Here is a 57,671-nt window from a genome sequence, read left to right on the forward strand (position 1 = left end):
CCGATCATTAAACACGCGATGAAAATAGTTAACATGACATACATCATCATGTTCATTAATCCAACACCTTTACCCCCAAACACGACATTCAGCATCATATTAAACATTGGTACCATACCACCAAGCGGCGTTAAAGAATCATGCATATTATTTATTGAGCCTGTCGTAAAGGCCGTCGTTACCACTGTAAACAACACAGATTGGGGGATACCAAAGCGCATTTCCTTTCCTTCCATACTACCTATATCTTGAGAGATACCTAGATTATTAATTATGGGGTTACCTACACTTTCTGCTATGTAACAAGTAACTAAGCCGATGAGGAGAAGAATACACATAGCTGCAAAAATAACCAAACCTTGTTTGCCAAATAGCGTTTTCTTACGTCGATTTGCTACCATTAAACCGAATGTCACAACACAAGCACCAGGCAATAACATCATAGATAGCATTTCCACAATGTTTGAAATGACTGTTGGATTTTCAAAGGGTGTGGTTGAATTGGCTCCGTTAAAACCACCACCATTTGTACCGATGTGTTTAATCGATTCAAGGGATGCAATAGGGCCAAGTGCAATATCCTGCATTTTCCCTTCTATTGTCTGAACTGTTTCGTTACCATTTAAAGTTTGTGGCGAACCTTGGGCTACTAAAATTAACGCCACTATAAATGAAAGAGGTATTAATAAGCGTGTTATCACACGTACAAAATCCACAAAGAAGTTTCCGATTGTATCCGATTTTGCTACCAATCTACGACAGAATGCCATGCATGCAACATAACCTGTCGCTGCCGATGTGAACATCATGAATGTGATGACAAGCATCTGAGCCAAATAGCTTAACCCTGATTCTCCGCTATAGTGTTGCAAATTTGTGTTTGTCATAAATGAAATAATCGTATTGAATGACAACGTGGATTCCATGTTATCGATATCATTTGGATTAAGAAATAAAGTCGACTGAATCCGTAATATGAAATAGCCGATGAATACCATAATTGCGTTTGATAGAATGAGCGCTATTACATATTGTTTACCGGTCATATCAACTTGCTTGATTCCACAAAATTTATAGATAATGTTATCCACGCGATTCATTACCGGATCAAGCCATGTCTTTTGCTGCATCGTCACTTGATACAAATAATGACCTGCTGCAATGACAAGCGGTAAATAAATGACTAGCACTAAGGCAATTTGCCACATATTTATTTCCCCCTATAGGTTTATTAATAGTTTTCTGGATAGAGCAATGCATAACCTAAATAACCAAACAATGAAACAATAATGATACCTATTACAACCCACATAATGAGACCCCCTTAATTGTCTACTTGCTTGTAACACCAAGCCGTTAGCGAATAGAGACTAGCAAAACTTAGGATTAATGCAATGACCATATATAAATCCATCAAGTCAATCACTCCTTCTATTGATTTCATGGATAATCATAATGCAGTTAAAATTAATGTAGTGTTAGAAAAAGAGCTAATTGTATTAAAATGGTATTAAGATTCAATCTTAATACTGTCTTAATGCTAGTTGGGGCTATAATAAGAAGGAGGTGAAGATGGATGGAATACACGCGCCCTAATCCCGATGCTATTTTAGCTAAGGTAAAAAGACAGGAATCAAAAGAAGCATCGGGGAGCCTGAAGATATTTCTTGGGTATGCTGCTGGAGTAGGAAAAACATATTCAATGCTCGATACTGCCCATCAAGCAAAAAAGCTAGGTTTGGATGTAGTTGTTGGCTATGTTGAACCACATCCCCGACCAGAAACAGCTGCTTTGCTCGACGGACTTGAGATGGTTCCTACCAAAAAGATTCACTATAAAGGAAAGTCATTTGAAGAACTGGATATAGATGCAGTGCTTGAACGTAAACCTGATCTTGTACTGGTTGATGAACTAGCGCATACAAATGTTCCAACAATGCGCCATTTAAAACGATTCGGTGATGTTCAAGAATTATTAGCAAAAGGAATTCATGTTTATACAACTGTTAATATCCAACATATTGAGAGTCTTCATGATTTGGTTGAAGAAATTACGGGTGTAAAAGTAAATGAACGTATTCCAGATTATCTGATTGATAATGCTACACAAATAAAACTCGTAGATATTGAGCCTGATGATCTAATTCAAAGATTAAAAGAAGGCAAAATTTATCACACTCAACAGGCTGAAAAAGCAATGCAACATTTTTTTCAAAAAGCTAACTTAATAGCACTCCGCGAAATAGCTTTGCGCAGAACTGCCGATACAATTGATTATCAGAAAACGCAGGAAAGCTGTTCACTGTTCCATACCTCTCAAATTGAGGAACATATTTTAGTAGGTATCAGTAGTTCACCTACAAATGCGAAAGTAATCCGAACTGCAGCGAGACTTGCTCAAGCCTTACACGGAAAATTCACTGCACTTTATGTACATAACAAAGAAATGAAGGATGAAAACGAGGTTAATTTAGAAAGGTTACAGCAGCATATTAAACTAACGGAGCAACTTGGAGGCCATATAGTGACTGTACAAGAAGATGATGTTGCTGCAGCACTAGCCAATTATGCTCAAATGAGTGGTGTTACAAAACTCGTTATCGGTAGAACAACTACAAAAAAACAGTGGTGGAAACCTAATTCAAAAATCGGAGATCGGCTCAACGAATTTGTGCCTAATTTAGCTATGTATATAGTACCTGACCAAGAAAACGAATCAATACGTTTCCCAGATGTACGATCACAACTAAAATTCAATTGGTATGACTTACTAAAAATGCTATTCGTTTTTAGCTTGGCATCCTTAATTGGTTTGTTCTTTGCACGAATAGGCGTAAGTGAAGCCAATATCATAACAATATACATTTTAGGCGTGTTAATACTTGCCATTTGGTCGACAAGCTGGGTATTTAGCATAATTAGTTCATTGATGGCCGTTCTTATTTTCAATTTTATATTCACTGAACCAAGGTTCTCATTTGAAGCATACAACAGAGATTATCCTATGACATTTTTCATCATGTTCATCTCTGGGATAATCACAAGTAGTTTGACTAGGAAAGTAAAAAAACAAGCTCTCGGTGCTGTACAAAAGTCTTACCGAATGGAGGTTTTGCTTGAAACTAACCGTAAGCTACAACAAGCAAAATCGTTACAAGAAATTGTTACAGAGGGTATGTCACAAGTTGTAAAGCTTGTCGAAAAGCCAGCGATGTTTTTTGAGATAAACAATCAACAGATTATGAAAACATCATTTTTCCCAACCGATGTGATGACTAATTCAAAAAATAAAGAGTTGGAAAATCTATTTAATAATCGAAACGAGCGTGCTGTAGTAACATGGGTTTCCAATAATAAGCAGGTAGCTGGTGTTTCTACTGATACGTTTCCTGGAGCAAGTTCTTATTATTTACCAGTTCTTTCTGGTGATGATGTCAAAGGAGTAATTGGTATTATGTTGTCGAAAGAAACACCACTACCTGCCTTTGAACGACATATTCTGCATGCGATTATGAATGATTTTTCGTTTGCCATTGATAAATGGTATTTACAGAAATCCAATGAGCAAGTTACACGGGAAGCTGAACTTGAGCAAATGCGAGCAAACTTTTTACGTGCCATCTCCCACGATTTAAGGACGCCACTTACGAGTATTTCAGGTAATGCTGATATATTATTAACCAAAAGCAGCCAAATTGACGATATGCAAAAAAAACAGCTATACCAAGATATTTACAGCAACTCAAAATGGCTTGTACAAATGGTAGAGAATTTGCTTGCCGTTTCAAAGCTAGATGATGGGCAACTTGCGATCGAGATGAGACCTGAACTTGTTGAAGATATTATACAAGAGGCGCTCATGCATGTAGTTCGTAATGAACATACACATCAAATTCATTGTCATGTCGAGCCAGACTTGTTATTTGCTGTGATGGATGCACGACTTATCATTCAAGTGATTATCAATATTATTGATAATGCACTGACATATACTCCAGCAGGAAGTGAGATTATCTTATCTGCAAAGGAGCAGGGAGACTATGTGCATATAAGTATTAGCGATAATGGACCTGGCATTGATGATGCTCTAAAAACACGACTATTTGAACCTTTTACAATAGGGAAAAATTATCGTAGTGATAGCCGAAGGGGTCTAGGGCTCGGCTTAGCACTATGCCAAACCATCCTAAGAGTACACGATAGTAAATTAACTGTTTCAGACAATAAACCAAAAGGTACCGTTTTTAGTTTTGTACTTCAAAAAGGAGTTGTCAATGTCAATGAATAACCGAATTCTTGTTATAGAAGATGATAAAGCAATTGGAAATTTGATTAAAATGACATTGAGTACGCAAGGCTATGAATACGATATTGCTATTGATGGTAAATCAGCATTGCAAAAGGTACTTTCAATGCCACCAGATGTAATTATTCTTGATCTTGGCCTACCAGATATGGATGGCATTGAAGTGATTAATAAAATTCGTGGATGGTCCCAAACTCCAATTATTATTGTCAGCGCACGTGGTGAGGAGCATGATAAAATTCACGCTCTCGATGCAGGGGCAGATGATTATGTGACGAAACCATTTAGCGTAGATGAACTACTGGCTCGAATTCGGGTAGCTCTTAGGAGAGTAAAAAAAGACAGTCTTCTAGATATGGAACTTCCCATATTTACTAATGGTAATTTGAAAATTGACTATTTAGCTAACACCGTATTTATTCGTGGAGAAGAAGTACATCTTACACCAATTGAGTACAAATTATTGATCGTATTGGCCAAACATGTTGGAAAAGTATTGACGCACAATTTTCTATTGAAAGAAGTTTGGCAACAAGTATTACCATCTGATGTACCCAGTTTGCGGGTTTTCATGGCAACTTTACGCAAGAAAATTGAAGAGAATCCTGCAAACCCAAAGTATATTCAAACTCATGTACGTGTCGGGTACCGAATGCTTCGTTATGAGGACGAATAATGTAGAGAAAACATTTAATCTATAGGTAGAGCTCTAGCATCAAATACATTAAAAAGGCTATCTAATTAAGCAATTCCACTTAATCAGATAGCCTTTCGCTTCCTATAAAACTCAATTCCTAACTCCCCTTATTGCGCCCTTCAGGGAACAAGACATCCTCAAGTTCATCATCATCCGAAGACTCCGATAACTCAACACCTGAACGATACGCAGCACGAGTAATCAAATGTCCTGCTACAGGAGCTGTTAAAAACACAAATACAATACCAAGTATTAAACGAACACTTATATAGCCTTCATGCGCCCAAAAGTATAAGAACGCACCAAGAAGCGATAGTAGTACAGCTAATGTTGAACTCTTCGTGGCTGCATGTGAACGAGTATACACATCTGGCAAGCGAAGCAAACCAAATGCGCTAATTAAACTCATCAGACTACCACCTAAAATCAATAACACACCTGCCCACTCAATGATCGGATTTACGTTCAACTATAGTGCCCCTCTCTAGATATTTTGAAAATGCAATCGTCCCAATGAACGACAGAATTCCCAAAATCAAAATAACCTCTAGAAATGCCTTCGTCTTCAATACAATTGAAATAATCGCTATCATCGAAAGCAAATTAACACCAATCATATCAAGACCTACTACGCGATCTGGCATTGAAGGACCACGTAAAACTCTGTAAAACGCAACCATAATCGTCAATGCAAATAATGTTAGTGAAATGAGTAATATCGTCTCCTTCATTAGCGTGTCACCTCCATAATTGCTTTCTCAAAGTTACCAATTGAGCGTAGTACATCTGCCTTTGACTTTTCCAAATCCATTGCATGAATGTAGAAAAGGTCTCCTTCTGGCGATATTTCCATCACAACCGAACCAGGGGTCAGCGTTAATAAAATTGAAAGAGTAGTAATTTCCAAATCACCATTTAAGGCTGTTTTATATGTGAAAATCCCAGGCTTTATCTTCAACTTTGGACTACAAATCTGCTTTAAAACAAGCTCGCTAGATAATAACAGTTCCCATATAAAAAGAAACAGCAATTTAATGAGTGCAAACAATCTTTTTAAGTAAAATTGAGTTCCAAAAAAGCGATGCATCAAATACAATATTCCGATTCCAACAACAAATCCCGTCATAAATGTAGAGAAATACGGGGCATCTTCATCTTTCAATAACATCCATAGCACCGCGATAAATATATTCAATAAAAACTGTGCGGGCATCACGTCTCACCTCTTTCCTTCTTATTTTCCGCCGAGCACTGCATCAATATAAATTGATGGGTTAGCTAAAGTATTTGCCGCATCACTTACATAACTGGACAACCCCTCTGCTCCAAAGCCAAGTGCAATCGTGCAAATTGCAAATAATACAATTGGAGTAAGCATTCTTTTCGGCAAAGGCGTTTCATCTTCAATACTTATAATTGTTTCGCCAAAAATAGCATTTAAGAAGATACGTAATAATGAATACAACACAACAACACTTGATATAAATGCCAGTGCTAATAATACGTATGAACCTGTCTCAATCAGTCCTTGCCCAATAAGTACCTTGCCTACAAATCCGCTAAGAGGTGGAATCCCAGCAAGTGATACCATTACAACAAAGAACATCCAACCCAAAACAGGGTAATTTCTTATCAAACCACTCATCTTGTCAAAGCGCTTTTCTCCAGTTAAGTAAATCATCGCACCAGCAAGTAAGAACAGCATAGCCTTCGCTATCATATCGTGCATTAAATAATAAATGGCTCCTTCAAAAGCCGCTTCTGTCGAAACGCTAAGTCCAATCAATACAAAGCCCACAGCAATCACAACATTATACGCAACAATTTGGCGTATATCTTTATACGCTAAAGCCCCTAAACAACCAGCAATGATCGTCACCGCTGCCATACCTTTAATGAGCATATGCGTCACTTCCGGCTGATGTATGAAAATAAGTGTGAACATACGGAACAAGGCATAAATCCCAACCTTTGTTAGAAGAGCTCCAAATAAAGCTGCCACAGCAGTAGGAGGCACACTATATGAACCTGGCAACCAGAAAAATAACAGTAGACCAGCTTTTAATGCAAAGACAACTAGAAAAAGTAACGCTATTGTCGTCAAAATAGGGTCTTGCCCAGCTTCAGCAACTCGCTCTGCTAAATGCGCCATATTCAATGTTCCTAATGTGCCGTATAAATACGCAAGTGCTACTAAGAAAAACCAAGAAGCCAATACATTTATTAGTACATATTTTAATGATTCACGTAGCTGTGCCTTTTCCCCACCAAGCGTAATAAGTACATACGATGCCAACAACATCACTTCAAAACAAACAAATAAATTAAAAATATCTCCAGTTAAAAAGGAACCATTTACACCCGCTACTAGTAATAACACGAACGGATAAAAAAACATGTTTTCTCGTTTCTCACCAATAGACGAAAACGCATAAAGCAAACAAATGGCTGTCACAATACTCGTTGTTAATACAAGTAATACAGCAAAAGAATCTGCAACAAATAAAATACCGAACGGTGGCTTCCAACCACCAAAATCAAGTCGCATAATACCCGTCTCTTGAATTCTTCCAAGCATTATCACACTTACAATAGCTATTGCTACCATCGTCAACAGACTAATCACACGTTGTGTCTTCACATATGGACGTAAAAACACGAGTGCGATACCAAGCATAATTGGTAAAATTAAAGGAATTACTACAATGTTATTCATTCTCTGGCCCCCGCAATCCTTCCAAGTCATCTGTTCCATTGGATTGATATGTGCGATAAGCTAGTACCAAAACAAAAGCTGTCACAGCAAAGCTAATAACAATTGCTGTTAAAATTAATGCCTGTGGCAGTGCATCTGTATACGGAGCTTCAGCTTCTTCCAACAGCGGTACATTACCCTTTTTAACACCGGCAATTGTTAATATTAATAAATGGACTGCATGCGATAATACAGCAGTTCCTAAAATCACTCGGATCAAATTTTTCGAGAGGATTAAATACGTAGCGACTGCAATTAGCACACCGATTAATAAAATCATTAATGTTTCCATCGTCTACTCATCCTCACTTATGCTTAAAATTATGGTAACAACGACACCAATAACGGTCATTGCCACACCTGCTTCAAATAATACAACAGAGGCTAATTCCGTTTCACCAAAAATCGGTAAATTCAATTTCATAGCAACCTGTGTCATGAAATCTTTGCCGAAAATGACTGAGGCAAAACCCGTCCCTGTAGCTATCAACACGCCCAGTGCTGCAACTAATTTAAAATCAAACGGCATACCTTTATGCACTGTCTCAATATCTGAAGTTAAGTACATTAATACAATTGCAGATGCAAGTACTAGCCCCCCGATAAAGCCTCCACCTGGAGAATAATGCCCTGAGAAGAATAAATAAACGGACAATGTCAAAATGATAAAGACGACAATTTTTGTTACCGTCCGCAAAATTACATCATTAATTTTCATTGTCTGTATCCTCCTTTCTCGCCTTCAGTTTAATCAGTGTATAAACACCTAAGCCGGCAATAAAGAGAACCACCACTTCAAGCATCGTATCAAAACCACGGAAATCACCTAAGATCGTATTAACGATATTGGCGCCTCCGGCTAGCTCGTATGCATTCTCAAAATATGAAGAAATTGAATCAAATTCATCATAGTACATTACTGCAAATGACATCACCACTACAAGCGCGCCTACTGCACCAGCGACTACTGCATTACTTATCTTCACTGATTTTGGAGAATCCTCTCGTTTCCATTCTGGTAAAAATGAAAAGCAAAGTAAAAATAACACTGTCGTCACGGACTCCACAATAAGCTGTGTCAAAGCGAGATCTGGTGCTCGGAAAATAACGAAGAAAATTGATACACCGAAGCCAATAACCCCGTTTAATAAAGTAGCCGTTAATCGTGACTTAACAAAAAGCATAGATATGCCAGCTAACAACATCACAATGATTAACATCAACTCATAAATCTCAACCGGCGCATCATTTGCACTACTATACGCAAATCCACCACTAAATAAGAAATAGCCACCAACCGCTAAAATGAAAAATAAATAGATATAAAGTACATATTTCCTTAGTGAACCCGTCATATAACTAGTTGTCACCTTATTTGAACCACTTTCAAGTACCTCTAATAAATGCCTGAACAGTTCATTAAACGAAAAACGATATGGGAATATTCGATACACAGGCTTCCACGTTTTTAATTTCCTGTACAACATTACCCCAACAATAACGACCCCTATCGTCATGAGTAATTCCGTATTAATACCATGCCAAGCATGAATTTCTGGCGTAAGTACATCAGCAGGAGCAAATCCCGGATAAATACTTGCCATTGCAGGTTTCAAAATGTATTGACCAAGAACATTTGGGAAAACGAATATTCCTACAACAAGCACACATAAAATAATTGGAGAGACAAGCATTCCTATTGGTGCCTCGTGAATAGGTTTCCCCTCATTGTTTTCATAAGGTTTACCAAAGAATGTTTTAAAAATGATGATCATGCAATATACAAATGTGAAAATACTCGCTATCCAAGCTACAACAGGGAATAATATCCCTATACTACTAATTGAAAAGATATCAAGTTCTCTCATATGAATCGCTGCCGCAAAGAACATCTCTTTACTTAAGAAGCCATTAAATGGTGGCATTCCAGCCATCGACAAACTACCAATGACAGCGACCGTAAACGTCAGAGGCATTAGTGACATCAAGCCCCCAAGCCTCCGTACATCACGTGTACCTAGCTCGTGATCCACTATTCCAACCATCATAAATAATGCACCTTTAAAGGTTGAGTGGTTTACTAAATGGAAAAGTGCAGCAAAAGTTGCCTGTGTATAAATAATAGTAGAGTCTGAATAACCCAGCTTAAAGGCGACTGAACCCATACCAAACAAACTCATAATAAGTCCTAATTGACTGACGGTTGAAAATGCGAGTAATGCTTTTAAATCCGTTTGTTTCACCGCATTAAACGAACCCCAGAACAACGTCACAAGCCCAGCTACAGTGACAAGCCAAAACCAAATCGCATCTCCACCGAAAATAGGCGTTAACCGTGCAACTAAGTATATTCCAGCCTTCACCATCGTAGCTGAATGTAAATATGCACTAACGGGCGTTGGTGCTTCCATCGCATCTGGCAACCATATATGGAATGGGAACTGTGCAGATTTTGTAAATGCTCCAAATAATATTAATATCATTGCAGGAATAAACAGCTGATGGTCCGTGAATTCACTTACATTACGTATGATTTCATGCACACTATATGAACCCGTCATCATATGCAACATAATAAAACCAACAAGCATCGAAACGCCGCCAGTAACTGTAATAAGCATCGCTTTTTGTGCACCAGCACGCGAAGCTTTACGATGATGCCAAAACGCAATAAGCAGGAATGAAGAAACACTTGTAAGCTCCCAAAAAGCGTACAACACCATTAAATTATCGGAAAATACGACGCCAAGCATAGCGCCCATAAAAAGGAGTAAATAGCAGTAAAAATGTTGAAGGGATTCTTTAGCAGATAAATAGAAAATGGAATATAAAATAACTAAGCTACCTACACCAGTGATAAGAAGTCCAAAAATCATACTTAGTCCATCTAAATATGTTGTAAAGTTTATATCTAAAGAAGGAATCCAATTATACGTATGAGAATAAGTATGACCTTCCGCCACAAATGGGACTAATCGAACTAGCATTATAAAAATAATGACAGGAACGGCTAATACAAGCCAACCTATATGTAGTTTTGTAAAACGCCTATATAGTATTGGAATAAGTATTGCCATCAAAAACGGTATTACAATTGCCAAATTTATTGTCAAAAGTCCAAACCTCCTTGTAACAGTATTCTAAAATTATGTGAATTTTAATTTGAAATGGTTAACCTATGGCAAAATACTTACCAACATATTAAGAGTCCTGACTAAGGTTCTTATAGTGCTTTATTAATGAAAGAATGCAGAATTAGGGGTAAAACAATACGTGGTAAAAAACTAGTATTACATCTATTTAATATCTATGAACGCATATTATGGCGATAATATATTAAAAAGGATATAACGATATTACCTGTAAATTATACAATATTTTCTCGGTCATTTCACTTTTATGCTACTCGAATCATCATAATAGACACCCCTGACACAATAAATAGTCATAAAATTGTTAATTTTTCTTTATCAATATTAAAAAAAGACGAATTTTCTATAGACATAACCTCCATCATGTCATAAAAAATCCGCCGTTATAATACATCTTCTTCATGTTAATTTTTGATTAACTTTTCCATTTTTCTTTTCTCTATTTCTTTCATCTCTTTTGCTGTTTTAACCTACTCATGTAGTTCTGAAGAAATCTCAATCGTATATCTACCTTCAAAGATTACTTTTTTCAGTTCATCGATTGTTGAACATTCTTGTTCAAGCTCATTTACAATACACCCATATTGCATAAAATGATGCGTATCACTGCCACCAACAACTGATTTTTCTAGATTTTCTGCGAAGCCATATACTTTTTCAGAATTCTCATTAATACCCTGTTGATATAAGTCTTTCCCATTTAAATCGAATGCATCTAACCTACAAAGCAATTGTGGATCCAACTCATTCAATGAAGTACTGTCTCAAAATGGGTGAGCACCTATTTTCAAAAGATTATATGCTTCAGCTTTTTCAAGTAACTGTTCAAATTCAATAAAGCTATTTTTATCTGTAAACGGTTCAAGGGCTATACGTAGTTCACCAATATCTGTACGATTACCAATTAATAAAATATGTCCTACTTCTTTAATATCCACTTCCATTGCTGGAAAGACCTTTATGCCGTCAATTAGGTAATACTCATTTTCATAAACAAATGTTTGATCAAAGTAGAGGTGCGTTATGGGAGTTCCATTCAATGATTGCTCCCACGTTTTTAATAGAAAATTTAATTATTGATGTAGGAAAACAGTTGAAGGAAAATTCTATTTCAAAACTCGAAAAATTAAATTCATTACGCAGTAAATATAAAGATTTATTGCGTAGATAATTTTTAATTTAATTTATTATTGTTTATCTTTCTTATCAAACGAGGTCCTTTCCTTATAACCTTTTATTAAACAATAAATTTTTACATATTTGGGCACTTGACTATAAATGTGAGTACCATCATAATAAGAAGCCATATGGATACATATTAGTATTCATGATTATTTTGAAGAAAAAGAGTCAACTCTAAAAGTGATAAAACGGATTATTCCTAGACGCAGTCAGGTATTTATATTCTTGCTTCAACTAACCATATAAAATTAAGACACTTTCATATAAAGGAACAAAATACTAAACACGAGGTGTGAACTGCCGTGAAACATTTAAGAGGACGTATGGACGAGAGTATTTTAGTATGTGCATACTACGGAGCAAACGGAGAAAGATTGATTCGCAGAGGGTATAAAATGGCTAAAATGCTAGATTGTCCACTCTATATTCTAACGGTTGATCCGCAGCCATTTGATAACTTCGATGCTGAGAAGGTTGAATATCTTAACAATTGGCAACAACTTGCGGAAGAGCTAGAGGTAGAGGAATTTATCATTCGCGACAACGAGAAAAAGCCAATACAAAATGTTATTGCAGAGGTTGCACACCAATACAACATCACACAAGTCGTTATTGGACAAACTGCACAAAGTCGATGGGAGGAAATTACGAAAGGTTCATTTATGAATTTACTTCTTAAAACAATCTCTTTTGTCGATTTACATGTCGTTTCTGTTGAACGTCACGTCCGTAATGAAGAAGATGCGATGTTCGAAAAAGGTGTTCGAGCATATTTACTAGAGGACGGTAACGATTATAAAGTAAGCTTTACATGCTCAAAAAACATTTATTACGAAGGTATTTTCTTCAAAGAAATTGGTACTGATTTTGACAATGGTATCTTCAAGTTTATGCATGAAAACAAAATGCATGAGGTACATATCTCTGAAAATCATGTAACAGATTCAACGAAAATCCCAAGTAAATCTCGCCAATAATAAAAGCTGTCTAAATGGTTATTTAAATGAACCATTAGACAGCTTTTTCACTTATAAATATCTTTAACTTTTTAATTTCCATTTACGATCTGTCGGTAATGCAAAAGCAACTAATGCAAGTATTGGTAATACAGATATAACAACCATTGTTTTAAAAATCCCATAATGGTCCATCATAATACCAATAACTACTGCTCCGATTGCTCCCATCCCAAAAGCTAATCCAACCGTTAATCCTGCCATAGTGCCAATTTTACTTGGTACTAATTCTTGTGCGTAAACTACTGTCACAGAAAAACTTAGCATAATGAAGAATCCTATTAAAATAAGTAGTACAATAACACCCCACAATGGAACATAAGGCAATATTAAGGCAAGTGGCATCGGTACAAGCACCGATAATAAGATGATATTTTTACGCCCTAATTTGTCTGCCATCGGTCCCCCAAAGAATGTCCCAACTGCACCAATAGCTAAAAATATAAAAATAATCAACTGCCCTTTTTGTATAGTCAATCCATACTTATCCATTAAATGAAAAATATAAAAGCTTGTTATATTCGTCACATAAAATGAACGAACAAAAATGACCATCATTAATAAGCCCAGTGCTATTCCTATTTGCTTTTTCGTCATTTGTGGCAAAGAAGAAATAATCCCTTTTTTCTTTTTAGATAAACGTTCTTCCTCTAACTGTTTTTTATACCACGCTGAAATTTTAGTTAAAACTATGATGCCTATAGCGGCAACAATTAAAAACCACGCTGCTCCTTTTTGACCAAATGGCACTAAAATAAAGCCACTAATCAAAGGTGCAAGTGCTTGTCCTGAATTACCACCAACTTGATAAATAGATTGTGACAATCCACGTTTCGAACCTGCGGCCATAAAAGAAACACGTGAACCTTCTGGATGGAAAATAGCAGATCCAAAACCTAAAAATATAACCGAAACTAAGATCATCCAGTAATCTGCGGCAAAAGCTAAACCTGCCATACCAATAAATGAGCTAGTCATACCAAGCGGTAGTGCATAAGGTTTTTGCTTTTTATCGCTAAAATAACCAACAACCGGTTGTAATACTGAAGCTACCATATTTAATGCGAATGCTATAAAACCAAGTTGAGTAAATGTTAAACCTCGCTCACTTTCTAATACTGGAAACATCGCTGGGATAACGGCTTGTAAAGTATCATTGAACAAATGACAAAGCCCTATTGCAAACATTATCGGATATACTGGATTCCCTAGCGAGTGCGTTTTATTTACTGTCGTCATCTTCTTTCATTACACTTCCTTCTGTTTACGAAATAATCAATTTACTTATTATAACAATAATTAAGCAAATGTTTTCATATTAATCGGGAATATCTATTGTTTTTAAAGGAAAGCTAACAGATATGAAGTGAAAAGGAGTTTGATTTACATGGACCATTTTTTCGAGATTAACTTTTGGGAAATGATGCTGAGAACAACCATATCATTTATAGTACTCCTCATATTGGCACGTTGGCTCGGGAAAAAACAGCTAAGTCAGTTAACGTTTTTCCATTACATTACAGGTATTACGATTGGTTCGACAGCTGCAGAAATCGCTTCTCAAGAAGAAACACCCTTTATAGATGGCTTGATTTCTCTAGTATGGTGGACTGCTTTGACAATACTTATGAGTATCCTCGCAATTAAGTTTCCAAAGATACGAGTAATAATCGATGATACACCTACAGTTATCATTAAACATGGTGAGCTATCTGTACAAGCATTAAAATCCGCGAGGCTGCATATGGATGATGTCATGATGATGATGCGTGAACAATCCGTCTTCTCAATTCAAGATATAGAATACGCTGTCTTAGAAACAAATGGAGAACTGAGCATTTTGAAAAAGACTCCTCAACAGAGTGCCACAAAACAAGATGTAAAGGCCGACGTCTCAACTCCCCCTCATATACCCATGGAAGTTATCGCTGATGGGAAGATCGTCTGGAGTACAATGGAGGAACTAAATTTAACTGAAGATTGGTTAATACGTAAGCTCCGCAAAAAAGAGATTGAAGCTGTAAATGATGTATTTTACGCTCAGGTCCAACCCAATGGCTCACTGTATATTACCGTGAGGGATAAGGATATATAATAATTCATTTACTTATTATTAAGAATAAAATTATGATTAGTTTTTTCAATATTGGCTTATACAATTATTAATAAAGAGCGCTTTTATTCGATAGGCGCTTTCAATTACATAATTCACCTTTCCTAAATCAGTAATAATGTAGAGAGTACTTATGTTAATAAACCATTCGTTTTTATTGTTCTTTGCGTGTAGTAAATTAGCAATTATCATAGGTATTCTCCAGGAAACACCTTTTTTGTTTTTAGTGAGTAATTCATTTCATGATGAATTAAAAAGGAAAATTATTGTTGAATAGGGACATTTTTATAAGTGGCTTTATCAAAAAAACCTTGTTGTTAATTCAACAAGGTTTCAAAAATTATTTATCATATATATTTTGCAAAGCAATCTTCATCGGTTCGCGAACGTTTACCTTATTACGTATAGCTTTTGCTTTTTGCTCAGCTTCTTCGACAGAAGTTGCTTGTCCTAGTTCAATAAGTGTACCAACCGCGACAGTACCTGCACGGCCACCACCGCCTCCACAATGAAAAAAAACTTTTTTCCCATCACGATATGCTGATACTACTTTATCGACCGCTTCCAAGATAGAGGCTTCAACCTGCTTCGCTTCATCTGCAATAGGGGCATGTACTCTATAATAAGTAACTTTTTCTGGTTCTTTCACACGTAAATCGACGACAACGTCAATTTTTTCATTAGTAACAGCTTCTTCTGCATCTGCTGCCCCTCCAAAGAAAATTCGATCATCCAATAATGCATGATATTTTTTCTCCACCATTAAACACCTTCTTTAATAAGTGATTTTATCTCCTCGAAACATGGCATTGCTGTAATAGCACCTGCTTTTGTTGCAGCCATTGCGCCTAATTGATTTGCAAAGAATACACAATTATAAGCATCTTCCATTGTTTTTGGTATACCATATAAATGTGCATGTCGTAAAATACCAGCCATAAATGCATCGCCAGCACCGGTCGAATCTACACATGTAATTGGAATCGACGGTACATGTTTCACTTCACCATTCAATACGACATACGTGCCTTGTGCGCCAACCGTTATCATTATAAAAGGAATATTGTATTTTGCTAACGCTACAACCCCCTCTTCTAGGGTTGTGGTTTCTGTTAAGAAGAACAGTTCTTCATCAGCCAACTTCAACATATCTACACTTTGCAAAAATGTATTTATTGTATCATAACAAACTTTTTGGCTTTCCCAACGTAATGGACGAATATTGGCATCCATCGCAAGTAATACATTATGTTTTTTAGCCAATACTACTGCTGCACGAGTTGTTTCAAGTGCAGTCGGATGGAACATAGTATTTGAACAGATATTAAATATAGAAGCACGTTTAAATGCTTCTTCTTGCAAATGCTCAGGCTCTACTTGTAAATCAGGTGTTTCATCAATATAATTCGTAAAAATGCGATCATTTCCTTCAGTTAGATGGACATGTACACCACTTACACGTTTTTCAGGGACAATTTTTGCATAATTCATGTTTACGCCCTCTTTATCTAGCTCATTACGGACGAATTCAGATGTTTCATCATCCCCTGTTATAGTGATTAATGCAGAAGGCGCACCGATGCGACTAATTCCTGCAGCTACATTTACAGTAGCACCACCTAAAAACTTAGTAAACGATGTATTAGTCATATCATTGGCAATAAAATCTACAAACGCATCTCCGTATACGAGAACGAATTCTTTTTTTGAGTCTAACATTCACAAACTCCTCCACAAAATATCTTACTTCTAGCGTACCATGAAATCGCTCATTGAAAAAGTTTCTTTCGGTATTTTTCGACATCTTTCGTCAAATTAAGGAGAACCTCCCTTTCATTCTTTAATTCGTCATAGGCACAAACACTTATAATCGGAAATTGCCTTCTCTATTTGCTATACTTAACCTTGAAGGAGTTTGATAAAAAATGATGATTACTGTAAGAAATGCTGAACTAGCTGATGGTAAATTTGTCGCACCACTTATTATTGAGGCAATAGGAGATATCGCAAATCGTATGACAGGTGAAACAGAACCTAAAGCTATCGAAAGCGAATTAATTAACTTATTTGAGCGCACAGATAACCGTCACTCATACCTCAATACATATGTTGCAGAACATAATGGTCAAGTAGTCGGTACTCTAGTAATTTATTCGGGTGATGCAGCACCGCAAATGGATGCCAACTTAGAAACATGGCTACAAGAAAAAGGCGCAGAAACACCAAAAGTGGATAAAGAAGCTCATGAAGACGAATATTACGTCGATACAATTTGCATCAATCCTGACTTCCGTGGTCAAGGGATCGGCACCATTCTTCTAGAATTCTCCGAACAACTAGCACGTGAAAAAGGTTATAAAAAAATATCATTAAATGTAGAAACTCAAAAAGAAAAAGCACTCCAACTATACAAACGTATGGGATACGTCATCACAGAACCATGGACAATCATAGACGAACCTTTCCACCATATGGTTAAGCCTCTTTATTGCTAAGGTACTCGTCCATCGACCAAAACCAAAAGCTTCTATCCCTATGGTTAACAGCTTTAAATAACAAATTTTATAATTACTACAACTAATATAAAAACATGAGTCTCTTCAAAAGATGCTCATGTTTTTTTGTGTAAAAAGTAATACTACACAGTAAACTTCCCTCTTCACAAATTCTAAAAAAATGTTATACTATCCTCTTGGTTGATTCTAATCTGGCCAATAATAGGAGTTGTTTATATGAATAAAAATTTATTTTACTCGCTATTAGTTGTACTTGCGGCTAGTAGTTACGGAATATTGTCCACTATTATAAAGGTAGCTATGCAACACGGATTTGATTCAGCTGAGGCAGTTACTAGCCAATATGTTATTGGATTTTCACTTGCATTGCTACTCTTTATATTTACACAACGTAAGTTACCTCGACTATCTAAACAAAGTCTGATTATATTACTTTTAGCCGGGATTTTCACAGGTACGACAGGTATTGTTTACGGAAAATCTTTAAATTATTTACCTGCTTCTTTAGCGGTTGTTATGTTATTCCAGTTCACTTGGGTTGGCATGCTTATCGATTGTTTATTACATCGTCGCTTACCAAAGCGCGAGGAAGTCATTTCTCTTATTTTCCTCTTCGCGGGAACAATTTTGGCAGCTGGGATTTTAGATGTCGATTTAAGCGGTATTGCTTGGCAAGGTTGGGTATTTGGTTTTGCTGCTGCAGTCAGCTTCTCTATTTTCATCCAAATCAATTCAAGACCAACTGAAGAAATTTCTACAATTGCACGGATGTTGATTATGTCATTCTTTGCACTTGTTTTAATATCTATTTTCTTATCACCTGAAATTGTTTGGAATGGACAATTATTTGGTGCTGGACTTTGGAAATTCGGCTTACTACTTGGAGTATTTGGTATAATTTTACCGATATTATTATTCACAATCGCTGTCCCTAAAGTCGGTGGTGGTATGGCTTCTATTTTAAGTGCCATGGAACTACCTGTAGCAATTACTGTTTCGGTTGTTGTGCTACATGAATCTTTAACTTGGATACAAATTGTAGGGATTATTCTAGTATTAATTGGTATGACTTTACCTACTCTATTGACAAGAAATAAAGCAAATTAGATAAAACTTCACACTTTTTTTGCAAACTCTCTCTTCTTTTTTGGTACAATCAATCGTATTGAATAGAAGGGAGCTTTTTTTATGCGCAAAATTGCACTAACAGCATTAGCATTAATTTCAAGTGTTGCACTTGTAGCTTGTAATGATAATGAAGAGAAAAATACAGATAAAGTCGAAAAACAGGAAGTCAAGGCTCCTGTTCTAAAAGCTGATGTTACTGTCCCTAAAACCGCTGATGTCGGAGAAAAAGTTGAATTCCAAGTAAAAGTAACAGAAGATGGAAAAGTTTTAACAAATGCTTCAGAAGTAACGTTCGAAGTGGAAAATGCTGATACCCATTCAGATAAAATGTTAGAAACTAAAGTAAACAAAGATAATGTCTATGTAGCTGAAATGACAATTAAAGAAGCTGGTAATTATGAAATTACAGCACATGTAACAAATGGTGAGGGTCATGAAATGGTCGATGCAGATATGAAAGTTGCAGGAAAAGTCGCAAAAACTAAAGACAATGATCACGATTCAGAAGAAGCACATGAACATGCACATGGAGATACTTCTGCTACATTCTCTCAAACAACTGCTAAAAAAGGTGAGAACACTAATTTTAGTGTCACTATTGAGCATGACGGTAAAGCACTGACAGATGCAAAAGTTCGTTTCCAAGTTGTTAATAAAGATACTGAAGAAGCTGGATGGTTAACACTAAAAGAAAAAGCAGACGGTACTTACGAAGTAAAAAACACTTTCAATGATGCAGGTACTTATAATGTAACGCTTCATGTTGAAAAAGGCAAAGAGCTTCATTTCCATGAAGAAAAAACATTTACAGTGAAATAAATAACAGAGCAAAGGCCCGTAAAGTTTATATCTTTAGGGGCCTTTGTATATTCAATAGTATAATTTTAATTACGCTTTGAATTTTCCTTTTGGTACATGATAACATTTGGCAAAGTAACTTTCACAAGCGTACCATTTTCTTCAGAAATCTCTAGGTCACCATTTACAAACTCGACTCTTTCCTTCATACCATTTAAACCGTTACTCGACGGTTTTCTATTCATATTAGAAATACCTATACCATTGTCCAATACAGTCAATTGGATGACATCGGATTTTTGTTTAATGGTAATTTTGCATTCAGTTGCTTTACTATGTCTTACTACGTTATTGACGGCCTCTTTCAAACACATACTTAATGTATTGCCAATAATTGCAGGAATGTGATTAAATTCTGATTTACCTTCAATAATCATTTTAATATCAGCTGCTGTTAAAATTTGTTGAACATGTAATAGCTCATCTTCAATTTTTACAGCCTTCATATTCGACACCATTTCTCGCACTTCTTTTAAAGCAATACTAGCTGTTTGACGAATATCCCGAAGCTCTTGTATTGCAGCATCTTGATCTTTTTTTACTAAACGAATAGCCAAATCACTCTTCAAGCCAACCATAGAAAGCTTTTGCCCTAAAGTATCGTGCAAATCTCTAGCAATCCGTTGACGTTCTTCATAAACGCTTAGTTCAGAAATACGCTCATTGGCAGTTGCTAATTGTCCTTGTAATTTATCACGTTTGTTTGTGCTATATATATAAAAGGGCCCTAAAATCACACCAAATACGACAATAACGATAAAAGGAATCTCTTTAATAAATAGCTCTGTCTCGATAAAGAAACCCCCTATAATTGAACCAACGGTCATAGCAATATGAAGACCATACATAATATAGAACCCAACAGTATGGCGAATTCGCCCGATAAAGAAAGCCGTGAAGAAGGCAAAATAAATGTAGCCAAAAAGAACTGTCATTACCGCATTTATAACCATCTCTAGGGAAATGCACACATAAACTAAACCATTATTAGTACTATAAGAAAAGCGAAAACAAATAATATATACAATCAAAATAGCAACTGCAATAGATACAATTAATGTAGATGTTGTACGAAAAACAAAGTAAAGAGGGACGAAACAGAAAAGAATCCAAGTCGAAATACTAAGCAATGGATTTTTCGGGAAAATACTATACCAATTCGACATTCTGTCAATTCACCACTCTTTCTAATCTTTTATTATAACAAAATTTTAAAAAATCCAAACCGATAGCCATTTTGATTCTAGAAATCATAAAACATCACCTGACAACCACTAGCATGTTAAAGAAATAAATTCTTCTAAATAGCACTTATAATATTTATGAATGATTGATTATTATATTTAGACGAATTAAATTTCTAAATTAATGCAAAATAATGCACACGTAGTTTACAAATCACATATAATATTGTAATATCAACATATGAGCATGTGTTCATATAATAATATTAGGGAGGGTCAATTAATTGGAGCAAAGTAAACATCACTTTTTAAATGAATCGACGGTTGAAGATGTTGCAAGAACTTTCAAAGCATTAGCAGATCCTACAAGAGTGAAAATTTTATATTTACTATCGCAGGAAGAATGTTCAGTTGGACATATTGCAGATGTTCTGAACATGACTCAATCTGCTGTATCCCATCAACTATCCTTTCTGAAAAACTTACGTTTAGTGAAATCACGTCGTCAGGGTAAATCATTATTTTATAGCTATGATGACGAGCATGTTATTGAAGTACTCAAACAAGTAATTGACCACTCATTACATGATTAGGGGGAATTTATATGCATCATCACGAACACGACCACAGTCATGATCACGGGCATCACCACCACGGGCATGATCATAGCAGGGACGGCAACAAAAAGGGGCTTATTATAGCCCTTTCAATCACGGCAGGAATTATGTTATTGGAGTTTATTGGAGGCTTAATTACTAATAGTTTAGCTTTACTTGCAGATTCTGGACATATGTTAAGTGATACAGCTTCTTTAATCCTAAGCTTAGTGGCGATAGGATTTGCTGCTAAAGCCGCTTCTCCAAAGAGAACATTTGGTTACCATCGATTTGAGATTCTAGCAGCCTTTTTTAATGGCATCACTTTATTCTTAATTGCAGGTTTCATCATCTATGAAGCTTATGGAAGATTCTTTGAACCACCAACTGTTGCTAGTGGTTCTATGATGTTAATTGCTCTAGTTGGATTATTAGCAAATCTTATTAGCGCATGGTCATTAATGAGTAAAGGTGATGTAAAAGATAATGTCAATCTTCGAAGTGCTTATCTTCATGTTCTTGGGGATGCATTAGGTTCTGTCGGAGCTATCGTTGCTGGTATTGTCATGTATTTCTTCGACTGGTACATTGCAGATCCGATCATTAGTGTTGTTGTTGCATTATTAATTCTAAAAGGTGCATGGGGAATTATTAAGCATACCGTACATGTATTAATGGAAGGGACACCGGCAGCAATTGATCAACAAGAGGTAAAAAAAGCATTAGAGAGTATAGATGGTGTTATTAATGTACATGATCTCCATATCTGGACAATTACATCTGGATTAAATTCTTTAAGTTCTCATTTACTAATTAAAGATGAAGAAAATGAACAAGTGATTCTTCAAAAAGCCATTCATATAATCGAGAAAGAATTCCATATTGGACACACTACAATTCAAGTTGAAAAATCAATGCTTCAACATGAAAACATGAAAGTCTAAAAATGTAGCAGGTATTAAGAAATCGTTCAAAACGAATCAATTCTATCCTGTTTCCTATGGGAAAATAATTTCGTGAACAATTATCCGCGGAATTATTTTATTTAAACTTAATATACCCTCCCGCGGTATGGTATTATGTAAATGTGCAATTCAAATGATAAAAGATTAGAAGGTTGTGAAAATAGATATGACTCAAAATGACAACACAGTGAAATTAGCCGTTAACGGTGGAATTTCATTTGGTGCTAAACTAAATGCCAAACAGTTGGCTGTCATTGCTCAGTACATGAATGACGGGGATGAACTGGAATTGACGACTTTCCAGCAGCTTTACATCGATGTACTTGAAAGTAATGTGGAATTCGTAAAAGGGAAATTTAAAGAAGTTGGCCTGTCCTGTTACCCTGTCGGAAATTTCGTCAAAAGCCTAAGAACTTGTAATTTCTGCAAAGGGTCAGAACAAGAAGGTATGCCAGTTGCTATTGAACTAAATAAACGTATTGCAGGAAAACCCGTTCCCTTTACGCTTCGCCCAGCCTATACAGGTTGCCCCATCGGCTGCGGTGAACCTTTAGTCAATGATATCGGCGTCATGAAAATCAAAAATGGCTATGATTTATATATAGGAGGAAAAGCAAAAGGTTTTGATGCTCAAGCAGGGACTTTACTAATGGAGCAACTTACTCCTGAACAATTGTATGAGGTTGTAGAGAAAATCGTTGAAATTTATGCTGAGAATGGTAAAAAGCGTGAACCGTTATTTAAATTCATTAAACGCTTTGGATTAGACAATCTTAAAGCGCAACTTGTTCATTAAATATAGGAAATTTAAAATTCGAGAGTAATATATCAATATATATAAGTTATACTGTAATTCCACTTGCACACGTTTCATTTCATACTAAATGAAGCGTGTGCATTCTTTCTATTTAAGCTATCTCAACTATATAGAAATTCTATACTCATTTTGCTCGATCCAATGATTTATGTTCTTTACTATTCCTCTCTCATCATTGATGTAGAATCTTAAATATCTTTATATATGAAAAGATTACTTTTATATTTGAATGAAAAAAAGAACCTGCTTACTTTTGCAGCAGGTTCTCGATTTTTAGTTATTAATCATTAATAACCTTTTTACTTCATCTAGATTTTGTTCAAATCCAATCATTACTGTTAGTTTGCTAGCCAGACCTAACAAAGAGTTATTTTTGAACACAAAGGTAGGAACCATTCTTGCGCCGCTTAACTTGATTAACTCTTTTTCCTTTAACGGCTGTTGCGTTAAATCATAATCTATATATGAAATGTTATTGTTGGCAAGAAACACTTTCGCTTCCTGACAATCTGAACATGTCGGTCTTGTATAGAGCTCCAATTGAAGTTTTTTCATTCATAACGACCTCCCACTAAGTATTTTATAACCTAGCAAAAAGGGGTTCTCATCAGTCGTTCTCCCGACTTAGAAATACCCCCTTTTCAAAATCTTATTTTACTTCGATTACAAACGGATAAGCGTTTACTTGTTCACCAAACTTAAATTCAGCCCACATTTTATATACACCAGGCTTAGTGAATTCTGTTTTAAAAACGGTTTGATCATTCGATACAGGATGTACATGAATAAAGTTCTCCGCGTTTTCATCTAAAATGACAACATGGCCTAAAGCACCTAAATATTGTTCAGGTTTAGCCCCTTTCAAATCAAAATTCAAAGTGATTTCCTTATTCACATTAAATGCTGTAGTCTTAAGCTCCACTGGCTGATTGTTAATGGTTTTTGTAAATCCTTTATCTACAACAAGATTATTCCCGCTGTTCTTTTGATGTGTTTCACCAACATGAAATTCAATTGGTTGCACTGAATACGGAAGCCCTTTTGGTTTGATATCTACGAATGCTTTATAAGAATTATCAGCTAAGTCAAACTTGTTTTGATAGATTCCTTTATTCGCTTCTTCAGGGTGAAAATGATGATATTCTTCTAAGTCTGCACTAACAACGATTAAATGCATTAGCTTTTCGTGGGAAACTTCTAATTCTGGTGCATTATTGTTTTTGTCTTTTAATTCTACTGTTGTAATTCCATTAGCGTAAGCTACTTTAGGTGTAACTTCACTCATGTCACTTACCTTATGATCTGTATGTTCATTTTTACTATTATGATCGTCTGTTACTTCTGCTTTTGGGTTCATATTGGCATATACACTGTAACCTATTATGATAATTCCTAAGTAGACAATTGCGGAAATAGCCCAAGTTGCCGTACTACGTTTCATATATATTGCCTCCTCTAAACTTTTAGCTTAATACGTTGTAGTCTTAAAGCATTTAGAACAACAGAAACGGAACTAAACGCCATTGCTGCTCCAGCTAACCACGGAGCTAATAAACCGACTGCGGCTATTGGTACACCTAAACTGTTATATGCAAGTGCCCAGAAAAGGTTTTGTTTAATATTCAAAATGGTCTTCTTACTCATGAAAATTGCGTCGGCAATACTGTTTAAATCGCCTCGAATTAGCGTGATATCTGCCGCTTCCATTGCTACATCAGTACCTGTACCAATTGCCATCCCAATATTAGCTGTCGCTAATGCTGGAGCATCATTGATACCATCGCCTACCATCGCAACAATTTTCCCTACAGCTTGAAGTTTTTTTACTTCATCTGCTTTTCCTTCTGGTAAAACTTCTGCAATGACATGCTTAATTCCAACTTGAGCTGCAATTGTTTTTGCTGTTTGAGTGTTATCTCCTGTAATCATTACTACGTCTAACCCTAATTTGTGTAAACGAGCAATAGCATCTTTTGATGTTTCTTTAATTGTATCTGCTACAGCTACTAGACCCGCGTATTGACCATCGATAGCAACTAACATAGCTGTTTTACCTTGCTTCTCTAAATTCTCCATTTGTACTAATACATCTTGCACTTGAATGTTGTGTTTCGCCATTAGTTTACGTGTACCAATCAATAATTGTTTACCATCCACTTTAGACTGAATACCGTAACCAGGGACTGCTTCAAATATTTCAGAAGAACCAAGTTCAATACCTTTTTCTTTTATCCCTAATACAATTGCTTCTGCAAGTGGATGCTCAGAGTTTTTCTCTGCTGTACCCACAAGTTTAAGGAAGTTTACCTCATCTACACCTTGTGCTAACAAAACATCTGTTAATGATGGTTTACCATTTGTAACAGTTCCTGTTTTATCTAGGATAATTGTATCTAAACGGTGTGTTGTTTCAAGATGTTCGCCACCCTTAAACAAGATTCCGAATTCTGCTGCACGGCCCGATCCAGCCATGATTGAAGTCGGTGTCGCTAAGCCAAGTGCACATGGACAAGCAATGACTAATACTGCGATGAATTTCTCAAGTGCTTCCGCAAAATCTCCCGGACTCACCATGAAGTACCACACAAGGAACGTAATAATAGCTATACCTACTACAATTGGAACAAATATACCTGAAATCACATCAGCTAAACGTTGAATCGGTGCTTTTGAGCCTTGTGCCTCTTCAACTACTTTAATTATTTGCGCTAGAGCTGTATCTTTCCCAACGTTCGTTGCTTTAATTTTCAAAAAACCATTTTTGTTAATCGTTGAACCAATAACCGTATCGCCCACTGTTTTATCTACAGGAATACTTTCACCCGTTAACATTGCTTCATCAAGTGCTGATTGACCTTCCACAATTTCACCGTCAACAGGTACTTTTTCACCTGGTTTAATGTAGACAATATCCCCTTTTAATACTTCCTCAATAGGAATGATTATCTCTTTGCCGTCACGAAAAACAGTAGCGTTTTTCGCTTGTAGCCCCATTAATTTCTTAATAGCCTCAGATGAACGACCTTTTGCTTTAGCTTCAAATAGCTTTCCTAAAATAATCAAGGTGATTAAAACCGCACTTGTTTCATAATATAGCTCCACCATATGAGCATTTGTGCCAATCGACTTGATACTTAAATATAAACTATAGAAATAAGCAGCTGATGTACCTAATGCCACAAGTACATCCATGTTTGCACTCTTATTTTTTAATGACTTATATGCGCCAACATAAAATTGTTTACCAACAATAAATTGAACAGGTGTTGCTAGGGCAAATTGAACCCAAGGATTCATCAACATATCCGGCAACCAAATGAAGCTTGTAAATTCGAAGTGACTTACCATTGCCCATAACAAAGGGATAGACAAAATAAGCGAGAAAATAAATTTCCCTTGTTGTTTTTGAATTTCTCTTTGGCGATGGTCGATATGGTCACCAGTTTTTTCTTGTTTTTCTTCAAGAGAGTAACCAAGTTTTTTTATCGCCTCTTGCATTTCAGGAATATTCACTTGTTCTGGATTGTATTCCACATGAACAGATTCTAATGCAAAGTTAACAGTTGCTAGTTCAACTCCGTCAAATTTATTTAAGCGTTTTTCAACTCTATTTGCGCAAGCTGCACAAGTCATCCCAGTAACATCGAAGTCAACTTTTTCACTTACTACGTCATATCCTAACGCTTTAACTTTCTCCTTAAATTTCGTAGCGTCTGTTTTATCTGAATCATAGACAATTTGTGTTTTTTCGAGTGCAAAATTCACATTTGCCTCTTCAACACCTTCCATTTTGGACAATCCTTTTTCAATCCTATTTGCACAAGCAGAACATGTCATACCTGTTATTTGTAAAGTCGCTTTCTTTTGACTCATCATTTTTCACTCCTTACATCACTGCAATTATGAATGCTTTGTTTTAAAATAAATCGTGCTGAAAAAACCAGCACGATTTATTATTGACACTTTTTTCTTTAAGTAGATTACTCTACATCATAGCCTTGATCTTCAATTTCATCTTTAATTTCTTTTAAGCTGATCACATTTGGATCTAATGATACATCTACCTTTGCTGTATCAAGATGTACTGTTACAGATTCAACTCCGTTTAACTTACCTACATTTCCTTCAATTGAATTAACGCAATGTCCGCAAGACATGCCTTGTACGTTTAAAGTTATTTGTTGCATAAAAAAATTCCTCCTATTGTGTTTTTATTCCCTTTATAAATTTACTATACCCACGTAGGGTAAAATAAAACTTTTGTTTATCTAACTAAAAATACTACAAACTCTTTCACCTTGTTTGTACCATCTTATCTATACCTTTTCAGCCGTTCTAATAGCTACATGAAAAACTATTAATACTAATCAAATAATTAAAGTGTTCTAAAACGGAGCTTCACTTTAAGTTTTTCTTATACTCATTTTTTTATCCATCTATATTGAAAACTTGGCATTCCCGGCTAAATTTCTTAATTACTATAAGCGTCCATAACTCTGCTAATTCTTTTTATCTCTCCTTCCAAAGTTTCGATGGAGTTTTTATTGCTCCCTATAAACAATTTACCATACCCCCGTTAGGTATGTCAATAACGAGATAAAAAGCCAGCATAAATAGCTGACTATCACTCATTAGGACTTTGCAAATTGCTTAAAAACGTCCATTAATTCTTTAATCGCTTCTTCCCCTTCACCATTCTTAATCGCATCCGATACGCAATGGCTAGTATGCTTTTCTAATAAATTCATGTTCACTTTCTTCAATGCTGCATTGATAGCGGATACTTGAATTAAGATATCTACGCAGTAACGATCGTTTTCAACCATATTTTGAATACCACGAACTTGTCCTTCAATTCGTTTTAAGCGATTTAAAATATCATCTTTTTCCTTTGTTGATCGATGTGTAATTTTTACTTCTTCTGACGGGTTTGACATATTGTCACCTTCTTTTCTTACGAGGGTATTATTAATGATGAGTTTAACTTGATTGTACCATAATTATTTTCTTGACTCTTGTTTACAAAGTAGGAGAGGTTACAATATGCTCTTTCTAAGTGTTGCGACATTTTTACTGGAATGTTTATTTATTTTGAAACGGAATCTGCATGAATTTTAATATGTTAATGGATTAATAATTTATTTTAGAAATATCTATCCCTTACTTATATCTTCCAAAATATGCAAATAAAAAAAGCAAATCAACTAAATTAGATGATTTGCTTTAGCTAAAATTTAGTCATTAATCGTTTGAATGAAGTCTGTTAGCCTAGTAAAATCTGTTAAATTTTCATTACATGCTGCACTATCTACGCAAATATAGTTTCCTCTTTTTACATATGTGCCTATCGCTTTACCTTTTTTAGAGCTCATGAACATTCCGACTGATTGATGCTGGTTACAAATAGTACATATTCCCTTTTTACTAGATTGACTAAAGACGCCTCGGATACTTTTAATGTTGTTATCATTTCTATAAACAATATATTTACGGTTAGTTCCAGAATCGAACCAACTTAAATAAGAAATTTCAGTCCAATCTATATTTTTTAAATCTGGAACTTTCAATTTTTTATCTTTTGGGAAGAGCTTTTTTAGTTCTTTTTCAGTTAGCTTTTCAAAGGGCGTAACATAAACTTTTATCTTTTCAATAAAATTTTCAAGCTGCTCCTTCGTTTTTATAGTTACGATTTGCTTCACAATACTACTGCTATCTTCATCTAATCCAATGAGTTTCTCATTAATACTCTCCATTACTAGCGCCTGTACCGCCTGAAGGACATGCCCATCATTGGTGTTCGCATAAGCATTAGCTAATTTCTTAGCCTGCTTCTTGACGAACTGGTATTGCTCTACATTCATAAAGGGTTCCATTCGCATCACTTCCTTTATATTCAACTTACTACATATATATCAGGTTTACAATTGGGGATTATTTTTATAATTAAACTCTACATAAAAATAGCTGCTAGTTACGATAGCAGCTATTACGACTTATTTTGTATAAATAATTTTTTTTATTGTTTCCACAGATAAATTGTATTGCTCGGCTAGGTTTGTTAAAGATGATCCATTTCGGAATGCATCTCGTATCTGTGCATTGCGTATAGATAGCCGTTTACGCTCACCAGAATGAACTCCCCATTTGACCCTGTTTTTTTCTAGCTTGGGAATATAGAGTAAATCTCCCTGTACATACTGTTGAATTTCAGCTAACAGCTTTTGCGGTATAATATCCTGTGCATTCACATATCTCATTGGAACTCGCTCCTTCACTATCATAATTGAAGTTTAGGGCAAAGCATTTCAATGAATAATATGACATGCAACGGCGATGATACTTTAATCACCCCATGCAAAGAATCGCCAAATTATTATTAAAAGGCTTTGCATGAGTTCTTGTAGTAGCTGGTAAGTATTTTTCATATCCCACCCTAATCACATCCTTTTATAAATTGGACGATACGATACGATAAATCAATATCGATTCACACAATATTTTACACCGTTAAAGGACTATTTTGCAATTTCTTGTTTGTATGATCTGATTGATTACTTCACCTATGAAATTTTCGATCAAAGTGATGGTAAAGTGTTAATTTGACTTGATTTATAAGTATTTCCCGGGAAATACTTTGCAAATAAGGGCTAAAATACTTAATATAATTATATTTATGCTGTAAGCCTTATACTAAATGATTTATTATCAGTTCTTGTTTTATATGTGTGTAAAAACGCAAAAAGCACCTTCAATCTATTTTCTGAAGATGCTTTTCTCATATATATTACTTCATTTTCTACCCTTAGTATCGATCATGAATGTTGTAATGATGAATAAACCAAAGCTTACCAATAAAATCGTTCCGCCTACGATATAAAAGACTAATGCGAATGTTTCGTTCACGTTAAATGGCTTTAGTGCGTTTAACCACATACCGACCGTTAAACCAATAGAGCCAATAATTGCAGTCCATCCATGCGCCGCTACTAATTTTGCTGATTTCACTTTATAGACGCGATAGAACATACCCCATGAGAACACTGATAACCAACCTACTAATAAAATATGAACATGAATCGGACGGAATTGATAACTACCAGAGCCCGCCATATGCGAACCTAATCCAGCTCCAATCAAACCAAAAATTGCTGCTAAACGAATTAAGCGTAAACTCCATTTTGCCTCCATAATGTCATTCCCCCATAGAATTTTTTATTACTATGGTAGTAACATTACTTTGCCAATATGAACACCACATGAACAAATCGTTACAAATTAAGTAGTTTGGTTGTAAATGTGGTCCTTTTATTCGATGAACTCATTACTCAGATATCGTCATTAGATACCTTATAAAGCTCTTTGATAATTTGATGTACCTAGTTTATATTTCTACTTTTTAAGGTCTATATCGGCTCTATAGACGTGTTTAAGTAGATATGTTAGCTACAGCATCTTCATCGTTCTATGCAAATATAGAAATTAAAATAATTAATACAATCGGCCCGAAAATACATGCAATGGCAGTAGGACGAGCCATATTTACCGTCCACCCAACACCAAATCGCTTCTCTACAAAGACTGATGGATCATTGCGGTTAAAATAAATAAGACCACCTATCCAGTACTGGTCTTCGTCTACATCTGTAATGCCAGAAGACGAATAATTAGTCCCTTTAGCTTCACCTAAACTACTCAATTTCACTGCAAAAGTAATTACTCCAATAATCGTGAGAAAAATGAAACTAATGAACATGATAAGCATCACGCTCTCACTTACTAGGTCGCTATGAATTGTTGTCAATTGTAAGAAACTAAAGAGAATTGTTATTAACATGGTCATTAAAAACATTAACCAACTCGAATACTTTCTCAATGCCAGTTGCTGACGAATGGATTGCTGCGTTCTAGTCGCACTAATTTTAATTCCAGAGCGACGTGTTAACTCAATAATACCTGCAAACATAATCTGCATCACTAATAAAATGAGTGGTAATGCAATTACTGAAAATCTATTTTTATCTGTAAAGGCATCCGGCTGACCGTTAGGCCCCCAATGTGTTGCAATTTTTTCAGGAAGTAATGGATATTGCATATAAGTGTAAATAATTAGGCCACCTACAACAAAGATTGGTAGTAAAAAATAGAATATCGGTAACATTTCATCACGTGCCCGTACAGACCAGTCTGTTACCTTTACTTGTTTCAGGTCTGCTCCCCATTCCTCTACTTTTTTCAACTTCGTAATTTTATTATGAAATATAAAATACATCACCATACTTATACCGATCAATATAAATTGTAGGGATATTCCCACAATAACGGCTAACTCATCATTCACTCTACTATTTAGTTCCCATAAAATATAACCTGCCACTATAATGATTAGGATGCTTAAAAGTGTTAAAGTATATATCTTTTTAGATGCTTTCACAATAGGGTGATAGACTTGCTGATCTGGTACGGTTACGCCAAAAACAATCGTCTCTTTAATCCAATATGGTACAAATGCTTGTAGTAAACCAATCACAGCGAACATAACTAATGAAAAAATATATCCATCCATTTCCTTTAGGCCCCTTTATGACAAGTTTTTTATTAGTTTTTGCACAAGTTGTTGTAAATCTTGTGCCCCCAATCCAACGACCAGCCCTTCTGCAACCACAGGTCGTAGCATTCTCTCAACTTGTTGTATTTGCGCATTTGTCACACCTAAATCATTTGGTCCTGAAACAACTGCACCAGACTTTGGGATAATGAGTATCATCCCCTTCTTCTCTAATTCATGATAACTCTTATTAACCGTATGCATATTTACGCCTAAATCAGCTGCCAATGCTCTAACTGATGGTAAGGACTCTCCAGGCTTTAACTGTCCACTGGCAATACCTTCAATAATTTGCTGCGTTAGTTGCGTATATATCGGCACATCTGATTGTGGCTCAATTTGCAGAAACATACGTATCACTCCATTCTGTTCTATATGTATTATAACAAATCAAATAAATACCTACAATTTAATCCATCTAAAAATTTCATTTGTTGATTCATCAGCTGCTAATTTATCAAATTTTTTATCAAAGGGGTTCATATAGCCATGACTTTTATTCACTAAGTGAGTATAAACTTGATTTTTTTGTTGTAATTGCTTAAGAATTATTTGAGGGTTAAAAGATTTCTCTTTTTCAGCAAAATAAACCACAGTAGGAACTTTTGGGTTAATATGTAAGTATTGACGAATACGCGATCCATAAAAAGCGAAAACAGCTGATACTGACTTTTCGCTACATAACCATGCCAGCGTTGCGCCTATACTGAATCCAACAATATAAATATCCTCATAAAATTGTTTTTGTTCATTTATAATTTGCTCAATTATTAACTCCGCCTTTTCAAACCCTACTTCTATCATAAAGTATGTATATGCTTCCGCTTCTTCTGAATAATGAAAAGGTTTTCTATCTAGTAAATTAGGAACCATTACATCAAATCCTGCATCATTAAAAATAACTTTATAATACTCCATATGATCGTTAACTCCATAAATTTCATGGAGTAAAATAACTAATGGTTTTTTTAATGTCATAAGAATCCACCAATCTTTTTGAATATATTATATCAAAGCTCACTAATACCTAAAATATGTAAATAAATAGTTTTATTCCTATACGACTGCAAAATTATCTATCTATTAAAAGACCTTATTATAAACAATAAAAAAAGCACAACTGATTAAATCAGCTGTGCTTTCATGTGCCTAGCAACGTCCTACTCTCACAGGGGGAAACCCCCAACTACCATCGGCGCTAAAGAGCTTAACTTCCGTGTTCGGCATGGGAACGGGTGTGACCTCTTTGCCATCATCACTAGACTATATTAGAGAACTTGTTCTCTCAAAACTGGATAAATTACATTGAAGTTTGTTAAGTAAAATTTGGTTAAGTCCTCGATCTATTAGTATTCGTCAGCTCCGTATGTCGCCACACTTCCACCTCGAACCTATCTACCTCATCGTCTTTGAGGGATCTTACTTACTTGCGTAATGGGAAATCTCATCTTGAGGGGGGCTTCATGCTTAGATGCTTTCAGCACTTATCCCGTCCACACATAGCTACCCAGCGATGCCCTTGGCAGAACAACTGGTACACCAGCGGTGTGTCCATCCCGGTCCTCTCGTACTAAGGACAGCTCCTCTCAAATTTCCTACGCCCACGACGGATAGGGACCGAACTGTCTCACGACGTTCTGAACCCAGCTCGCGTACCGCTTTAATGGGCGAACAGCCCAACCCTTGGGACCGACTACAGCCCCAGGATGCGATGAGCCGACATCGAGGTGCCAAACCTCCCCGTCGATGTGGACTCTTGGGGGAGATAAGCCTGTTATCCCCGGGGTAGCTTTTATCCGTTGAGCGATGGCCCTTCCATGCGGAACCACCGGATCACTAAGCCCGTCTTTCGACCCTGCTCGACTTGTAGGTCTCGCAGTCAAGCTCCCTTATGCCTTTACACTCTACGAATGATTTCCAACCATTCTGAGGGAACCTTTGGGCGCCTCCGTTACTCTTTAGGAGGCGACCGCCCCAGTCAAACTGCCCGCCTGACACTGTCTCCTACCCCGCTAAGGGGCATGGGTTAGAAGTTCAATACATCTAGGGTAGTATCCCACCAACGCCTCCTCCGAAGCTGGCGCTCCGGAATCTCTGGCTCCTACCTATCCTGTACAAGATGTATCAAAATTCAATATCAGGCTACAGTAAAGCTCCACGGGGTCTTTCCGTCCTGTCGCGGGTAACCTGCATCTTCACAGGTACTATAATTTCACCGAGTCTCTCGTTGAGACAGTGCCCAGATCGTTACGCCTTTCGTGCGGGTCGGAACTTACCCGACAAGGAATTTCGCTACCTTAGGACCGTTATAGTTACGGCCGCCGTTTACTGGGGCTTCAATTCGCACCTTCGCTTGCGCTAAGCACTCCTCTTAACCTTCCAGCACCGGGCAGGCGTCAGCCCCTATACGTCACCTTACGGTTTTGCAGAGACCTGTGTTTTTGCTAAACAGTCGCCTGGGCCTATTCACTGCGGCTCTCTCGGGCTTTCACCCTACTAGAGCACCCCTTCTCCCGAAGTTACGGGGTCATTTTGCCGAGTTCCTTAACGAGAGTTCTCTCGCACACCTTAGGATTCTCTCCTCGACTACCTGTGTCGGTTTGCGGTACGGGCACCTTTTACCTCGCTAGAGGCTTTTCTTGGCAGTGTGAAATCAGGAACTCCGGACATACGTCCTCGTCATCACAGCTCAACGTTATAGAAATGGGATTTGCCTCATTTCACGCCTCACTGCTTGAACATGCATAACCAACAGCATGCTTACCCTATCCTACTGCGTCCCCCCATTGCTCAAATGGTAAATAGGTGGTACAGGAATATCAACCTGTTGTCCATCGCCTACGCCTATCGGCCTCGGCTTAGGTCCCGACTAACCCTGAGCGGACGAGCCTTCCTCAGGAAACCTTAGTCATTCGGTGGACGGGATTCTCACCCGTCTTTCGCTACTCATACCGGCATTCTCACTTCTAAGCGCTCCACCAGTCCTTCCGGTCTGACTTCACAGCACTTAGAACGCTCTCCTACCACGGACATCTAAGATGTCCATCCACAGCTTCGGTGAATTGTTTAGCCCCGATACATTTTCGGCGCAGCGTCACTCGACCAGTGAGCTATTACGCACTCTTTAAATGATGGCTGCTTCTGAGCCAACATCCTGGTTGTCTAAGCAACGTCACATCCTTTTCCACTTAACAATTACTTTGGGACCTTAGCTGGTGGTCTGGGCTGTTTCCCTCTTGACTACGGATCTTATCACTCGCAGTCTGACTCCCGTGCATAAATCACTGGCATTCGGAGTTTGTCTGAATTCGGTAATCCGGGATGGACCCCTAGTTCAAACAGTGCTCTACCTCCAGGATTCTTTATCACGAGGCTAGCCCTAAAGCTATTTCGGAGAGAACCAGCTATCTCCAGGTTCGATTGGAATTTCTCCGCTACCCACACCTCATCCCCGCACTTTTCAACGTACGTGGGTTCGGGCCTCCAGTAAGTGTTACCTTACCTTCACCCTGGACATGGGTAGATCACCTGGTTTCGGGTCTACAACCACATACTCATTCGCCCTATTCAGACTCGCTTTCGCTGCGGCTCCGTCTTCTAAAACTTAACCTCGCATGTAATCGTAACTCGCCGGTTCATTCTACAAAAGGCACGCTATCACCCATTAACGGGCTCTAACTACTTGTAGGCACATGGTTTCAGGATCTATTTCACTCCCCTTCCGGGGTGCTTTTCACCTTTCCCTCACGGTACTGGTTCACTATCGGTCACTAGGTAGTATTTAGCCTTGGGAGATGGTCCTCCCAGATTCCGACGGAATTTCACGTGTTCCGCCGTACTCAGGATACACTCAAGAGAGAATGAACTTTCAACTACAGGGCTGTTACCTGCTCTGGCGGGCCTTTCCAGACCGCTTCGTTTAACTCATTCCTTTGTAACTCCATATAGAGTGTCCTACAACCCCAAGAGGCAAGCCTCTTGGTTTGGGCTATTCCCGTTTCGCTCGCCGCTACTCAGGGAATCGATTTTTCTTTCTCTTCCTCCAGGTACTTAGATGTTTCAGTTCCCTGGGTCTGCCATCAAGACGCTATGTATTCACGTCAAGATACTGCTCCATTACGAACAGTGGGTTCCCCCATTCGGAAATCTCCGGATCAAAGCTCACTTACAGCTCCCCGAAGCATATCGGTGTTAGTGCCGTCCTTCTTCGGCTCCTAGTGCCAAGGCATCCGCCATGCGCCCTTAATAACTTAACCTAAAAGTTAGTTATTAAGCCTAAAAAACTTAATAATAAAAAATGTGTTACTTAATTTGCTTCAATGTCGTTTTATCCAGTTTTCAAAGAACAAGGTTTTGAAGATCATTTTACAATGAGCCTTCAAAACTGAACGCAAGACGTTAATCGACAGATCCAAGATCTGTTTCCGTAATTATCCTTAGAAAGGAGGTGATCCAGCCGCACCTTCCGATACGGCTACCTTGTTACGACTTCACCCCAATCATCTATCCCACCTTCGGCGGCTGGCTCCATAAAGGTTACCTCACCGACTTCGGGTGTTACAAACTCTCGTGGTGTGACGGGCGGTGTGTACAAGGCCCGGGAACGTATTCACCGTGGCATGCTGATCCACGATTACTAGCGATTCCGGCTTCATGTAGGCGAGTTGCAGCCTACAATCCGAACTGAGAACGATTTTATGAGATTAGCATACCCTCGCGAGTTAGCGACTCTTTGTATCGTCCATTGTAGCACGTGTGTAGCCCAGGTCATAAGGGGCATGATGATTTGACGTCATCCCCACCTTCCTCCGGTTTGTCACCGGCAGTCACCTTAGAGTGCCCAACTAAATGATGGCAACTAAGATCAAGGGTTGCGCTCGTTGCGGGACTTAACCCAACATCTCACGACACGAGCTGACGACAACCATGCACCACCTGTCACCAATGTCCCCGAAGGGAAAACTCTATCTCTAGAGCGGTCATTGGGATGTCAAGACCTGGTAAGGTTCTTCGCGTTGCTTCGAATTAAACCACATGCTCCACCGCTTGTGCGGGCCCCCGTCAATTCCTTTGAGTTTCAACCTTGCGGCCGTACTCCCCAGGCGGAGTGCTTAATGCGTTAGCTGCAGCACTAAGGGGCGGAAACCCCCTAACACTTAGCACTCATCGTTTACGGCGTGGACTACCAGGGTATCTAATCCTGTTTGCTCCCCACGCTTTCGCGCCTCAGTGTCAGTTACAGACCAGAAAGTCGCCTTCGCCACTGGTGTTCCTCCAAATCTCTACGCATTTCACCGCTACACTTGGAATTCCACTTTCCTCTTCTGCACTCAAGTCTCCCAGTTTCCAATGACCCTCCACGGTTGAGCCGTGGGCTTTCACATCAGACTTAAGAAACCACCTGCGCGCGCTTTACGCCCAATAAATCCGGACAACGCTTGCCACCTACGTATTACCGCGGCTGCTGGCACGTAGTTAGCCGTGGCTTTCTAATAAGGTACCGTCAAGGTACGTTCAGTTACTAACGTACTTGTTCTTCCCTTACAACAGAGTTTTACGATCCGAAAACCTTCATCACTCACGCGGCGTTGCTCCATCAGACTTTCGTCCATTGTGGAAGATTCCCTACTGCTGCCTCCCGTAGGAGTTTGGGCCGTGTCTCAGTCCCAATGTGGCCGATCACCCTCTCAGGTCGGCTATGCATCGTTGCCTTGGTAGGCCGTTACCCCACCAACTAGCTAATGCACCGCGGGCCCATCTAGTAGTGACAGCCGAAACCGCCTTTCAGCATTTTGCCATGTGACAAAATGGATTATTCGGTATTAGCCCCGGTTTCCCGGAGTTATCCCAATCTACTAGGTAGGTTGCCCACGTGTTACTCACCCGTCCGCCGCTAAATCAGAAGAAGCAAGCTTCTTCATCATTCGCTCGACTTGCATGTATTAGGCACGCCGCCAGCGTTCGTCCTGAGCCAGGATCAAACTCTCCATAAAAGTAGTTTGAAAGCTCATTAGCTTTGCTAGCGTATCATCCGAAGATGATATCTATTTTTGTTTTGATCCACCAACAGAGTTGATGTTCAAAATCATTTATTGATTAACGTCTTGCATGTTCAGTTTTCAAGGTTCATTTTGTCGTGTTGTTTTGACGACTTTTAAATCTTAACATTTATATCTTCAACTGTCAACAACTTTTTAAAAGTTTTATTTGAAAGTGAAGTTATTAAGTTTTTCTCAGTACGTATTAGCGACAATTAATATAATACAACACATTAGATATAACTGTCAACACTTTATTACAGAAAAATATAAAAGGAGTTTTTATGTTTATAAAAACTGTTCCGAGAGAGGCGTAGCTACGCAGTTAGAGTAAGGTTTTAGATATCTATCTAGGGATTGACCGCTTATTATATAAGGCTCAATACTATTAACTTTATATTACTTCCTTTGTGCATTTTAGAGTTTATCGAATAGCATTAAAGAAAAATATTAAAGAGATTAGAAAACTTTATACATTTGATTATTATCATTTAAAAGAGATTTTCATGAAATCGCTTTGCAAATGGACTAGCTTTACTTAGAGGCACCAGAAAAGATTAAAGTACGATTAATCCTGTTCTATTAGATGCTTTGATTATTATCACACCTAGAACAAATGAATTTAGATCCATCGCTAGATATCCTAGAAAAAAATAAGCTTTATTTCCTGTACTCAGAATGAATGAACCTAACAAAGATGAAGTAAATCTTTCAACCGTAAATATACTTCTTTGTTCTATAACATTAGCTCCTACACTCTAAGAGGCTGTCAGAAATCTACTTATTCAAAGATTATTGGTTAAGTCTCTTTAGATGGAGCATTAGATAACAAATTATCCACTTTTAATGTACTTTACACTAATGTGTGTAGGTCATTTAATAACAAAATAATAAAATAAGCATTAGAATAATAACGTTTTAAATCAGATTTTAAGAACTAGTATTAGGTCTTATCAACATAAACATCCCCCTTATTACACTCGTCTTAAAAAGTTGAAAAGACAGTTTCACGATTAATCAGCTCAATCATTATTTGAGTTCATTACCATTATTAACTGCCATAAAACAAAGATAATAGAATAATAATTACCTAATTCCAACAAATAGCACCTACTATAAGCTCAATTTATCGGTTATTACAAGATTCAATTCTTTTTATAACATAGAGTAACTTTTACTTTTGTTAAGAAATAAAAGAATGAAGAGTCGATTATGTATATACGGAATTATTTCTCTAGTTGATTAAAAAACAGAACAACTTATTAAATACATATAATAAGAGTTCAAAGAGTTCAGTATTATACATTTGAAATAAAAACTACTATATCTCACATTACGTTAGACAACTATATGAATATAAACAAAACAAATTATATAAAAAGTTGATAAATTTTATGATGATAAACCGACTAGTGTATTTTTGAGTTCAATAATTAAAAAAGTTCTCTATAACTACACCCAGTTCCCCCTTTATAAAAAACTTTATGAAAAAAATTTTAGTTAAGTACTGATATAACTTTATTGGATCGTACCAGCCTTGAACTGCATATATAATAAAAGAATTACTAACTTTAAAAAGCTCTAAGGGTTAGTCTAACCTCTCTATCACAAGTCACGATACAAAGGAAATGTAACTGTCTTTTTTTCAATAAGATGTTTTTTCATACAAATAAGACATTTCAGTCCTAATCGACACATCAAAATAAATTCTGTTTTGGAATTGATTTGATAACTTTCGATTACGTATTTCCAGTGAATACTACGCTGCTCATACCTTACTTAATCTTTATCAAACATATTATTTATTTGATTTGAATTTATACTCTTATTTATGTAGATAATTCATTTGCTCCATCCAGTAATAAAGATCTCCCCTAGAATAGGGGCTACTCTTACAATGGACAAACCGCAAGTAATTTATAGATTAAAGCATGAATATAAAGTTATATCTTAACTCTCCTAATGCTTGTACTTCTTTGGCTATTCCTTCATTGGTGGACGACCCTTCCTTTTCTAATACAAGAAGTCTTTAACGCTCCAACTTAAGTTTTTTCCTTCCTTCTCTAGATAATAAATGAATTTGAGATTCTAAAATTGGACTTTTAAATTTCGTTGTAAAACATAGATGATAATTTCAAGAGTAAACTTTTCATAAAAGAGCCGCCACTCAATTGTTAGTTGTCTCTTAAAATTGGAGTGCACTTTAAAAACAAATTCTATAATATTTTTGTAGAGAATTTCAAATAATTGAGTAAAAAAGCGCAAGAGAACCACGATTTCTTTATACTTGGATTGCCGAAAAAAATCAGATATAACTTCAACGAATGCAGATATTGTTGTCATGGATATGAATCCATCCTTCAAGGCAGCCGTTCAAAGAGAGTTAAATCAACCTTTAATTATCACAGAGAAATATCTTTATTGTCCTTGTATCTATTAGGGAATGAATTCTATTCCCCGTTGTACACAAAAAAATGCAATCCCTATGATTAAAAGAAATACAAAAACTACACAATGTCTTTTATAAAAGAGAAAGTAAAGTAAACTAAATGATTTGGTATCTAAAGAGGTATACCGATATGTCTCTAGAGCTCATGAATAATAAACACTTTTGTACATGGTTTGGTCAATCTAAAGAAAATAGCCCGGCTTTAATAAGCTAACTCCCTGAAAGTGCTTAAACGAAATGCGTTCGGCTTTAAAATTTTGAAACGATTTGAAGTAAAAGATGTATTCCTCATTAAATATAAATAAGGTTTTTAGTCACCCAACTATTTGATGTTAAAGCATTAAAATAATTTTATACAAAAAAAGCACAACTGATTAAATCAGCTGTGCTTTCATGTGCCTAGCAACGTCCTACTCTCACAGGGGGAAACCCCCAACTACCATCGGCGCTAAAGAGCTTAACTTCCGTGTTCGGCATGGGAACGGGTGTGACCTCTTTGCCATCATCACTAGACTATATTAGAGAACTTGTTCTCTCAAAACTGGATAAATTACATTGAAGTTTGTTAAGTAAAATTTGGTTAAGTCCTCGATCTATTAGTATTCGTCAGCTCCGTATGTCGCCACACTTCCACCTCGAACCTATCTACCTCATCGTCTTTGAGGGATCTTACTTACTTGCGTAATGGGAAATCTCATCTTGAGGGGGGCTTCATGCTTAGATGCTTTCAGCACTTATCCCGTCCACACATAGCTACCCAGCGATGCCCTTGGCAGAACAACTGGTACACCAGCGGTGTGTCCATCCCGGTCCTCTCGTACTAAGGACAGCTCCTCTCAAATTTCCTACGCCCACGACGGATAGGGACCGAACTGTCTCACGACGTTCTGAACCCAGCTCGCGTACCGCTTTAATGGGCGAACAGCCCAACCCTTGGGACCGACTACAGCCCCAGGATGCGATGAGCCGACATCGAGGTGCCAAACCTCCCCGTCGATGTGGACTCTTGGGGGAGATAAGCCTGTTATCCCCGGGGTAGCTTTTATCCGTTGAGCGATGGCCCTTCCATGCGGAACCACCGGATCACTAAGCCCGTCTTTCGACCCTGCTCGACTTGTAGGTCTCGCAGTCAAGCTCCCTTATGCCTTTACACTCTACGAATGATTTCCAACCATTCTGAGGGAACCTTTGGGCGCCTCCGTTACTCTTTAGGAGGCGACCGCCCCAGTCAAACTGCCCGCCTGACACTGTCTCCTACCCCGCTAAGGGGCATGGGTTAGAAGTTCAATACATCTAGGGTAGTATCCCACCAACGCCTCCTCCGAAGCTGGCGCTCCGGAATCTCTGGCTCCTACCTATCCTGTACAAGATGTATCAAAATTCAATATCAGGCTACAGTAAAGCTCCACGGGGTCTTTCCGTCCTGTCGCGGGTAACCTGCATCTTCACAGGTACTATAATTTCACCGAGTCTCTCGTTGAGACAGTGCCCAGATCGTTACGCCTTTCGTGCGGGTCGGAACTTACCCGACAAGGAATTTCGCTACCTTAGGACCGTTATAGTTACGGCCGCCGTTTACTGGGGCTTCAATTCGCACCTTCGCTTGCGCTAAGCACTCCTCTTAACCTTCCAGCACCGGGCAGGCGTCAGCCCCTATACGTCACCTTACGGTTTTGCAGAGACCTGTGTTTTTGCTAAACAGTCGCCTGGGCCTATTCACTGCGGCTCTCTCGGGCTTTCACCCTACTAGAGCACCCCTTCTCCCGAAGTTACGGGGTCATTTTGCCGAGTTCCTTAACGAGAGTTCTCTCGCACACCTTAGGATTCTCTCCTCGACTACCTGTGTCGGTTTGCGGTACGGGCACCTTTTACCTCGCTAGAGGCTTTTCTTGGCAGTGTGAAATCAGGAACTCCGGACATACGTCCTCGTCATCACAGCTCAACGTTATAGAAATGGGATTTGCCTCATTTCACGCCTCACTGCTTGAACATGCATAACCAACAGCATGCTTACCCTATCCTACTGCGTCCCCCCATTGCTCAAATGGTAAATAGGTGGTACAGGAATATCAACCTGTTGTCCATCGCCTACGCCTATCGGCCTCGGCTTAGGTCCCGACTAACCCTGAGCGGACGAGCCTTCCTCAGGAAACCTTAGTCATTCGGTGGACGGGATTCTCACCCGTCTTTCGCTACTCATACCGGCATTCTCACTTCTAAGCGCTCCACCAGTCCTTCCGGTCTGACTTCACAGCACTTAGAACGCTCTCCTACCACGGACATCTAAGATGTCCATCCACAGCTTCGGTGAATTGTTTAGCCCCGATACATTTTCGGCGCAGCGTCACTCGACCAGTGAGCTATTACGCACTCTTTAAATGATGGCTGCTTCTGAGCCAACATCCTGGTTGTCTAAGCAACGTCACATCCTTTTCCACTTAACAATTACTTTGGGACCTTAGCTGGTGGTCTGGGCTGTTTCCCTCTTGACTACGGATCTTATCACTCGCAGTCTGACTCCCGTGCATAAATCACTGGCATTCGGAGTTTGTCTGAATTCGGTAATCCGGGATGGACCCCTAGTTCAAACAGTGCTCTACCTCCAGGATTCTTTATCACGAGGCTAGCCCTAAAGCTATTTCGGAGAGAACCAGCTATCTCCAGGTTCGATTGGAATTTCTCCGCTACCCACACCTCATCCCCGCACTTTTCAACGTACGTGGGTTCGGGCCTCCAGTAAGTGTTACCTTACCTTCACCCTGGACATGGGTAGATCACCTGGTTTCGGGTCTACAACCACATACTCATTCGCCCTATTCAGACTCGCTTTCGCTGCGGCTCCGTCTTCTAAAACTTAACCTCGCATGTAATCGTAACTCGCCGGTTCATTCTACAAAAGGCACGCTATCACCCATTAACGGGCTCTAACTACTTGTAGGCACATGGTTTCAGGATCTATTTCACTCCCCTTCCGGGGTGCTTTTCACCTTTCCCTCACGGTACTGGTTCACTATCGGTCACTAGGTAGTATTTAGCCTTGGGAGATGGTCCTCCCAGATTCCGACGGAATTTCACGTGTTCCGCCGTACTCAGGATACACTCAAGAGAGAATGAACTTTCAACTACAGGGCTGTTACCTGCTCTGGCGGGCCTTTCCAGACCGCTTCGTTTAACTCATTCCTTTGTAACTCCATATAGAGTGTCCTACAACCCCAAGAGGCAAGCCTCTTGGTTTGGGCTATTCCCGTTTCGCTCGCCGCTACTCAGGGAATCGATTTTTCTTTCTCTTCCTCCAGGTACTTAGATGTTTCAGTTCCCTGGGTCTGCCATCAAGACGCTATGTATTCACGTCAAGATACTGCTCCATTACGAACAGTGGGTTCCCCCATTCGGAAATCTCCGGATCAAAGCTCACTTACAGCTCCCCGAAGCATATCGGTGTTAGTGCCGTCCTTCTTCGGCTCCTAGTGCCAAGGCATCCGCCATGCGCCCTTAATAACTTAACCTAAAAGTTAGTTATTAAGCCTAAAAAACTTAATAATAAAAAATGTGTTACTTAATTTGCTTCAATGTCGTTTTATCCAGTTTTCAAAGAACAAGGTTTTGAAGATCATTTTACAATGAGCCTTCAAAACTGAACGCAAGACGTTAATCGACAGATCCAAGATCTGTTTCCGTAATTATCCTTAGAAAGGAGGTGATCCAGCCGCACCTTCCGATACGGCTACCTTGTTACGACTTCACCCCAATCATCTATCCCACCTTCGGCGGCTGGCTCCATAAAGGTTACCTCACCGACTTCGGGTGTTACAAACTCTCGTGGTGTGACGGGCGGTGTGTACAAGGCCCGGGAACGTATTCACCGTGGCATGCTGATCCACGATTACTAGCGATTCCGGCTTCATGTAGGCGAGTTGCAGCCTACAATCCGAACTGAGAACGATTTTATGAGATTAGCATACCCTCGCGAGTTAGCGACTCTTTGTATCGTCCATTGTAGCACGTGTGTAGCCCAGGTCATAAGGGGCATGATGATTTGACGTCATCCCCACCTTCCTCCGGTTTGTCACCGGCAGTCACCTTAGAGTGCCCAACTAAATGATGGCAACTAAGATCAAGGGTTGCGCTCGTTGCGGGACTTAACCCAACATCTCACGACACGAGCTGACGACAACCATGCACCACCTGTCACCAATGTCCCCGAAGGGAAAACTCTATCTCTAGAGCGGTCATTGGGATGTCAAGACCTGGTAAGGTTCTTCGCGTTGCTTCGAATTAAACCACATGCTCCACCGCTTGTGCGGGCCCCCGTCAATTCCTTTGAGTTTCAACCTTGCGGCCGTACTCCCCAGGCGGAGTGCTTAATGCGTTAGCTGCAGCACTAAGGGGCGGAAACCCCCTAACACTTAGCACTCATCGTTTACGGCGTGGACTACCAGGGTATCTAATCCTGTTTGCTCCCCACGCTTTCGCGCCTCAGTGTCAGTTACAGACCAGAAAGTCGCCTTCGCCACTGGTGTTCCTCCAAATCTCTACGCATTTCACCGCTACACTTGGAATTCCACTTTCCTCTTCTGCACTCAAGTCTCCCAGTTTCCAATGACCCTCCACGGTTGAGCCGTGGGCTTTCACATCAGACTTAAGAAACCACCTGCGCGCGCTTTACGCCCAATAAATCCGGACAACGCTTGCCACCTACGTATTACCGCGGCTGCTGGCACGTAGTTAGCCGTGGCTTTCTAATAAGGTACCGTCAAGGTACGTTCAGTTACTAACGTACTTGTTCTTCCCTTACAACAGAGTTTTACGATCCGAAAACCTTCATCACTCACGCGGCGTTGCTCCATCAGACTTTCGTCCATTGTGGAAGATTCCCTACTGCTGCCTCCCGTAGGAGTTTGGGCCGTGTCTCAGTCCCAATGTGGCCGATCACCCTCTCAGGTCGGCTATGCATCGTTGCCTTGGTAGGCCGTTACCCCACCAACTAGCTAATGCACCGCGGGCCCATCTAGTAGTGACAGCCGAAACCGCCTTTCAGCATTTTGCCATGTGACAAAATGGATTATTCGGTATTAGCCCCGGTTTCCCGGAGTTATCCCAATCTACTAGGTAGGTTGCCCACGTGTTACTCACCCGTCCGCCGCTAAATCAGAAGAAGCAAGCTTCTTCATCATTCGCTCGACTTGCATGTATTAGGCACGCCGCCAGCGTTCGTCCTGAGCCAGGATCAAACTCTCCATAAAAGTAGTTTGAAAGCTCATTAGCTTTGCTAGCGTATCATCCGAAGATGATATCTATTTTTGTTTTGATCCACCAACAGAGTTGATGTTCAAAAACATTTATTGATTAACGTCTTGCATGTTCAGTTTTCAAGGTTCATTTTGTCGTGTTGTTTTGACGACTTCCATATCTTATCATCCTTTTTGCATTATTGTCAACACATTATCATAAAAAAGTAATAGGGGATTTTTTTAGTGATAATAAAAAATGAGTGGGAGCGTTGATATGATGCGGAAAACTATCATTTTTAGTAGTTTTATTTTGGTTGTTTTTTTATTACTTATACCTACGAAAGAGAAACTTTTAGAAGTTTTTAATGTAACAGATGGTCCAGATGTAATTGCAAAAGGTACTTATGGTCAAACGTTAACAATTGATGTTTCATTCGGAGATCAGGAACTGGAGCAATGGGTAAAGGTTTTGTCTCCCCCTTATCCTCTATTACTATTAGATAAGGATTGGATTAATCGTTCCCCTGCGATTTTACAATTAATTAAAGAGAAAAAGATTCCAACTGGATTATTAGGAAAAGAAAGCACATATTATGAAAGTAACCTACTGGCCTTGGAGGAAGAAATCGCTATTTATGAAAAGCATTTTGGCGTAAAGCCATTATGGTTTAGAACAAAGGACCAACTATTCCCTAGTGATATGCGTCAACATTTATGGCAAGAACAAATTAATATGCTCGGATCTACTAAAGTATGGTCGACCGATAAACTACCTATACTTGTAAAAGGAGATATTATTACTGCTCCTATGCATCAAGAAGAACGTATAAGTTTTAAAAAAATTGATGAATTGCGCGCTAAATACGAATTTTCTACTTTAGAAAAGACAATCTTTGGCTACGAAGTAAAGGATAAGAAGTTCCCTTAAGAGAGTCTTCATTCACAAGAGATAGGGATAATTATTACTTAACACTGTCTATGATTCACTAATTTTAAAAAACAAAGCATGTTATGACGTTTCAATACTATTAGTCCAATACTAATGTTTTTTCACAAAAAAAGTGATGTCCATCTATACAAGGACATCACTTTACTTATTACTTCACTTTAGATGCTTCGGCTAATCGACGTGCTTTACGACGCTCTTCCAGTTTTAATCGATCTTCATCTGACTTTGCATTATACTTCGGCAAAACCAACAATTGGAAAGCATTAACTGCTAAAAGCGGGAATAGTAATAACGTTACGTATTCATCACCACCGTCAGTACGTACCCATAACGCGATTAACCATTCTAGAGTGGTTACAACAATCATAAAAAATAAGGCTGGAATGAGAACGTGTTTCTTTGTTAGCCTTGTCTTTTGAATAGCTGTTGCAATTGATCCTGCCAATAAGACAAGCAATAAAACTATATACAAGAGCCAATCTTGAGCAGTATGAGCATATGGTTTGAAGCGTAACAATACCAAATCAACTAACGTAACAACTATAATTAGCATTTGTACCCAATTCCATAATGTTAAAGAACGGAAAATGTTCACTCCAATTTGATGCACAGTTAAATATGCAAAGAACCCCATTTGCGCAATAACACTCATTGTAAAACCTAAAATAACAAACCAAATAATTCCTGAAAAGAACTCTGCCCATTCTCCATTAGAGAAATGCACAGCATAAAAGTCGTTCCATCTAATGAATAAACTAAAAACTCCTGTAATAGAACCACCGATCAACATTGCATTTAAGAAAAATTTAAACCAATTTCGTATCGTCACGACTAAAAGTCCTCCGTTTATAAAAACAATTTCTTGTTTCATTCTAACAACGAATCCGCAAAAAATCTATTTCTCCTGCAAATCAATACATATTACTTCGTTAATTGTGAACAATAATTGAAAGCAATATGAAGAAAGTGAGGGATTAGAATGGCCAAAAGGATCGTCTTTTCATTTTGCTTCATCGTTTTCTTGGCAGGTTGTTCTGCAAACCAACAAAATACACAGTCCTATGATGAAGTAAAGAAAATAATGCTCGATGCACTGCAATCTGAAGATGGCAAAAAAGCAATACGACAGCTTCTAGAAGATAACAGCTTTCGGGATTTAGTTATATTGGAAAATGAAGAAGTAAAAAAAGCAATTGAGGAAACATTGCTATCCAAAAAATCTGAAGAATATTGGAAGAAACAGTTTGAAGATCCAAAATTCCGTGAAACATTTGCTAAAAGTATGAAGAAGGAACAAGAAGGCGTTATGAAGGACTTAATTAAAGATGCTTCATTCCAAAAAGATCTTGAACAATTTTTTGGTCAGCCCGATATGCAAAAACAGCTCGAGAAGATTTTAAAATCAGCAAATTCAAAAGAAAATTTAGAAAAAATTATTGCTGAAACAATTGAAAGCCCACTTCTACAAGAAAAATGGCTCAAACTGATTCAATCTGCCGGTGAATCAGGTGGTGGTGGAGAGAAATCAAAGGGTGGTAAAAGTGGCGATGAGTCCAGTGGCGATAAACAGAAACAATGACAGTAATGATTAACAAAAAGAAGCGGGACCTTTTATAGGGTCCCGCTTCTTTTTGTAATTATTTTTCTTCTAATTTTCCAATTACGTTACGAGCGATATCAAGATAAATTTGACCTGTAGAATGATTTTTTGCATAAACAGATGGTGCAAAATCAACATCATTCCAGTCAGGTTGACCTAATGGAATCTGACCAAGTAATTCTGTGCGAAGTTCTTCAGCCAATTTAGGACCGCCGCCTTCGCCGAAGACGAATTCACGTTCGCCAGATACTTTTGATTGGAACCAAGACATATTTTCAATAACACCAAGGATGTTATGATCAGTTTTAATTGCCATTGCGCCTGCTCGAGCTGCTACAAACGCTGCAGTAGGATGTGGCGTTGTCACAACGATTTCATTTGATTCAGGTAGCATTTGGTGAATATCAAGTGCAATATCCCCTGTACCTGGAGGTAAGTCCAATAGTAAGTAGTCAAGCTCGCCCCACTCTACATCGCGGAAGAATTGGTCTAATACTTTTCCAAGCATTGGTCCGCGCCATACTACCGGTGCATTATCTTCAACAAAGAAGCCCATAGAAATCATTTTCACACCTAAGCGATCAACCGGAATAATACGGTTTTCTTCTACCACTGGCATTGTCTGTACACCCATCATATCAGGCACACTGAAACCATAGATATCAGCGTCAATTAGGCCGACTTTTTTGCCAAGACGTGCAAGAGCTACAGCAAGGTTAACTGATACTGTTGATTTACCTACACCGCCTTTACCTGAAGCGATTGAAATGAATTTAACATTATTAAGTGGAGATAATACATCTTGAGCTTCTGCTCTTGTAGCTGTACCACGAAATTGTTCTAAAATTTCTTGAGGAAGTTCTTCAAAACGAATACCTACAGTTTCCACTCCAGCGTTTTTCAATGCATCTACAACTTGCATTTGTAATTGCATTTGTTCTGGTGTACCAGTTTTAGCAATCGCCACTTTCACACTTACATGGTTTTTTTCTTCTTTTATTGAGACATTCGTAATACCGTTTGTTTCTGCTAATGTTTTATGTAAAAAAGGATCTTTTAGTTCTCCGACTAATTCACGGACTTGTTGTTCATTAATCACAATAGACACTCCTCTAGTAAATATCTTTTTTCGAATTTTAGTATATCACAAAGGGTATGAATTAGGTCTACGAGTTGCTTTATTCAATATTAATCTCAAAGTATTGCTCAATTCCTTGGACAATTGCATCTGCCATTTGATCTTGGTAATTCGGTGATGTAAGTAATTTTTGTTCTTCTGGATTACTGAGAAAGCCTGTCTCTATAAGTGCAGAAGGCATCGTAGCTTTTTTCAATAAATATACTTGCTTAATAGACAGCGCTTCTCGTTTTGTATTCTTCAAATTCTCTCGAATAGAAGACTGAATTTCTTTTGCCAAAAACTCACCACCGGGATGCCCATTTGCATGATAGAATACCTGTGCACCTCTCCACTTCGTTTCTGGAATTGCGTTAGCATGAATACTTATAAAGAGATCCGGTTTTTGCTTAGCTACAAGTCGTTCTCTTAAAAAAATGTCTTCTCTTTTACGTTCACGCAATGTGTTGTAACTTTGATCTGAAGCATGTTCGGCAATAACATCACCATTTTTAGTACGAGTCATAAATACAGTCGCACCTTTTTTCTTTAACTTCTTCTCTACCTTTTGCGCAATGGCAAGTGTGATATCTTTTTCAATAATATCCGCCGTAGATGCACCGCCATCTATCCCGCCATGCCCAGCATCTACTACTATTTTCACTCCACCAAGAGTTTCTGAGATGAAAAATCCCCGATCTGATGCTTTTACTCCATATACAACAAATAGTATACAACAAAGTAAAATTGTCCCTAAAATAAGCCACCGCTTCAAATAACGACACCGCCCTTTTGCATTAATATATGCCATAAGATTGGACGATATGTCGTATTGATAAGCGTATAAATATCATTTATATATAACTTCTTGTATTTTAAAACAAAAAACCGCCCCATAAAAATGGGACGGTTTGAATTCGCATAAACGAATGATTAACGTTTTGAGAATTGAGGTGCACGACGAGCGCCGCGAAGACCTGGCTTCTTACGTTCTTTCATACGTGGGTCACGAGTAAGTAGACCTGCTGATTTAAGTGCTGGACGGAAATCAGGATCAACTGTTAGTAATGCACGTGCAATACCGTGACGGATTGCGCCAGCTTGACCTGTGTATCCACCACCATTCACGTTAACGTGAATGTCGTAGCTTCCAACTGTTTCAGTTGCTACTAATGGTTGTTTAATAATTTCGCGTAAAGCAGCGAATGGGACGTAGTTTTCAACGTCGCGGTTGTTAATAACGATATTTCCTTCGCCTGGTACTAAACGTACGCGAGCTACAGAACTTTTACGACGACCTGTGCCGATATATTGAACTTGTGCCAAGGGTATTTCCTCCTCTAATGATTATCCGCGAAGCTCATATGCTTCTGGTTTTTGTGCTGCGTGTGGGTGTTCTGCTCCAGCGTATACGTGAAGTTTAGTGAACATTTGACGACCTAAAGAGTTTTTAGGAAGCATCCCTTTGATAGCTAATTCTAGCATTTGTTTTGGATATTTTTCTTTCATTTCACCTGCAGTACGAGTTTTTAAACCACCTGCAAATTGAGTGTGACGGTAATAAATTTTATCTTGTAATTTTTTACCTGTTAATTCGATTTTACCAGCGTTGATAAGGATTACGTGATCCCCAGTGTCAACGTTTGGTGTGAAAATTGCTTTATGTTTACCGCGTAAGATAGCAGCTACTTCAGAAGCTAAACGACCAAGAGTTTTGCCTTCTGCATCAACTACTAACCATTTACGCTCTACTTCGTGACCTTTAGCCATGAATGTTGTACGCATGTTAGTATCCTCCTACTAATTGTTTCTATTTTCTGTTCCAATTGTTTTCTTTATCCACAACACTATAAGATTCGGGGCTTATCGAGTGGGGTAATGAAAATACCATATGTCATATTATAACGAATAACAACTTTTGTCAAGTGCTTAACCAAAAACACCTGGTGATGTTGCTTCAGTCGTTATAGAACACAGATTCTAAGTACAATCCGTGTGGTGGCGCGGTTTTACCGGCATTTCCTCGATTCATTGAAGCAATAATTGAGGCAAGTTCATCAGCTTGGCGTTTACCAATTCCGACTTCCCATAAAGTACCTGCAATAATTCGCACCATATTATACAAAAAGCCATTTCCTTCAATTGTCATATGCAATTCCTCACCATGCCATTCAAAGTCTAACTTTGCAACAGTACGCACTTTATCTTTCACACTTGTATTGGCTGCACAAAAGCACGAAAAATCATGTGTCCCTAGAATATACTGTGCTGCTTCTTGCATAGCCATAACATTTGGCTTTACACCATTGGAAGGTGTCGCATAAAAACGTCTAAAAGGGCTCTGTACGGCTTCACACGACCAGATATAGCGATATCGCTTACCATGGACGCTAAACCTCGCGTGAAAGTCATTAGACACCTCTTCTATTTGAACAATTCGGATGTCTCTCGGCAATTGAACGTTTAATGCTTGTGCATAACGATCAAGAGGAATGGACAGTGTCGTATCAAAATGGATTACTTGGCCTGTTGCATGCACCTTAGCATCTGTTCTCCCACTTGCTGTCACCTGGACAATCTCATTTTTATGCATGACGGTAAGTACTTTCTGAAGCTCTTCTTGCACTGTACGTTTCTCAGGTTGCACTTGGTAACCTGAGAAATTCGTTCCATCATATGTGATTGTAGCTTTCATTCTTCTTTTCATCGTTATGCAGTCTCCTCATTCATTAACTACGAAGGATTATTAATAATGCTGTCATAGCTACAAGTAACAGGATCGCTAATGTATCCTTACTATCCCACTTCAGCTGGCGATAGCGTGTCCGTCCTTCTCCGCCTCGATAACCACGTACTTCCATTGCTGTTGCCAAATCCTCCGCACGCTTAAATGCACTAACGAAGAGTGGTACTAACAATGGTACTACGGCTTTAACACGTTCTTTAATTGGTCCTGTACTAAGATCAGATCCACGCGCCATTTGTGCCTTCATAATCTTATCTGTCTCATCCATTAGTGTAGGGATGAAGCGAAGCGATATTGACATCATTAGAGCTAACTCATGTACAGGTAATTTTAATTTTTTGAATGGATTCAATAGAACTTCTAATCCATCTGTAATTGAAATCGGTGAAGTTGTTAGCGTCAAAATGGATGTCATAAAGACTAATACTAAAAATCTAATAGAAATGAAAATACCTTGCTTCAAACCTTCTTCATATATACTGATAAACTTCCAGTGATAAAGCAGTTCACCTTCCTTCGTGAAGAAAATATGAAGTAAGAATGTAAATGCCATTAATATAATAACCGGCTTCAAGCCATTTATTAAGAAGTATAATTTAATCCGCGAAACAAAAATAACAAGTAGTGTAAACACAAAGAGAGCTGCATACGTCACAGGATTGTTCGCTAAAAATACGATAATGATAAATGCGAATACAAATAATAATTTCGAGCGAGGATCTAATTTATGCACGAAGGAATCCCCTGGCATAAAGCGGCCAAAAATCATTTTCTCCATCATTGACCCGCACGCTCCTCTCGAACAGCTTCCGCAATCGCTGATGCGAGCTCTTCTTCCGTTAGACAAAGCGTTGGTAACTTGCGACCGACCTTCTCTTCAAATTCTCTCTGGAAACGTACAATACGTGGAGGCTCTAGTCGATAAGCTGCCAATTGCTTAGCATTACCGAAGATTTCTTCTGGATTTCCTGTTAATACACATTTCCCTTCATGCATTATTGCAATTCGATCTGCATAACGTGCCGCATCTTCCATACTATGTGTCACAAGGATTGTCGTTAAATTTCTTTCCTTGTGTAGTTGTAGGAATAAATCCATAATTTCTTTACGACCTCGAGGATCAAGTCCAGCGGTTGGCTCATCAAGGACAATTACTTCCGGTTCCATAGCAAGTACCCCTGCAATAGCAGCTCTTCGCATTTGACCACCAGATAAATCAAATGGTGATTTATCAAGTACCGTAAGTGGTAAACCTACGAGCTCGATTAGTTGCTGCGCACGTTTTGTCGCTTCGTCTTCAGAGATACCAAAGTTCATCGGACCGAAAATAATATCTTTTAAAACCGTTTCTTCAAATAACTGATGTTCGGGAAACTGAAATACAATCCCTACTTTTTGACGAACCGGTTTTAAATCCTTCGTCTTTTTACCAGCTGTAATAGTCTTGTCTCCGATTTGTATAGTACCTTCTGTAGGTTTTAAAAGGGCATTTAGATGCTGTAAAATCGTAGACTTCCCTGATCCTGTATGACCTATAATTGCTTGATAGCTACCTGAAGGAATAGCCAATTCAACATCAAATAACGCTCTCTTTTCAAATGGCGTTCCCTGTGCATAAGCATAACTTACTTTTTGAAGTTGGATGTCCATAAGTCATTCACCAGCTCTTCTTCTGTCATGTGCTCGCCTAGAAGCTTTACACCATTTTGTTTCAAAAGCTTTGTTAGCTTCATAGCAAATGGTAAATCTAATCCAAGCTCTACTAATTGGTCGCCTAAAGCGAAAATTTCAGATGGTGTTCCTTCAGCAAATTTCTTGCCACCATTCATAAATAACATACGATCAGCTAATATAGCTTCTTCTAAATCATGTGTAATTGATAGGACCGTTAAACCAGTCTCTTCACGTAATGCTTGTACAGTAGCAAGTACTTCAGCACGACCTTGAGGATCGAGCATTGATGTCGCTTCATCCAAAATCAGTAATCTCGGTTTTAGTGCAAGTGCACCTGCAATTGCCACACGTTGCTTTTGACCACCTGATAGATGCTGTGGCTCATGATTTAAAAACTGATCCATCTTTACCTGTTTCAATGCCTCATGTACACGTTTAACCATTTCTTCATATGGTATACCGTTGTTTTCAAGTGCGAAAGCAACATCATCCTGTACAGTCGCTCCAACAAACTGATTATCAGGATTTTGGAATACCATACCCATTTGAGATCTTATATCCCAAAGATTTTCTTCTGTTAATGACTGATTCAAAACCTTAATCGTTCCTTCTTGTGGGAACAATAAGCCGTTCATAAGGCGCGCGATAGTTGATTTGCCAGATCCGTTGTGACCAACAATCGCAATCCATTCGCCCTCATGCACAGTAAATGACACGTCTTCAACCGCGTTCTTAATATCCGGTTCATCCGGGGAATATGTAAATGTGATGTGTTCCAGTGATAAGATTTCATCCATATGCTCAAACTCCTCTCGCTCAACTTCGCTCCGCTGTTCTCTCTAACTTACACTGTTTTATGTATGAATACTAGCTGAAAAGATTCTAGATTAGAAAAATACGACTTTTGCTTATAACGGCGAAAGTCGATTCTCTTCATTGCTAATATTTAGTGGACATGAGCTAGGGCTCTTCCAAATTAAATAAAAAAGCGCGCACCCCATTCAGAGAAATGCGCTTTGTTTCGTATCTCCGTTCTTAAAGTTGCTCAGACCTTAAGAGTGAATGAGGTGCGTAGAGCTAAACGAGACGGCACTTATGTCCGCTCATCATAACACTCTGCTTTTAAATTTGTCGTATAAATCTTAATTCTAATTTTTAAAAAAAGAGGGTGCAGTTCAAATAGCTATGAACCAAACACCCTCCTCCGCATCGTATGATTAAACTAGTTCAATCACAACTACAGGCGCACCGTCACCGCGGCGAGGTCCCATTTTCATAATGCGTGTATAACCGCCTTGGCGTTCAGCGTAGCGTGGTGCTACATCATCGAACAATTTTTGCAAAGCGTAAACTGTTGATTCATTGCCTTCAGCGTCAGTTGTAGTAGCTAATTCACGACGAATAAATGTAGCTGCTTGACGACGAGCATGCAAGTCTCCGCGTTTGCCTAAAGTAATCATTTTCTCAACAACCGAACGTAATTCTTTAGCACGAGTTTCTGTTGTTTCAATGCGCTCATTGATGATTAAGTCAGTAGCTAAATCGCGTAACATCGCTTTACGTTGAGAACTTGTACGTCCAAGTTTTCTGTAACCCATGGATGTTTCCCTCCTTTGTTCAATAACTGATCAGTCTTTTATATAAAAGTTCGCTTAGTCTTCTTCGCGTAACCCTAAACCAAGCTCTTCTAACTTCGCTTTTACTTCTTCTAATGATTTACGTCCTAGGTTACGAACTTTCATCATGTCGTCCTCAGACTTGTTAGCAAGTTCAAGAACAGTGTTGATACCTGCTCGTTTTAAACAGTTGTAAGAACGCACAGAAAGATCAAGCTCTTCGATAGTCATCTCTAAGACTTTTTCTTTTTGGTCTTCTTCTTTTTCAACCATGATTTCAGCAGTTTGTGCCTCGTCTGTTAAACCAACGAAGATATTTAAGTGCTCGGTTAATATTTTTGCTCCGAGCGAAATCGCCTCTTTAGGACCGATGCTACCATCTGTCCATACATCAAGAGAAAGTTTATCGAAATCAGACGATTGTCCAACACGAGTGTTTTCTACTTGGAAGTTGACGCGTGAAACTGGAGTGTAAATAGAGTCGATCGGGATCACGCCAATTGGAAGATCCTCGCGTTTGTTTTGATCAGCAGGAGTGTAACCACGTCCACGTTGCGCATACATACGCATACGAAGATGACCATTTTTAGCAATAGTTGCAATATATAGATCTGGGTTTAACACTTCAACGTCACTGTCATGCGTAATATCCGCAGCAGTTACTACTCCGTCACCTTTGAAATCTATTTCAATGACTTTTTCTTCATCAGAATAGATTTTTAAAGCTAGCTTTTTAATGTTCAAAATAATTGATGCAACATCTTCTACAACGCCCTCAATAGTAGAGAATTCGTGTAGTACGCCGTCAATTTGGATTGAAGTAACAGCAGCTCCTGGTAAAGAAGACAGAAGGATACGACGTAAAGAATTTCCCAAAGTGTTTCCATATCCACGTTCAAGTGGTTCTACAACAAACTTGCCGTATTTGGCATCATCGCTGATCTCAACGGTTTCAATCTTTGGTTTTTCAATTTCGATCATTCAAATTTACCCTCCTTCAAAACATCGAATGTATGATTTTTATTTCCTACATAAAATCGAATGTCTAATCAATCATGTGTCTGCACAATTCAGTTTGTACAAGAAATGAGATTCTCAATCAATAGATTGAGATTCATCAATTATACACGACGACGTTTTGGTGGGCGGCAACCGTTATGTGGAACTGGAGTTACATCTTTAATTGCTGTAACGTCTAAACCTGCAGATTGAAGTGCACGAATAGCAGCTTCACGACCTGCACCAGGACCCTTAACAGTTACTTCTAAAGTTTTTAAACCATGCTCGATTGATGTTTTAGCAGCAGTTTCAGCAGCCATTTGTGCAGCAAAAGGAGTTGATTTACGAGAACCACGGAATCCTAAAGCACCTGCACTTGACCAAGAAACAGCGTTACCTTGCATGTCAGTGATGGTTACAATTGTATTATTAAATGTAGAACGGATGTGAGCAATACCAGATTCGATATTCTTTTTCACACGACGTTTACGAGATTGTTGTTTACGTGCCATGTTAAGAAGAAACCTCCTTTACCGATTATTTTTTCTTGTTCGCTACAGTTTTACGAGGACCTTTACGCGTACGCGCATTGTTCTTCGTATTTTGACCGCGAACAGGTAAACCGCGACGGTGACGGATACCACGGAAAGATCCGATTTCCATCAAGCGTTTAATGTTAAGAGAGATCTCACGACGAAGATCACCTTCTAATTTATAAGTGTCTAATTGTTCACGGATTTTGTTAAGTTCGTCTTCAGTAAGATCGCGAACTCGAGTACTTTCAGAAACACCTGCTCCAGCAAGAACTTGCTTAGCAGTAGTGTTACCTACTCCGTAAATGTAAGTTAATGAAATTACAACGCGTTTGTCGCGAGGAATGTCAACACCAGCAATACGTGCCATATACGTTGTGCACCTCCTTCAAATTAACCTTGTTTTTGTTTGTGTTTAGGATTTTCACAGATTACCATTACTTTACCGCGTCGGCGAATAACTTTACATTTTTCGCAGATCGGTTTCACAGATGGTCTCACTTTCATCTAACCTAACCTCCTTAGTGGTCCGGAGTGCAAAAGATTATTTAAAACGGTATGTGATACGACCGCGAGTTAAGTCATATGGAGATAACTCAATAGTTACTTTATCTCCAGGCAAGATGCGAATAAAGTGCATACGAATTTTGCCCGATACATGAGCAAGAACTGTATGACCATTTTCTAATTCTACCTTAAACATCGCGTTTGGCAAAGTCTCAACAACTGTGCCTTCGATTTCAATTACATCGTCTTTCGCCATCGACCCTGTCTCCCTTCTATATGCAATTCAGGTTCCCATCTTCAAATCAAACGGAATTTGCTTCAA

At 38.4% G+C, this 57,671-nt stretch carries 54 protein-coding genes and 6 rRNA genes (1 of these 60 running past the window's edge); 13 read left to right on the forward strand and 47 right to left on the reverse strand.

The window, feature by feature from the left end; translation table 11 throughout:
* Together kdpA and kdpF are read right to left on the reverse strand one after the other, a co-directional pair.
* Positions 1-1,208 carry the 5' portion of a potassium-transporting ATPase subunit KdpA gene (gene kdpA, locus MHH98_RS20800; protein ID WP_076065550.1) on the reverse strand. It extends 487 nt beyond the left edge of the window, so only the first 1,208 of its 1,695 coding nucleotides appear in the window; it begins with the start codon at positions 1,206-1,208; the stop codon falls past the left edge of the window.
* A gap of 23 nt (positions 1,209-1,231) precedes the next feature.
* Positions 1,232-1,312, reverse strand: coding sequence for a K(+)-transporting ATPase subunit F (gene kdpF, locus MHH98_RS22200; protein WP_076034203.1), 81 nt, complete (start codon positions 1,310-1,312; stop codon positions 1,232-1,234).
* Positions 1,313-1,576: 264 nt separating this feature from the next.
* Between kdpF and MHH98_RS20805 the strand changes: the two genes are divergently transcribed.
* Together MHH98_RS20805 and MHH98_RS20810 are read left to right on the forward strand one after the other, a co-directional pair.
* Entirely contained in the window at positions 1,577-4,288 is a 2,712-nt protein-coding gene (locus MHH98_RS20805) for a sensor histidine kinase KdpD (protein WP_340709394.1), read from the forward strand.
* Positions 4,281-4,982 (forward strand): response regulator transcription factor, encoded by a 702-nt coding sequence (locus MHH98_RS20810; protein WP_340713472.1) that lies wholly within the window; start codon positions 4,281-4,283, stop codon positions 4,980-4,982. The genes MHH98_RS20805 and MHH98_RS20810 overlap by 8 nt, the downstream gene beginning before the upstream one ends.
* 118 nt (positions 4,983-5,100) lie before the next feature.
* On the opposite strand, the gene MHH98_RS20815 is transcribed toward MHH98_RS20810, so the two are convergent.
* From MHH98_RS20815 to MHH98_RS20855, 9 genes are all read right to left on the reverse strand, one after another.
* Positions 5,101-5,472 carry a Na+/H+ antiporter subunit G gene (locus MHH98_RS20815; RefSeq protein ID WP_340709396.1) on the reverse strand — a complete coding sequence of 124 codons (372 nt, stop codon included), beginning with the start codon at positions 5,470-5,472 and terminating at the stop codon, positions 5,101-5,103.
* Positions 5,450-5,734 carry a Na(+)/H(+) antiporter subunit F1 gene (locus MHH98_RS20820; protein WP_038180787.1) on the reverse strand — a complete coding sequence of 95 codons (285 nt, stop codon included), beginning with the start codon at positions 5,732-5,734 and terminating at the stop codon, positions 5,450-5,452. Before MHH98_RS20820 ends, MHH98_RS20815 begins: the two co-directional genes overlap by 23 nt.
* Positions 5,734-6,216: a Na+/H+ antiporter subunit E gene (locus tag MHH98_RS20825; protein WP_038180789.1), complete on the reverse strand. Its 483-nt coding sequence runs from the start codon at positions 6,214-6,216 to the stop codon at positions 5,734-5,736. Before MHH98_RS20825 ends, MHH98_RS20820 begins: the two co-directional genes overlap by 1 nt.
* Positions 6,217-6,237: 21 nt before the next feature.
* Positions 6,238-7,719: a Na+/H+ antiporter subunit D gene (locus MHH98_RS20830; protein ID WP_340713474.1), complete on the reverse strand. Its 1,482-nt coding sequence runs from the start codon at positions 7,717-7,719 to the stop codon at positions 6,238-6,240.
* Complete coding sequence (locus MHH98_RS20835) at positions 7,712-8,050, reverse strand: Na(+)/H(+) antiporter subunit C (protein ID WP_038180795.1); 339 nt, start codon at positions 8,048-8,050, stop codon at positions 7,712-7,714. Before MHH98_RS20835 ends, MHH98_RS20830 begins: the two co-directional genes overlap by 8 nt.
* A 3-nt stretch (positions 8,051-8,053) precedes the next feature.
* Positions 8,054-8,476: a Na(+)/H(+) antiporter subunit B gene (locus tag MHH98_RS20840; protein WP_340713476.1), complete on the reverse strand. Its 423-nt coding sequence runs from the start codon at positions 8,474-8,476 to the stop codon at positions 8,054-8,056.
* Positions 8,466-10,871, reverse strand: a complete 2,406-nt coding sequence (locus tag MHH98_RS20845) for a Na+/H+ antiporter subunit A (RefSeq protein ID WP_340713478.1) — start codon at positions 10,869-10,871, stop codon at positions 8,466-8,468. Before MHH98_RS20845 ends, MHH98_RS20840 begins: the two co-directional genes overlap by 11 nt.
* 509 nt (positions 10,872-11,380) lie before the next feature.
* Positions 11,381-11,662, reverse strand: coding sequence for a PHP-associated domain-containing protein (locus MHH98_RS20850; RefSeq protein ID WP_340713480.1), 282 nt, complete (start codon positions 11,660-11,662; stop codon positions 11,381-11,383).
* Positions 11,663-11,674: 12 nt separating this feature from the next.
* Positions 11,675-11,950, reverse strand: a complete 276-nt coding sequence (locus MHH98_RS20855; RefSeq protein ID WP_051448597.1) for a hypothetical protein — start codon at positions 11,948-11,950, stop codon at positions 11,675-11,677.
* On the opposite strand from MHH98_RS20855, the gene MHH98_RS20860 reads away from it, so the two are divergent.
* Both MHH98_RS20860 and MHH98_RS20865 read left to right on the forward strand, forming a co-directional pair.
* Positions 11,950-12,081 (forward strand): hypothetical protein, encoded by a 132-nt coding sequence (locus MHH98_RS20860; protein WP_268746457.1) that lies wholly within the window; start codon positions 11,950-11,952, stop codon positions 12,079-12,081. The two genes, MHH98_RS20855 and MHH98_RS20860, sit on opposite strands and share 1 nt — an antisense overlap.
* Before the next feature lie 313 nt (positions 12,082-12,394).
* A complete protein-coding gene (locus MHH98_RS20865; RefSeq protein ID WP_038180804.1) occupies positions 12,395-13,069 on the forward strand; it encodes a universal stress protein in 675 nt (224 codons plus the stop codon).
* Between the two features lie 63 nt (positions 13,070-13,132).
* Here the strand turns inward: MHH98_RS20865 and MHH98_RS20870 are convergent, their stop codons facing one another.
* Positions 13,133-14,347, reverse strand: a complete 1,215-nt coding sequence (locus tag MHH98_RS20870) for an MFS transporter (RefSeq protein ID WP_038180808.1) — start codon at positions 14,345-14,347, stop codon at positions 13,133-13,135.
* 148 nt (positions 14,348-14,495) lie between these two features.
* Here MHH98_RS20870 and MHH98_RS20875 point away from each other — a divergent pair, with 148 nt between their 5' ends.
* On the forward strand, positions 14,496-15,203 hold the full coding sequence (locus tag MHH98_RS20875) for a DUF421 domain-containing protein (protein ID WP_081730030.1): 708 nt from the start codon (positions 14,496-14,498) through the stop codon (positions 15,201-15,203).
* A gap of 358 nt (positions 15,204-15,561) precedes the next feature.
* Here MHH98_RS20875 and MHH98_RS20880 read toward each other — a convergent pair whose 3' ends face one another.
* Both MHH98_RS20880 and MHH98_RS20885 read right to left on the reverse strand, forming a co-directional pair.
* A complete protein-coding gene (locus tag MHH98_RS20880) occupies positions 15,562-15,984 on the reverse strand; it encodes a protein-tyrosine phosphatase family protein (RefSeq protein ID WP_340713482.1) in 423 nt (140 codons plus the stop codon).
* A complete protein-coding gene (locus tag MHH98_RS20885; RefSeq protein WP_038180814.1) occupies positions 15,984-16,940 on the reverse strand; it encodes a carbohydrate kinase family protein in 957 nt (318 codons plus the stop codon). The genes MHH98_RS20880 and MHH98_RS20885 overlap by 1 nt, the downstream gene beginning before the upstream one ends.
* A 206-nt stretch (positions 16,941-17,146) precedes the next feature.
* Here MHH98_RS20885 and MHH98_RS20890 point away from each other — a divergent pair, with 206 nt between their 5' ends.
* The 3 genes from MHH98_RS20890 to MHH98_RS20900 all read left to right on the forward strand — a co-directional run bounded on the left by MHH98_RS20890 (position 17,147) and on the right by MHH98_RS20900 (position 19,684).
* Positions 17,147-17,716: a GNAT family N-acetyltransferase gene (locus tag MHH98_RS20890; protein ID WP_038180818.1), complete on the forward strand. Its 570-nt coding sequence runs from the start codon at positions 17,147-17,149 to the stop codon at positions 17,714-17,716.
* A 237-nt stretch (positions 17,717-17,953) separates the two neighbouring features.
* On the forward strand, positions 17,954-18,844 hold the full coding sequence (locus MHH98_RS20895; protein WP_038180820.1) for an EamA family transporter: 891 nt from the start codon (positions 17,954-17,956) through the stop codon (positions 18,842-18,844).
* 81 nt (positions 18,845-18,925) lie between these two features.
* The gene (locus MHH98_RS20900; protein WP_038180823.1) at positions 18,926-19,684 is read left to right on the forward strand and encodes a FixH family protein; all 759 of its coding nucleotides are present in this window, start codon (positions 18,926-18,928) and stop codon (positions 19,682-19,684) included.
* A 65-nt stretch (positions 19,685-19,749) separates the two neighbouring features.
* Here the strand turns inward: MHH98_RS20900 and MHH98_RS20905 are convergent, their stop codons facing one another.
* On the reverse strand, positions 19,750-20,889 hold the full coding sequence (locus MHH98_RS20905; RefSeq protein WP_179078260.1) for a sensor histidine kinase: 1,140 nt from the start codon (positions 20,887-20,889) through the stop codon (positions 19,750-19,752).
* A gap of 302 nt (positions 20,890-21,191) precedes the next feature.
* Between MHH98_RS20905 and MHH98_RS20910 the strand changes: the two genes are divergently transcribed.
* The 3 genes from MHH98_RS20910 (at position 21,192) to MHH98_RS20920 (ending at position 23,264) form a co-directional block, all read left to right on the forward strand.
* Complete coding sequence (locus MHH98_RS20910) at positions 21,192-21,500, forward strand: ArsR/SmtB family transcription factor (RefSeq protein ID WP_038180826.1); 309 nt, start codon at positions 21,192-21,194, stop codon at positions 21,498-21,500.
* Between the two features lie 11 nt (positions 21,501-21,511).
* On the forward strand, positions 21,512-22,447 hold the full coding sequence (locus MHH98_RS20915) for a cation diffusion facilitator family transporter (RefSeq protein WP_340713485.1): 936 nt from the start codon (positions 21,512-21,514) through the stop codon (positions 22,445-22,447).
* Between the two features lie 187 nt (positions 22,448-22,634).
* Positions 22,635-23,264 carry a nitrite reductase gene (locus MHH98_RS20920; RefSeq protein WP_038180832.1) on the forward strand — a complete coding sequence of 210 codons (630 nt, stop codon included), beginning with the start codon at positions 22,635-22,637 and terminating at the stop codon, positions 23,262-23,264.
* A 294-nt stretch (positions 23,265-23,558) separates the two neighbouring features.
* Here MHH98_RS20920 and MHH98_RS20925 read toward each other — a convergent pair whose 3' ends face one another.
* From MHH98_RS20925 to MHH98_RS21005, 17 genes are all read right to left on the reverse strand, one after another.
* On the reverse strand, positions 23,559-23,840 hold the full coding sequence (locus MHH98_RS20925) for a glutaredoxin family protein (RefSeq protein ID WP_038180835.1): 282 nt from the start codon (positions 23,838-23,840) through the stop codon (positions 23,559-23,561).
* Between the two features lie 94 nt (positions 23,841-23,934).
* Complete coding sequence (locus MHH98_RS20930; protein WP_038180838.1) at positions 23,935-24,726, reverse strand: hypothetical protein; 792 nt, start codon at positions 24,724-24,726, stop codon at positions 23,935-23,937.
* 14 nt (positions 24,727-24,740) lie between these two features.
* Entirely contained in the window at positions 24,741-27,161 is a 2,421-nt protein-coding gene (locus MHH98_RS20935) for a heavy metal translocating P-type ATPase (RefSeq protein WP_038180840.1), read from the reverse strand.
* A 104-nt stretch (positions 27,162-27,265) separates the two neighbouring features.
* On the reverse strand, positions 27,266-27,472 hold the full coding sequence (gene copZ / locus MHH98_RS20940) for a copper chaperone CopZ (protein WP_038180843.1): 207 nt from the start codon (positions 27,470-27,472) through the stop codon (positions 27,266-27,268).
* Between the two features lie 444 nt (positions 27,473-27,916).
* Complete coding sequence (locus MHH98_RS20945; protein WP_038180847.1) at positions 27,917-28,222, reverse strand: metal-sensing transcriptional repressor; 306 nt, start codon at positions 28,220-28,222, stop codon at positions 27,917-27,919.
* A 297-nt stretch (positions 28,223-28,519) separates the two neighbouring features.
* Entirely contained in the window at positions 28,520-29,158 is a 639-nt protein-coding gene (locus MHH98_RS20950) for a FusB/FusC family EF-G-binding protein (protein ID WP_076034198.1), read from the reverse strand.
* A gap of 120 nt (positions 29,159-29,278) precedes the next feature.
* Entirely contained in the window at positions 29,279-29,542 is a 264-nt protein-coding gene (locus tag MHH98_RS20955; RefSeq protein ID WP_038180852.1) for a CD3324 family protein, read from the reverse strand.
* Between the two features lie 532 nt (positions 29,543-30,074).
* A complete protein-coding gene (locus MHH98_RS20960) occupies positions 30,075-30,473 on the reverse strand; it encodes a hypothetical protein (RefSeq protein WP_038180854.1) in 399 nt (132 codons plus the stop codon).
* Positions 30,474-30,747: 274 nt separating this feature from the next.
* A complete protein-coding gene (locus tag MHH98_RS20965) occupies positions 30,748-31,848 on the reverse strand; it encodes a DUF1648 domain-containing protein (RefSeq protein WP_051448598.1) in 1,101 nt (366 codons plus the stop codon).
* Between the two features lie 15 nt (positions 31,849-31,863).
* A complete protein-coding gene (locus tag MHH98_RS20970; protein ID WP_038180856.1) occupies positions 31,864-32,241 on the reverse strand; it encodes a GntR family transcriptional regulator in 378 nt (125 codons plus the stop codon).
* Between the two features lie 51 nt (positions 32,242-32,292).
* Complete coding sequence (locus MHH98_RS20975; RefSeq protein WP_038180857.1) at positions 32,293-32,868, reverse strand: dienelactone hydrolase family protein; 576 nt, start codon at positions 32,866-32,868, stop codon at positions 32,293-32,295.
* A gap of 169 nt (positions 32,869-33,037) precedes the next feature.
* Positions 33,038-33,153 (reverse strand): 5S ribosomal RNA (rrf, locus tag MHH98_RS20980).
* A 63-nt stretch (positions 33,154-33,216) separates the two neighbouring features.
* A 23S ribosomal RNA gene (locus MHH98_RS20985) occupies positions 33,217-36,146 on the reverse strand.
* Positions 36,147-36,330: 184 nt separating this feature from the next.
* Positions 36,331-37,883 (reverse strand): 16S ribosomal RNA (locus tag MHH98_RS20990).
* Together the 16S, 23S and 5S rRNA genes form the textbook arrangement of a ribosomal RNA operon.
* A gap of 2,891 nt (positions 37,884-40,774) precedes the next feature.
* A 5S ribosomal RNA gene (gene rrf, locus MHH98_RS20995) occupies positions 40,775-40,890 on the reverse strand.
* A gap of 63 nt (positions 40,891-40,953) precedes the next feature.
* A 23S ribosomal RNA gene (locus tag MHH98_RS21000) occupies positions 40,954-43,883 on the reverse strand.
* A gap of 184 nt (positions 43,884-44,067) precedes the next feature.
* A 16S ribosomal RNA gene (locus tag MHH98_RS21005) occupies positions 44,068-45,620 on the reverse strand.
* Positions 45,621-45,882: 262 nt separating this feature from the next.
* Between MHH98_RS21005 and MHH98_RS21010 the strand changes: the two genes are divergently transcribed.
* Positions 45,883-46,536, forward strand: coding sequence for a hypothetical protein (locus tag MHH98_RS21010; RefSeq protein WP_038179144.1), 654 nt, complete (start codon positions 45,883-45,885; stop codon positions 46,534-46,536).
* Between the two features lie 169 nt (positions 46,537-46,705).
* On the opposite strand, the gene MHH98_RS21015 is transcribed toward MHH98_RS21010, so the two are convergent.
* Complete coding sequence (locus MHH98_RS21015) at positions 46,706-47,386, reverse strand: KinB-signaling pathway activation protein (protein WP_038179191.1); 681 nt, start codon at positions 47,384-47,386, stop codon at positions 46,706-46,708.
* A 150-nt stretch (positions 47,387-47,536) separates the two neighbouring features.
* Between MHH98_RS21015 and gerD the strand changes: the two genes are divergently transcribed.
* A complete protein-coding gene (gerD, locus tag MHH98_RS21020; RefSeq protein WP_038179142.1) occupies positions 47,537-48,136 on the forward strand; it encodes a spore germination lipoprotein GerD in 600 nt (199 codons plus the stop codon).
* Between the two features lie 58 nt (positions 48,137-48,194).
* Here gerD and MHH98_RS21025 read toward each other — a convergent pair whose 3' ends face one another.
* The 14 genes from MHH98_RS21025 to infA form a co-directional block, all read right to left on the reverse strand.
* Positions 48,195-49,256, reverse strand: coding sequence for an Mrp/NBP35 family ATP-binding protein (locus MHH98_RS21025; protein ID WP_038179140.1), 1,062 nt, complete (start codon positions 49,254-49,256; stop codon positions 48,195-48,197).
* A 79-nt stretch (positions 49,257-49,335) separates the two neighbouring features.
* The gene (locus MHH98_RS21030; RefSeq protein WP_038179138.1) at positions 49,336-50,049 is read right to left on the reverse strand and encodes an N-acetylmuramoyl-L-alanine amidase; all 714 of its coding nucleotides are present in this window, start codon (positions 50,047-50,049) and stop codon (positions 49,336-49,338) included.
* Between the two features lie 158 nt (positions 50,050-50,207).
* Positions 50,208-50,600, reverse strand: coding sequence for a 30S ribosomal protein S9 (rpsI, locus tag MHH98_RS21035; RefSeq protein WP_038179136.1), 393 nt, complete (start codon positions 50,598-50,600; stop codon positions 50,208-50,210).
* Between the two features lie 21 nt (positions 50,601-50,621).
* Positions 50,622-51,059, reverse strand: coding sequence for a 50S ribosomal protein L13 (rplM, locus tag MHH98_RS21040; protein ID WP_038179134.1), 438 nt, complete (start codon positions 51,057-51,059; stop codon positions 50,622-50,624).
* 172 nt (positions 51,060-51,231) lie between these two features.
* On the reverse strand, positions 51,232-51,981 hold the full coding sequence (gene truA, locus MHH98_RS21045) for a tRNA pseudouridine(38-40) synthase TruA (protein ID WP_038179132.1): 750 nt from the start codon (positions 51,979-51,981) through the stop codon (positions 51,232-51,234).
* A gap of 22 nt (positions 51,982-52,003) precedes the next feature.
* Complete coding sequence (locus MHH98_RS21050) at positions 52,004-52,801, reverse strand: energy-coupling factor transporter transmembrane component T family protein (protein WP_038179130.1); 798 nt, start codon at positions 52,799-52,801, stop codon at positions 52,004-52,006.
* Entirely contained in the window at positions 52,798-53,670 is an 873-nt protein-coding gene (locus MHH98_RS21055) for an energy-coupling factor ABC transporter ATP-binding protein (protein WP_076034957.1), read from the reverse strand. Before MHH98_RS21055 ends, MHH98_RS21050 begins: the two co-directional genes overlap by 4 nt.
* A complete protein-coding gene (locus MHH98_RS21060) occupies positions 53,646-54,491 on the reverse strand; it encodes an energy-coupling factor ABC transporter ATP-binding protein (protein WP_038179127.1) in 846 nt (281 codons plus the stop codon). The genes MHH98_RS21055 and MHH98_RS21060 overlap by 25 nt, the downstream gene beginning before the upstream one ends.
* Positions 54,492-54,911: 420 nt before the next feature.
* Positions 54,912-55,292, reverse strand: a complete 381-nt coding sequence (gene rplQ, locus MHH98_RS21065) for a 50S ribosomal protein L17 (RefSeq protein WP_038179125.1) — start codon at positions 55,290-55,292, stop codon at positions 54,912-54,914.
* 54 nt (positions 55,293-55,346) lie between these two features.
* On the reverse strand, positions 55,347-56,291 hold the full coding sequence (locus MHH98_RS21070) for a DNA-directed RNA polymerase subunit alpha (protein ID WP_038179123.1): 945 nt from the start codon (positions 56,289-56,291) through the stop codon (positions 55,347-55,349).
* A 140-nt stretch (positions 56,292-56,431) separates the two neighbouring features.
* The gene (rpsK, locus tag MHH98_RS21075) at positions 56,432-56,821 is read right to left on the reverse strand and encodes a 30S ribosomal protein S11 (RefSeq protein WP_038179122.1); all 390 of its coding nucleotides are present in this window, start codon (positions 56,819-56,821) and stop codon (positions 56,432-56,434) included.
* Positions 56,822-56,846: 25 nt separating this feature from the next.
* The gene (gene rpsM / locus MHH98_RS21080) at positions 56,847-57,212 is read right to left on the reverse strand and encodes a 30S ribosomal protein S13 (protein WP_038179120.1); all 366 of its coding nucleotides are present in this window, start codon (positions 57,210-57,212) and stop codon (positions 56,847-56,849) included.
* Positions 57,213-57,235: 23 nt separating this feature from the next.
* Entirely contained in the window at positions 57,236-57,349 is a 114-nt protein-coding gene (rpmJ, locus tag MHH98_RS21085) for a 50S ribosomal protein L36 (protein WP_000868344.1), read from the reverse strand.
* 37 nt (positions 57,350-57,386) lie between these two features.
* Positions 57,387-57,605, reverse strand: a complete 219-nt coding sequence (infA, locus tag MHH98_RS21090) for a translation initiation factor IF-1 (protein ID WP_038179110.1) — start codon at positions 57,603-57,605, stop codon at positions 57,387-57,389.
* Positions 57,606-57,671 lie beyond the last annotated feature (66 nt).

The organism is Viridibacillus sp. FSL H8-0110 (genome assembly GCF_038003565.1).
Lineage (GTDB): Bacteria > Bacillota > Bacilli > Bacillales_A > Planococcaceae > Viridibacillus > Viridibacillus arenosi.

Excerpts from the sequence above, each read along its gene's own strand:
- kdpF (WP_076034203.1), bottom strand. The coding sequence starts at position 1,312 with ATGTGGGTTGTAATAGGTATCATTATTGTTTCATTGTTTGGTTATTTA.
- MHH98_RS20805 (WP_340709394.1), top strand. The coding sequence starts at position 1,577 with ATGGAATACACGCGCCCTAATCCCGATGCTATTTTAGCTAAGGTAAAA.
- MHH98_RS20810 (WP_340713472.1), top strand. The coding sequence starts at position 4,281 with ATGAATAACCGAATTCTTGTTATAGAAGATGATAAAGCAATTGGAAAT.
- MHH98_RS20820 (WP_038180787.1), bottom strand. The coding sequence starts at position 5,734 with ATGAAGGAGACGATATTACTCATTTCACTAACATTATTTGCATTGACG.
- MHH98_RS20825 (WP_038180789.1), bottom strand. The coding sequence starts at position 6,216 with ATGCCCGCACAGTTTTTATTGAATATATTTATCGCGGTGCTATGGATG.
- MHH98_RS20830 (WP_340713474.1), bottom strand. The coding sequence starts at position 7,719 with ATGAATAACATTGTAGTAATTCCTTTAATTTTACCAATTATGCTTGGT.
- MHH98_RS20835 (WP_038180795.1), bottom strand. The coding sequence starts at position 8,050 with ATGGAAACATTAATGATTTTATTAATCGGTGTGCTAATTGCAGTCGCT.
- MHH98_RS20840 (WP_340713476.1), bottom strand. The coding sequence starts at position 8,476 with ATGAAAATTAATGATGTAATTTTGCGGACGGTAACAAAAATTGTCGTC.
- MHH98_RS20860 (WP_268746457.1), top strand. The coding sequence starts at position 11,950 with ATGATTGCTCCCACGTTTTTAATAGAAAATTTAATTATTGATGTAGGA.
- MHH98_RS20870 (WP_038180808.1), bottom strand. The coding sequence starts at position 14,347 with ATGACGACAGTAAATAAAACGCACTCGCTAGGGAATCCAGTATATCCG.
- MHH98_RS20875 (WP_081730030.1), top strand. The coding sequence starts at position 14,496 with ATGGACCATTTTTTCGAGATTAACTTTTGGGAAATGATGCTGAGAACA.
- MHH98_RS20880 (WP_340713482.1), bottom strand. The coding sequence starts at position 15,984 with ATGGTGGAGAAAAAATATCATGCATTATTGGATGATCGAATTTTCTTT.
- MHH98_RS20885 (WP_038180814.1), bottom strand. The coding sequence starts at position 16,940 with ATGTTAGACTCAAAAAAAGAATTCGTTCTCGTATACGGAGATGCGTTT.
- MHH98_RS20890 (WP_038180818.1), top strand. The coding sequence starts at position 17,147 with ATGATGATTACTGTAAGAAATGCTGAACTAGCTGATGGTAAATTTGTC.
- MHH98_RS20895 (WP_038180820.1), top strand. The coding sequence starts at position 17,954 with ATGAATAAAAATTTATTTTACTCGCTATTAGTTGTACTTGCGGCTAGT.
- MHH98_RS20900 (WP_038180823.1), top strand. The coding sequence starts at position 18,926 with ATGCGCAAAATTGCACTAACAGCATTAGCATTAATTTCAAGTGTTGCA.
- MHH98_RS20905 (WP_179078260.1), bottom strand. The coding sequence starts at position 20,889 with ATGTCGAATTGGTATAGTATTTTCCCGAAAAATCCATTGCTTAGTATT.
- MHH98_RS20915 (WP_340713485.1), top strand. The coding sequence starts at position 21,512 with ATGCATCATCACGAACACGACCACAGTCATGATCACGGGCATCACCAC.
- MHH98_RS20920 (WP_038180832.1), top strand. The coding sequence starts at position 22,635 with ATGACTCAAAATGACAACACAGTGAAATTAGCCGTTAACGGTGGAATT.
- MHH98_RS20925 (WP_038180835.1), bottom strand. The coding sequence starts at position 23,840 with ATGAAAAAACTTCAATTGGAGCTCTATACAAGACCGACATGTTCAGAT.
- MHH98_RS20930 (WP_038180838.1), bottom strand. The coding sequence starts at position 24,726 with ATGAAACGTAGTACGGCAACTTGGGCTATTTCCGCAATTGTCTACTTA.
- MHH98_RS20935 (WP_038180840.1), bottom strand. The coding sequence starts at position 27,161 with ATGATGAGTCAAAAGAAAGCGACTTTACAAATAACAGGTATGACATGT.
- copZ (WP_038180843.1), bottom strand. The coding sequence starts at position 27,472 with ATGCAACAAATAACTTTAAACGTACAAGGCATGTCTTGCGGACATTGC.
- MHH98_RS20945 (WP_038180847.1), bottom strand. The coding sequence starts at position 28,222 with ATGTCAAACCCGTCAGAAGAAGTAAAAATTACACATCGATCAACAAAG.
- MHH98_RS20950 (WP_076034198.1), bottom strand. The coding sequence starts at position 29,158 with ATGGAACCCTTTATGAATGTAGAGCAATACCAGTTCGTCAAGAAGCAG.
- MHH98_RS20955 (WP_038180852.1), bottom strand. The coding sequence starts at position 29,542 with ATGAGATATGTGAATGCACAGGATATTATACCGCAAAAGCTGTTAGCT.
- MHH98_RS20960 (WP_038180854.1), bottom strand. The coding sequence starts at position 30,473 with ATGGAGGCAAAATGGAGTTTACGCTTAATTCGTTTAGCAGCAATTTTT.
- MHH98_RS20965 (WP_051448598.1), bottom strand. The coding sequence starts at position 31,848 with ATGGATGGATATATTTTTTCATTAGTTATGTTCGCTGTGATTGGTTTA.
- MHH98_RS20970 (WP_038180856.1), bottom strand. The coding sequence starts at position 32,241 with ATGTTTCTGCAAATTGAGCCACAATCAGATGTGCCGATATATACGCAA.
- MHH98_RS20975 (WP_038180857.1), bottom strand. The coding sequence starts at position 32,868 with ATGACATTAAAAAAACCATTAGTTATTTTACTCCATGAAATTTATGGA.
- MHH98_RS21010 (WP_038179144.1), top strand. The coding sequence starts at position 45,883 with ATGATGCGGAAAACTATCATTTTTAGTAGTTTTATTTTGGTTGTTTTT.
- gerD (WP_038179142.1), top strand. The coding sequence starts at position 47,537 with ATGGCCAAAAGGATCGTCTTTTCATTTTGCTTCATCGTTTTCTTGGCA.
- rplM (WP_038179134.1), bottom strand. The coding sequence starts at position 51,059 with ATGCGTACAACATTCATGGCTAAAGGTCACGAAGTAGAGCGTAAATGG.
- truA (WP_038179132.1), bottom strand. The coding sequence starts at position 51,981 with ATGAAAAGAAGAATGAAAGCTACAATCACATATGATGGAACGAATTTC.
- MHH98_RS21050 (WP_038179130.1), bottom strand. The coding sequence starts at position 52,801 with ATGATGGAGAAAATGATTTTTGGCCGCTTTATGCCAGGGGATTCCTTC.
- MHH98_RS21055 (WP_076034957.1), bottom strand. The coding sequence starts at position 53,670 with ATGGACATCCAACTTCAAAAAGTAAGTTATGCTTATGCACAGGGAACG.
- MHH98_RS21060 (WP_038179127.1), bottom strand. The coding sequence starts at position 54,491 with ATGGATGAAATCTTATCACTGGAACACATCACATTTACATATTCCCCG.
- rplQ (WP_038179125.1), bottom strand. The coding sequence starts at position 55,292 with ATGGGTTACAGAAAACTTGGACGTACAAGTTCTCAACGTAAAGCGATG.
- MHH98_RS21070 (WP_038179123.1), bottom strand. The coding sequence starts at position 56,291 with ATGATCGAAATTGAAAAACCAAAGATTGAAACCGTTGAGATCAGCGAT.
- rpsK (WP_038179122.1), bottom strand. The coding sequence starts at position 56,821 with ATGGCACGTAAACAACAATCTCGTAAACGTCGTGTGAAAAAGAATATC.
- rpsM (WP_038179120.1), bottom strand. The coding sequence starts at position 57,212 with ATGGCACGTATTGCTGGTGTTGACATTCCTCGCGACAAACGCGTTGTA.
- rpmJ (WP_000868344.1), bottom strand. The coding sequence starts at position 57,349 with ATGAAAGTGAGACCATCTGTGAAACCGATCTGCGAAAAATGTAAAGTT.
- infA (WP_038179110.1), bottom strand. The coding sequence starts at position 57,605 with ATGGCGAAAGACGATGTAATTGAAATCGAAGGCACAGTTGTTGAGACT.